Genomic DNA, 57,671 nt, shown 5'->3' with positions numbered 1-57,671 from the left:
CTGGTGATTCACTCCGTCGAGGACGACATCACCAGTCCGTGGAACGCCGACTACGTCGAGCGTCACCTGGGCGGCCCGGTGACCAAGGTCATGCTCGACAACTGCTACCACATGATCACCGTCGACCTGCAATACAAGGAAGTCATCGAGCTGAGCGCCGACTACATCGAACGCCTGAGCGGCGTATCGAGCGAGCCTGAAGCGCAGCGTCGACTAGCCTAAGGAAAGACCCGTGATCAGCGCCCAAGCCTTCTCAAGCATCGAGGCTATCGACCGCAACGCCTGGAACGATTGCTTCACCGGCGTACTGGAGAATTGGGAGTACTACCTGGCGGTGGAGAAAGCCGGCATCGAAGACTTCGAATGGCGCTACCTGGCGCTGTTCGAAGACGGTCGCTTGCTGGCGGTCGCCCCCGCCTTCATTACCTCCTACAAGCTCGACACCACGGTGCAGGGCTTGGTCAAACGCTTCACCGGCTGGATCAATCGATTCCTGCCCGGTGTGCTCGAATTTCCGCTCTACGCCATCGGTTCGCCCGTGGCGGAGCGCTGCACGGCCGGCACGGCCAGCCACGTACCGGCAGAACGGCGCCAGGCCTTGCTGGAACAGTTGCTGGCACTGGCCCACGATGATGCCCGGCACCTGGGTATCCGCCTGATCGCCGTCAAGGACGCGCCCAGCGACGACAACGACTGGAGCCGCAGCTGCAAGGCGGCCGGCTACCAGACCATGCCCAGCCTGCCCAGCGCCCTGTTGCCCATACCGTTCGGCTCCGTCGACGCCTACCTGGGTACCCTGGGCAAGTCCACCCGCAAGGACCTGCGCCGCAAACTGCGGGCGCCGGGGCCGCGGATCGAATGGCGACGCAACATCGACGATGTGCTGCCACGGATCATGGAGCTGTACGAAGCGACACTGGCGCGCAGCGAACTGCAATTCGAACGGCTGCCGGCGGGTTACTTCACCAACGTGCTCGAACACATGGACGAACGCGCGGCCTGTGTCCTGTACTGGGTGGACGACCAGCTCGTGGCATTCAACCTGGTGCTGTTCGACGGTGATCGACTGATCGACAAGTTTTTCGGTCATGAGGTGAACCAGAGCCGCGAACACAATCTCTATTTCCGCAGCTGGCTGGCCAATGTCGAATACTGCATCAGCCACGGGATCCCCCTCTACGAATGCGGACAGGCCGGCTACGCCAGCAAGATCCGCCTGGGGTGCAGCTTCGAAGGCAACAACATGTTTTTCCACCATCGCAACTGGCTGATCAACAATATCCTCAGAGGGGTTAAATTGTTGGTTCGCCCGGATCGATTCGACCCTGCCATGTCTGCTGCGATAAGCGAAACCTGATGACCAATACGCCAGAACGCCGTCGTAAACGACGCCCCTTCTCGATCTCGCGCTGGAGCGTACAACGCAAATTGTTGCTGGCGTTCTGGCTGGTCAGCGTGGTGCCGACCATGATCGCCGCGGAACTGGCGGCCACCACCCTGTCACAGATCTTCGACAGCAACGTGCGCATCTGGTTGCAGGAGTCGACCAAGGTCGTCAAGGATGAAATCAGCGAGATCAAGCGCTCGAATGCCCGTGTCGCGCAGTTGTTCCTGCTCTACACCCGTCCGCCCAGCTCACGTCGGGCCGCCAAGCATGACAAGTTGACGGCCGACATCGCCGACGCCATGGGCATCGACTTGGTGGCGCTGGTACGCAGCCAGGATCACAAGGTGGTGTTCACCACCCAGCCCGATGACATCGTCTCGCAGATCAGCACCGCGCCCAATGCCGTGCTGCAGACCATCCAGGTCGCGGGCGTGACCACCGGCGTGGTGGTCTCGACCTTCGACACCACCCAGGACGGCGTCGACTACCAGATGGTGATCGCGACCTACCTGGACAGCAGCTTCCTGAACAGCGTCGCCGACGTGCATTCCCTGGACCTGCGCCTCTACTTGGCCAACCCCCAGGGCTTTGCCGAAATTTTCTCCACCCAGCGCTTCGAAGATCGCCCCAGCAACATGCCGGACAGCATCGCCGAAACCCTGCGCGAAACCCGCCAGCCCAGCGAGCTGTTCACCAACCGCTACAGCGGCTTGTACTGGCCGATCTTCAACGACACCGGCGACCTGCAAGGCGTGATTTTCAGTGGTTTGCTGCGCCATAGCAGCCTGGTGGGCCTGGTCAACCAGAGCAACCTGTTCATCCTGATTTTCCTGCTGGGTTCGGCCCTGTCGCTGAGTGTCGGCTGGCTGGTCTCACGGCGCCTGACCCTGCCTTTGCGCGGCCTGGCCGAAGGCGTTGGCGCGGTGATCTCCGGCGACTACAGCAAGCGCATCCCGGTCATCGGCAGCGACGAGCTGGCGGAACTGAGCCATACCTTCAACCACATGACCGAACGCCTGAGCGAGCTGCATCACCTCGAAGCCCAACTGCGCCGCCGCGACCGCCTGCACGCCCTGGGCGAAGTCGCCATGGGCCTGGCCCACGAAATACGCAACCCGCTGGGCATCATCAAGACCGCCACCCAGTTGCTGCACCGTCGGGCCAACCTGCCGGAAACCGACAAGCGGCACCTGGAATACGTGATCAGCGAGGTCTCGCGGATCAACGACCTGATCACCGAATTCCTCGATTTCGCCAAGCCCAGCGCACCGATTCGCGCCCTCTACCCGGCGCGCGAGCTGGCCGAGGAGATCCTCGGTTTCTGCGCCCCGGAACTGGCGACCCACAACATCGACGCGCAGATCGACGACCAGGCGCCCGGCGCCACCCTGTATGCCGACTCCCGGCAGTTGAAACAGGCCTGCCTGAACCTGATCCTCAATGCCATCGACGCCATGCCCAAGGGCGGACGCCTGACCCTCGGCATTGCCAAGGATGCGCAATACACCATCATCAGCGTTTCCGACACGGGCCAAGGCATCGAGGCGGACATGATCGAACGCATTTTCACACCGTTCGTCACCACCAAGGCCTCCGGCACCGGCCTGGGCCTGGCCAAGGTCTACTCGATCATGGAAAACCATGACGGGCGTATCGAGTGCATCAGCGAAAAGGATGCCGGCGCGACCTTCAACCTGTACATTCCGGCCCATGACGGCGACCTGGACCAAGAGGATGAGGAAGAAGAAGATGACGCATAACGTCCTGGTGGTCGATGACGAGCCCAAGCTCTGCGACCTGCTGAGCTCTGCGCTGAGCCAGAACGATATTCGGGTCTTCACCGCCGGCAATGGCCTGGAGGCCCTGGCGGTGCTGGAACAGGAAGACATCGACCTGGTCATCAGCGACTGGCGCATGCCCGGCATGGACGGGCCGCAGTTGCTGGCGGAGGTCAAGCTGCGTTTCCCGCAGCTGCCGGTCATCGTGATGACTGCCTACAGCACCGTGAAGAATGCCGTGCAATCGATGCGTAATGGCGCTTTCGACTACATCGCCAAGCCATTCGACATCGACGAGCTGGACATCACCGTCAACAAGGCCCTGCAATTTCGCGACATCCTGCGGGACAACGCGCGCATGCGTGCCGAACTCGACGAGCACCAGCAGATCGACAGCCTGGTGGGCGACAGCCCGACCTTCCGGCGGGTCCTGCAAGCCGTGGACTCGGTGCGCGAGAGCAACGCCACCATCCTGCTGACCGGCGAAAGCGGCACCGGCAAGGAAATGGTCGCCCGGGCCATCCACAAGCACGGCAACCGCGCCGACATGCCCTTTGTCGCGGTCAACTGCGCGGCGATTCCCGAAGGCTTGCTGGAAAGCGAGATGTTCGGCCATCGCAAGGGGGCCTTTACCGGCGCCGTATCGGACCGTGTCGGGCGCTTCATGCAAGCCGACAAGGGCACGCTGTTCCTCGATGAAATCGGTGACATGCCGCTGGCGCTGCAGGCCAAGATCCTCCGTGCGCTGCAGGAGCGGATCATCGAGCCGGTGGGCGACCCGCGCGAGCGCAAGGTCGACGTGCGGGTGATTGCCGCGACCAACAAGAACCTGCTGCAAGCCGTGGCCGACAAGGAATTTCGCGAAGACCTGTATTACCGCCTGAATGTCTTCCCGATTCCCCTGCCCGCCCTGCGTGAACGGGTCGAGGACATCGCGCCGCTGGCCCGGCATTTCGCCCATACCCTGGGCGCCACCGCCGGCAAGCGCATCGACGGCTTCAGCCCGGCGGCCTTGCAGGCGATGCTCAACTACCCGTGGCCGGGCAATATCCGCGAACTGCAGAACTGTGTGGAACGGGCGGCCATCGTCGCGACCGGCAACGAGATCGAAGAGACGGACTTGCCGGCCTATCTGTTCGAATCGGCAGCGCCGCGCGACAACGCCGGCGCGCTGCCCGGCATCGCCCCCGGCCTGCCGAAGGACCTCGATGCGGCCCTGGCAGAGGTGGAGAAAGCCTATATCCTCGCCGCCCTGCAGGAAAGCAATGGCGTGCAGGCGGCTGCGGCACAGTTGATCGGGATTTCCGAACGCAGCTTCTGGTACCGCCTCAAGAAGCTGGCGATCCACGTCGACAAGATCATCCGCTAAACCCCTGTAGGAGCCGGCTTGCTGGCTCCTACATGAGTGCCGCCATCCCTCAGAGCTGCGCCCAGCGACTGACATCCCCCTGATGCAAACGCAGGTACGGCAGCACCGCCGCCAGCAACGGCGCCTTGAACGCCTCCTGGAACCGATGGGCCAGCCCCGGGATCAACACCAGTTGACTGCCCTGGATATGCGCCGCCAGGTGCACGCCGTGCATCACCGGCAATAACGGATCGGCCGTGCCATGGACCACCAGGGTCGGCACCCGCAGTTGATTGAGCATCGGCACACGGCTCGGCTCGGCGAGAATCGCCATGATCTGGCGCTTGACCCCCTCCGGGTTGAAGGCGCGGTCATAGGCCACCGCCGCCTGGTGCAACAACTTGCTACGGTCGTCGCGCACCTCGGGGCTGCCCAGGGCGGCCAGCAGGTCCGCCTGCTGCTCGATCGCCACCTCGCGGTTCGGCGCACTGCGCCGGGACAGCAACTGCACCAGCGCCGCATTCGGCGCCGGCAACCCCTCGGCACCGGAACTGGTCATCACCAGGGTCAGGCTCTCGACCCGCTGCGGCGCCATCGCCGCCAGGTGCTGGGCGATCATCCCGCCCATGCTGGCGCCGAGCACATGGAACTGCTGGATCTGCAACGCATCCATCAGGCCCAGGGCATCGCCGGCCATATCGGTCAGGGTATAAGGCGCCGCCACCGGCAGGCCGAGCTTGTAGCGCAGCACTTCGAAGGTCAGGTTGGCGCTGGCCGGCGCCTGGCGCCAGGTGGACAGGCCGACATCGCGGTTGTCATAGCGGATCACCCGGAAACCCTGCTGGCAGAGCGCAACCACCACCTCGTCCGGCCAGTGGATCAACTGCCCGCCCAGGCCCATCACCAGCAACAGGGCCGGATCCGAGGCACGCCCGATGCTCTGGTAAGCCAGGCTGACGTTTTCCAGGTCGACCCGTTCGGTCGGAACATTGACATCACATCTCGAAGCCGCAAAAGACGGCAGGCCGAACAACAGTGCGACCAGGAAAATAACTACACGCATGAAAACACCGAAACGCAGAACCCCATTGAGGCGCGAGTTTGATGTTATTTGTTCGTTGGCGCTGCCACAGTTCCGTGACAGTTTGATGAAGAATGCCCAGTGGTGCCGACGCAGCATCGGACAGCGGACCGATGGCAATCCTGTCGACAGCCAGGGCAACATGAGACAAACTCATGCCCTGCTCGCCAATCACAAAGTTCACTCATGGAGCCCCCGGTGCTGGAAATCCGTCACTTGAAAACCCTGCACGCCTTGCGTGAGGCCGACAGCCTGGTGGAAGCCGCCGAGCGCCTGCACCTGACCCAGTCGGCCCTGTCCCACCAGTTCAAGGAACTGGAAGAGCGCATGGGCATGCCGTTGTTCGTGCGTAAGACCAAGCCGGTACGCTTCACCAGCGCCGGGCTGCGCCTGCTGCAACTGGCGGACGCCACCCTGCCGCTGCTACGTGCGGCGGAGCGGGATATCGCGCGCCTGGCCGGCGGCACCGCGGGCCGCCTGCACATGGCGATCGAATGCCACAGTTGCTTCCAGTGGCTGATGCCGACCATCGACCAATTCCGCGATGCCTGGCCGGAAGTCGAGCTGGACCTGGCCTCGGGGTTTTCTTTCGCCCCGCTGCCGGCCCTGGCCCGTGGCGACCTGGACCTGGTGGTCACCTCCGACCCGGTGGAGCTGGTGGGCATCACCTACGTGCCACTGTTCACCTACGAGGCCATGCTGGCGGTGGCGAACCAGCATGTGCTGGCCAACAAGCCTTACATCGTGCCCGAGGACCTGCTCAAGGAGACCCTGATCACCTATCCGGTGGAACGGGACCGGCTGGACATCTTCACCCGCTTCCTGGAGCCGGCGGACATCGAGCCGGCGCAAGTGCGCACGTCCGAGCTGACGGTGATGATGATGCAACTGGTGGCCAGCGGTCGCGGCGTGTGCGGCATGCCGCACTGGGCACTGCACGAATACAGCTCGCGGGGTTACGTCAAGGCCAAGCGGCTGGGGGAGAAAGGCCTGTTCGCCACCCTGTATGCGGCGATCCGCGCCGACATGCTGGATGCGCCGTACATGCGCGACTTCCTGCTGACGGCCAAGGACACCTCGTTCTCGACGCTCGACGGGGTCAGCGCGGTGCGCTGAAGCCCTTGATGTGGGAGCGGAGCTCTGTTCCCACGCAAGCTCCGCTCCCAGGCTCTACAGGAATCGGGAAGGTGCTATTGCGCCTGCTCCAGCAACGCCACATCCTCCGGCATCTTGACGAACACACTGTACTTGCCGCCTTCCATGGCCTCGAAGGCAATCAGCTTCTCCACCAGTGGCGCACTGAGCAACTTGCCGGCGTTGAGCAGCAGCATGCCGTTGTCGGCGTTGAGGTTGCGTGCCAGGATCATGCCCGCCGCCAGTTCGCGGGTGCCCAGGACCTGGACCGTCGGGTCGCCCAGGGTCACGTCGCTCAGGTATTCGGAGCAGACCTTGATGAAGTCCTCCACCAGGTCCGGGTCATAGAGCTTGCCGGAATACTTGCGAATGAAGACCAGGGCCTCGTCGCTGTTCATCTGCCGCTCGAGAATCAGGCCGTGTTGCAACTCGATGAAGTCCACCGCCAGTTTCAACACCCGCGATCCCAGGGGAATCGCCTCGCCCCTGAGATGATCGGGAAACCCCGTGCCATCCCAGCGCTCCTGATGATGCAGGATCAGGCGGGCCGCATCCTGCATCGGCTCCAGCGTCATCAACAGCGACTCGCTCTGCTTCGGATACCCTCGGTAACGCTCGCGATCGGTGTGGTGCAGCAGGTCGGCCGGCGCCCCCATCATGCTGTCGGTCCAGCTCATCTTGCCGATGTTGTGCAGGGCCGCGGCCATGGCCAGGTCGCGACTGGCCGCTTCATCCATGACATGGGTCTTGCAGTAGACCTTGACCAGATCGATGATCGCCCGGTTGGTCTGCTTGTCCTTGGGCAGGCGCCACTCGACCATCCGCGAAAACACCTCGGCGGTGACGGCATAGCTGCGCTTGAGTTCCTCGTAGGCCAGGTCGAGCATGTCGGCGGTCTGCTGGACTTCGCTGGTGCGCGAGATCACGCGCTTTTCCAAGGTGGCGTTGAGTGCCTGCAACTGCCGGTTCTGCTCCCTGACCAGCACCTGCAGGCGCTGGCGTTCACGTTCCGAGTGCTGGAAGGCCAGGCCCTGGGTGATGGTCAGCAGCAGCTCTTCATCGTTCCAGGGCTTGCTGATGTAACGGTAGATCCGCCCTTGGTTGATTGCCTTGACGATCATGTCCATGTCGGCGTAACCGGTCAGCAGGATCCGCAGGCAGTTCGGATACAGCTCATGAATCCGCGCCAGCAGGGTGGCACCGTCCATGTTCGGCATTCGCGCATCGCTGATCACCAGGTCGATGGACTGGCTGGCCATGATCTCCAGGGCCCGGGCGCCGCTGTCGGCCAGGAACAGTTCGTAACCCTGGCTACGCAGCAAACGACGCAGGCTGTTGAGAATCGATTCTTCATCGTCGACTAGCAAGACACGGGGTTTGATCACGACATCAACTGTGGATTCATCCATGGAGCACCTCATGTCTGCGTGGGGCTTCAATCCAGGGACCTTTGGCTGGCCCGACGGTCCCTGTCATTTTTGCTAAGGGTAGATGTTCAACCATCAATTGGCATCATCTTTATCAGCAAATCCGTGTCAGTCGATCTATGCTGCAAGCAATCTAGTGCGCAACGGCAGCGTGGTTATCAGGAAGGGATGTCCGCATGAGCTCAGTACATTTCGCCGTCAGCCTGATCGGAGTCCTGCCATGAGCAGCCCGGTCGCCCGCATCAACCGCCGCATCCTGATCATCGACGACACCCCGTCGATCCACGAAGACTTCCGCAAGATTCTCTGCCCCGCCGGCGTCGAAGACGACTTGCAGTCGGCCGAGCAGGCCTTGTTCGGCGACACCCTCACGCGCCAGGCAGAACGTTTCGACCTCGACTCGGCGTTCCAGGGCCAGGAAGGCCTGGCCAAGGTCGAACAGGCCCTGTTGCAAGGGCAGCCCTACGCCATGGCCTTTATCGACATGCGCATGCCGCCGGGCTGGGACGGCCTGCAAACCCTCGAACGACTCTGGCAGGCCGACCCCAAGCTGCAAGTCGCCCTGTGCACCGCCTATTCCGACTACTCCCTGGATGAGATGAACGATCGGATCGAGATGGGCGACCGCCTGCTGATCCTGAAGAAACCCTTCGACGCCATCGAGATCCGCCAACTGGCCAGCGCCCTGACCGTCAAATGGCAGATGACCGAAGACGCCGCGCTGAAAATGGAGCAACTAGAACAGGCCGTCGAGGAGCGCACCCGCGAGTTGTCCGACGCCAACATCATCGTGCAGAACAGCCCGACCCTGCTCTATCGCCTGCGCGGCGAGCCGTCGTTCCCGCTGATGTACATCTCCCACAACATCACCAAGTTCGGGCATGTGGCCAAGGACCTGCTGGCCTCCCCCGACTGGGCCGCGGAACTGATTCACCCCGACGACCAGGACAAGGTCGACCAGGCCATGGCCAAGGTCCTGGACAAGGATGCCGAAGGCGCCTCGATCGAATTCCGCCTGCGCACCGGCGACGGCCACTGGCGCTGGGTGGAAAACCGCTACGTACCGGTGCGCGACCCGGAAGGACGCCTGCTGGAAGTCGAAGGCATCATCATCGACGTCACCGAACACAAGCTGGCCGAAGAGAAAATCGCCCTGCTCGCCCGTACCGACGGGCTTACCGGGCTGGCCAACCGCTCGACCATGATCGAGCGCCTGCACCAGAGCTTCGCCGCCGCCCGGCGCGGGGCCTCACCGTTCGCGGTGTTCTACCTGGACCTGGATCACTTCAAGCACATCAACGACACCCTCGGACACCCGGTGGGCGACCTGCTGCTCCAGGAAGTCTCCCGGCGCATCAAGGGCTGCACCCGGGAGCACGATGTGGTGGCGCGCCTGGGCGGCGACGAGTTCGCCGTGCTGCAGGCGGAAATGGTCGACCCGACGTACTCCAGCACCCTGGCGAGCAGGATCCGCGATGCGCTGGTGGAGCCTTACAGCCTGGGCGGCAACGAGGTACGGATTTCCGTCAGCATCGGCATCAGCACCTATGCCCCGGACAGCGAAAGCGCCGACACCATGCTGGTCCAGGCCGACATGGCGCTCTATCGCTCCAAGGAAAACGGCCGCAACCAGTACCACTTCCACTCCGACGAGATCAACCAGGAAGTCATCGACCGGATCGCCCTGACCCAGGACCTGAGAAAGGCCATCGAACAGGACGAACTGGAGCTTCACTACCTGCCGGAAGTCGACCTGGGCACCGGCAGGATCCTGGGGATGGAGGCCCTGCTACGCTGGAACCACCCCGAGCGCGGCACACTCGACGCCGACCTGTTCATTCCCGCCGCGGAAAAGACCGGGACCATCGTCGCCCTGGGGCACTGGGTGCTGGACCACGCCTGCCGGCAGATGCGCCAATGGCGTAACGAAGGCATGGCCCCGCCGGTGATCGCGATCAACCTGTCGCTGGCCCAGCTCAAAAGTGGCAACGAGCTGGTTCGCGACGTGGTCGAGACCATGGCCAAATGGGAGCTTTCGCCCTCGGACCTGCAGTTCGACGTCACCGAAGCGACCCTGGCCCAGACCAAATGGACCCAGAACGACGTACTGCCCAGGCTGCGCGAACTCGGCGTGAAGATCGCCATCGACGATTTCGGCACCGACTACTCCTCCTTCGACTACCTCAAGACCTACCGCGTCAACCACCTGAAGCTGGCCCAATCGTTCATCAGCGACGCCACCCAGGATCGGGAAAGCGCCACCACCCTGCGGGCGATCATCAACTTTGCCCGGGAGGTGGGCATCGGCATCATCGCCGAAGGCGTGGAAACCCATGAGCAACGCCATTCGTTGATGGCCACCGGCTCACCGATGACCGCCCAGGGCTATTACTTCAGCGAGGCCGTCGACAGCCATCGCGCCGCCGAACTGCTGCACGCCGGGCATATCGCCCCTCTCCCATTGCCAACGCCAGGGAGTCACCCATGAACAGCGCAGCCGGCGCCGCCAACCGGCGCATCCTGATCATCGACGATACCGCCTCGATTCATCAGGACTTTCGCAAGATCCTCGGGCCCGAGCAGGAGGATGAACTGAGCCTGGACACCACCGAACAGCTGTTGTTCGGTACCACCCGCCCCGAACGTCTGAGCTTCGAGATCGACTCGGCCTACCAGGGGCAAGAGGCACTGGAGCTGGTCAAGCTGGCCCTGGCCGCCGAGCGCCCCTACGCCATGGCCTTCCTCGACATGCGCATGCCGCCAGGCTGGGACGGCCTGGAAACCATCGAACAACTGTGGGCCGTCGACCCGGAACTGCAGATCGCCCTGTGCACCGCCTACTCGGACTATTCCTGGGAGTCCATGGACGAGCGCATCGCCTTCGGCGACCAGATGCTGATCCTGAAAAAGCCCTTCGACGCGCTGGAGATCCGCCAGATGGCCAGTGCCCTGACCTGGAAGTGGCAACTGGCGCGGGACATCGCCTCGAGGATGGCCAGCCTGGAGCGAACCATCGAGGAGCGCGTCCAGGAACTGCTGCAGGTCTCCCGGCTGCTGCAGTTCGATGTGCTCACCGAACTGCCCAACAGCACCCTGCTCGGCGACCGCCTGAGCCAGGCTATCGCCCTGGCCAAACGTCACGACGAACAGGTGGCCGTGATGTTCATCGGGCTGGATCGTTTCAAGCGCATCAACAATGCCCTGGGGCATCCGGCGGGCGATGAAATGCTCAAGCACGTGGCCGCCTGCCTGGTCGGTGCATTGCGCCAATCGGACTCGGTGTTTCGTTACCGCTCCGACGAATTCGTCCTGGTGCTGCCCGAACTCAACAACCCGCAACAAAGCCGTGGTACCGCCGAAAAAATCCTCTCGGCCATCAATGCCCCGCATGAAATCGCCGGGCATACTCTGCGGATCACCGCGAGCCTGGGCATCAGTCTCTACCCCGACGATGGCGAAGACGCACTGACCCTGGTCAAGAAAGCCGAAACGGCCATGCGCAACGTCAAGGAACAGGGGGCCAACGACTTCGGCTTTTTCGTCGAAGAGCTGAATCTGCGGGCGCGCGAACAGCAATCCATCGAATCCGGCATTCGCCTGGCCCTGGAGCGTGACGAGTTCGTGCTGCACTACCAACCCAAGCTGGACCTCAAGAGCGACAAGGTGGTCGGCGCGGAGGCGCTGATCCGCTGGAGACATCCCGAACGCGGCCTGCTCCAGCCGGCGGACTTCATCCCGGTGGCCGAAGACAGTGGCCTGATCGTCCCGCTGAGCCGTTGGGTGTTGCGCCAGGTGTGCCGGCAAGGTCGGGCCTGGCAGGATCAGGCCGTCGCACCGCTGGTCCTGTCGGTCAATGTCTCGGCCACGGACTTCCGCCAGCGCGGCTTTCTCGACGGCATACGCCAGGTGCTGGAGGAAACCGGCATGGAACCGACCCGGCTGGAGCTGGAAATCACCGAAAACGTATTGATGCAAAACATCGACCACACCATTAAAACCCTGAAAGCCATCAAGGCCCTGGGCATCCGCCTGGCCATCGACGATTTCGGCACCGGTTATTCGAGCCTCAGCTACCTGCAACGTTTTCCCATCGACGTGCTGAAGATCGACCAGTCGTTCGTACGCGACCTCAATGGCAACAGCAACGATGCCGCGCTGGTGAACGCGATCATCAGCCTGGGCCGGAGCCTGCACCTGAACATCATCGCCGAAGGCGTGGAAACCCTGGACCAGTTGACCTTCCTCAAGGCCCATGACTGCGAGGAAGGCCAGGGCTTCTACTTCAGCAAGGCGGTCGAAGCCGAGACCTTCCTGCGCTTGCTGCAGGACCGACGATTCGAACGACCGGCACAGGCCTGATCCCTGAACCCGCCTCTTTATGCCAAGGACTTGCCCATGATGCCTCGCGCACTGCCGTCGTTGCTGGCGATATCGCTCGCCTGCTGCGGGATGTTCCTCAGCACATCCCCCGTCGCCGCGCCTCTGGATGAACCGCTCAAGCCGCTGCCGGATATCCCGGTGCAGGACCCACGGAAAATCGAACTGGGTCGCCAACTGTTCAACGAAAAGCAACTGTCGATCAATAACACCACGTCCTGTGCCAGTTGCCATCACCTGGATCATGGCGGGGTGGACGACAAACCGTTCTCCATCGGCTTCCAGGGGGACACCCTGGGGATCAACACCCCCTCCGTGCTCAACGCGGCGCTGAACTTCAAGCAGTTCTGGAACGGTCGCGCCGAGACCCTGGAAGCGCAGATCGAGGGCGTGGTGAAAAGCCCGACGGAAATGGGCAACAACTGGCCCCACGTCGTCGACACCCTCAACCAGGCACCGGCTTACCAGGCGGCCTTCCGCGAGGCCTATACCGACGGCGTCACCATTGCCAACGTGCAGAATGCCCTGGCCACCTACGAGCGCACCCTGCTGACCCCCAACTCGCGCTTCGACCAGTACCTCAAGGGCAACACCGACATCCTCAGCCTCGATGAAAAATACGGCTACCAGCGCTTCAAGGACTACGGCTGCATCGCCTGCCACCAAGGGACCAATATCGGCGGCAACATGTTCCAGAAGTTCGGCGTGATGGGTGACTATTTCAAGGCCCGGGGCAATCCCACCGAGGCCGACCTGGGCCGCTTCCTGGCCACCGGGGACGAAGAGGACCGCAACGTGTTCAAGGTCCCGAGCCTGCGTAACGTTGCGCTCACCGCCCCGTATTTCCACGATGCCTCGGCCAAGACCCTGGAAGACGCCGTCCATGTCATGTTCACCTACCAACTGGGACGCGTCCCTTCCGACGAAGACGTACGCCTGATCGTGCTGTTTCTCAAGACGCTGACCGGCGAGTTGGGAGGCAAACCGCTATGAATGGGACCAGCAGCTTCCTGAACCGGATCCTCCTGCCGCGCCTGGCCGTCCTCCTCGCCGGGGTGCTGGGGGTTCTTTACCTCATGACCAACTCTGACGCGACCCTGGACTATGCCCAGTCACGCGACCTGATCGGCCGGGTCAAACAACTGGATGCCCAATGGGACACCGAAATCCTCAAGGCCAGGATTGCGGTAGCGCGCAATTACGACCCGTTGATCAAGCCTCCACAGGAAATGCACGAGCTCTTGCAAACGTTCGCGCCCATTGCACCTGGCCACACACATCCAACCACTGACGCCTGGAAGGACCGCCAGTCAACCCTGGCCCAGGCGCTCGCTGAAAAAGAGCGACTGGTCGAACGATTCAAATCCCGCAACGCGATACTGCGCAACTCCCTGGCCTTCCTGCCGACGGCTGAAGACGATATCCAGCACCAGCTCAACACGCTCTCCGATCAGGACAAGCTGATGCTCCAGGACACGTCCAATGACATCTACGACTTGCTGCTCAGCGCCCTGGAGTTCGCCCAGACCACCACCGACGAACGTACCCACAGCATCGAGCTGGGGCTCAATCAGGTGGCGATAGACGCCGAACGCCTGCCCCCCGCGCTCCAGGAGCCGATCGAGATCCTGCTCAACCACGTCAAGCTGATCCTGCGCGAACAACCCAAGGTCAATGCACTGGTCGAAGAGATCGACGCCGTACCCGTCTCCGAAAGCCTGGACGCCATCACCGACCAATTGAACCAGGACCAGCAACAAGCCGAACGCCTCAATCAGCGCCACCATTTGTACCTGCTGGTTTTCTCGGCCCTGCTGCTCGTCCTGCTGCTGTACCTGGCCAGCCGCCTGATCCGCAGTTATGCCGAAATCAACCGGGTCAACGACGCCCTGCAAGCGGCCAACACACACCTGGAACAACGGGTGGAAAAGCGCACCCACGAGCTGCGCGAGGCCCAGAGCGCGCTGATGGCCAATGCCCGCCAGGCCGGCATGGCGGAGATCGCCACCAACGTGCTGCACAACGTCGGCAATGTGCTCAACAGCGTGAACATCTCCGCCGAGCTGGTGGCGCGCAAGCTGCGCACCAGCAAGACCCAGGGGTTGGCCAGGGCGGTGGCGATGATCAACGACCACAGTCACGATCTCGGCGAGTTCATTACCGTCGACGAACGTGGCAAGCTGTTGCCCGGCTACCTCAATCAACTGGTCGAGGCCATTGCGGCGGAACAACAGAGCATGAGCGATGAACTGATCCAGTTGAGCAAAAGTGTCGACCATATCAAGGACATCGTCTCGACCCAGCAATCCTACGCCGGCGTCGCGACCATGGAGGAACCGCTGCACATCCACGAATTGCTCGAAGACGCCCTGCGCATGAACGCCGGCGCCCTGACCCGACACAATGTCACCGTGGTCCGTCAATACGACGAGGTGCCCCGGGTGATGGCCGACAAACACCGCTTGCTGCTGATCCTGATCAACCTGATCAGCAACGCCAAGCAGGCCATGGCCAACCTCTCCGACCGGCCGCGCGAGATCATCCTGCAAGTCCGGGCGGTCGAGGAGGACGCCACCTTGCACATCAGCGTCAAGGACGACGGCGAAGGGATCCTGCCGGAAAACATGACGCGGATCTTTGCCCATGGCTTCACCACCCGCAAGGACGGCCATGGCTTCGGCCTGCACAGCTGCGCCCTGGCCGCGGTCGAAATGCAAGGACGCCTGACCGCCCACAGCGACGGCCCCGGGAAAGGGGCCGTCTTTACCCTCGAACTGCCCTTGAAAACCGCCGTGGGGGTTTCATGAACACACTCCGCAACCGCCGTATCCTGCTGGTGGACGACACCCCGTCGATCCACGAGGACTTTCGCAAGATTCTCACCCCTGTGGTCGACGAGTCGCCGGACCTGGACCTGATGGAAGCCGCGCTCTTCGGCAATGAAGTCAAGACCAGCAGCGTCTTGCCCTTCGAACTCGACTCCGCCTATCAGGGCCAGGAAGGCCTGCAAAAGGTCGAACAGGCCGTGGCCCGCGGACAACCCTACGCCCTGGCCTTCGTCGACATGCGCATGCCCCAGGGCTGGGACGGTGCCGAAACCATCGAACACCTGTGGCAAGTCGACCCCAACCTGCAAGTGGTGGTCTGCACCGCCTACACCGACTATTCCTGGGACGAGCTGTTGGAGCGCCTGCACGGTCACGACCGGCTGCTGATCCTGAAAAAGCCCTTCGACAATATCGAAGTCCAGCAATTGGCCAACACCCTCACCAACAAATGGGAAATGACCGAGCGCGCCAACCTGCAGATGCACCGGCTTGAAGAGTTGGTGGAACAGCGGACCCAGGCACTCAGGCAGACCAGCCTGGCCCTGCAGCATGAGATCGACGAACGCAAGCTGCTGGAAGGCCAGCTCGTTCAATCGGAAAAACTCGCCTCCCTTGGCCAACTGGCCGCCGGCGTCGCCCATGAGATCAACAACCCCATCGGTTTCATTTCCTCGAACCTGGGAACCCTGGAGGGCTATTTCGACAAGCTGCTGGAAATGCTCCAGGCCTATCAGGACGCCGAGGAAGGTATCGCCGCGCCCGAGTTGCTGGCGCGCTTGAAGGCCCTGCGCGAACGGGTCGAGCTGGACTTCCTCGAGGAGGATATTCCGCTGCTGATCAAGGAATCCAAGGAAGGCATCGGCCGGGTCGGGCAGATCGTCAAGGACCTGAAGAACTTCTCCCGGGTCGACTCGAACCTGGAGTGGCAATGGAGCAACCTGCAACAGGGTATCGAGTCGACCCTGAACATTGTCGCCAACGAACTCAAGTACAAGGCCGATGTGGTCAAGGAGTACGCCGAACTGCCGGAGATCGAGTGCCTGCCGTCGCAGATCAACCAGGTCATCATGAACCTTGTGGTCAACGCGGCCCAGGCCATGGGGCCGGAGCGCGGCACCATCACCCTGCGTGGCGGCGCCCAGGGCGAGCGGATCTGGCTGGAAGTGGCCGACACCGGTTCGGGCATGGCGCCCGAGACCGTGCAGAAGATCTTCGACCCGTTCTTTACCACCAAACCCATCGGCCAGGGCACGGGTCTGGGGTTGTCGCTGTCCTATGGCATCGTGCAGAAACATGCCGGGCAGATTTCGGTGCGCAGCGAGTTGGGGGTCGGCACCACGTTCAGGATCGAGTTGCCGATCCACCAGAGCAAGGCGGCTTGACCTGCAAAGGAGCCGGCTTGCCGGCTCCTGCATCACCTCAGGCCGCTTCCTGGAAATCCATCTCCGGCGGCTGCTTGCGGAAACCGCCCGTCAGGAACCCCAGGTACACCAGACCGACCGCCAGCCAGCTCAAGCCCAGGTAGATCGCCAGGTGATCGAGGCTGATCATCAGCCACAGATCCGCCACCAGGCCGATCAGCGGGCACACCAGGAACAGCAGCAACTCACGCGGCCCACGCTTCTCGCCGGCGATCCAGTAATGGAAGATCACCGACAGGTTCACCAGGCTGAACGCCAGGAACGCACCGAAGTTGATGAACGAGGTGGAAGTGGTCACGTCCAGCTTCAATGCCAGCAAGGCCACCACCGCACAGAGCAGGATGCTGTTGATCGGCGTGCCGAAACGCTCGTGCAGGGTGCCGAAGAACGACTTGGGCAGCACCCCGTCGCGGCCCATGGCATAGAGCAGGCGCGAACCACTGGCCTGGGCCGACAGGCCCGAGGCGAACTGACCGACGATCAGGCCGATCAGGAAGATCGTCACAAACAGGTCGCCGCCAATATTGCGGGCGATTTCATAAGCGGCCGAATCGACGTTATCGAACACGAACGCCGGATGGGCCAGCTGCACGAAATACGACACCGCGACGAAGATCAGACCGCCGATCAGGGTGATCAGCATGATCGCCCGCGGAATGGTCCGGCGCGGATCGCGGGTTTCCTCGGTCAGGGTGCTCACCGCGTCGAAGCCCAGGAACGAATAGCAGGCAATGGCCGCGCCGCTCATGATCATGGGCATCTGCATGTCGCCGCTGACAAAGGGCGCCAAGGTCCACAACGGCTTGCTGGCATCACCGCCGATGTAATGGATCGCCAGGGCGACGAAGGCCACCAGCACCAGGAACTGCACCAGCATCAACAAGGCGTTGATGCCATTGGCCAGGCGCAGGCCGACGATATTGATCACACTGGTAATACCGATAAAGGCCAGTACCCAGACCGATTGCGGCACCGCGGGGAACGCCGAGTTGAGGTACGCCGCGCCGATCAGCCAGATCGCCATGGGCAGGAACAGGTAATCGAGCAAGACCGCCCAGCCGGCGATAAAGCCCAGCTTGGGGCTGATGGCCTTGCGCACATAACTGTAGGCCGAGCCGGCCACCGGAAAGGCGGCGGCCATGCGCCCGTAGCTCATGGCGGTGAAGAACATCGCCACCAGGGCGGCGAGATAGGCGGCCGGGACCATGCCGGCCGTGGATTGGGCCAGAATGCCGAACGTACCGAGGACAATGATCGGCGTCATGTAGGCGATGCCGAACAGCACCACCGACCCCAGCGAAAGGGTGCGTTGCAAATGAGCCATGAGGCGACTACTCCGAATGTTATTGGATTTATGGCAGAGCCGAGTTCGGCAAGGTTGGAGCGGTACTACGAAATTCTTGTTTTGAAAAAACATGCCCCCCAGAAACCCATGGGGGTGAGCAACATTGTGGGAGCGGTGCTTGCCCGCGAAGCTTCTAGCGCCCTTGAGGGCCCTTTCGCGGGCAAGCTCCGCTCCTACGGAATCAGCAATTCCCGCACCCCGTTGGCGTGCCGAATCACCTCGCCCGGCAAGCGCAGGCGCTGGTCGTCCAGATAGCGGTAGTCGCGTCGCGCCGCCGCCAGTTGGCCCAGGTCCAGTTGCACAGCGAACTGCCCTTCCTCACGCCCGGCCTCGAACAGCAAGGTGCCGAACGGATCCACCAGCGCACTGCCACCGGCGAACAGCAAGCCGCCATCGCCCTCCCCCACCCGGTTGACCATCAGCGCGAACGCCTGGTTTTCCTGGGCACGGGCCATGATCGCGGTGCGGTGGGTCGGCCCGTAGGGGTCCATGTTGCCGTTGGTGACGATCAACAACTCGGCGCCCAACTGCGCCAGGGCCCGGGCGGTTTCCGGAAACTCGATGTCGTAGCAGATCAGCAGGCCGACCCGGATACCGTTCCACTCGGCAGTGACGTAACGGTCACCGGCGCTGAACACGCCGCGATCCGAAGCCCACAGGTGGGTCTTGCGATAGCGCAGGGCGATGCCTTCGGGGGTGATCAGCAGCGTGGTGTTGTAGAACTGCCCGTCATCGTTCTCGGCGACGCCGATGACGACGGCCAGGTTGCGCTCCCGAGCCGCCCGCTGCACGGCCTGGACGGTCGGACCGTCCAGCGGCTCGGCCACCGCGGCCACGGTCTCGGCGGACGGAAAGCCCATCAGGTGGGTTTCCGGGAACACGATCAATTGCGTATCGGCCGCGCAGGCAGCGATCGCCGCCAGCGCCCGCCCGAGGTTGTAGGCAGTATCGTTATCCCGGCCTGCAAGCTGGGCAAATTCGACCTTCATGGGTTTTTCCTTGTTTTCGATAGCCGGCCAGGCTCAATGACGGCGCCGAGCTGGCAGAATGAGCGCCCGGCCATTGTGTGTGGGCTCAGTATGCGCACCGGGGGAGGGCCGTGGGAATTACGCGGCCGGGGTAACCTGATAGGGGTAGACCAATGACACTCATCCTGAACGACATCGCCTGGCACCGTGCGGTGGGGCAAATGATCGAGGCCCTCGACCGGCCGAATTTCTGGACGCAGCTGGTGCGCCTGCTCAACCAGTACGTGACCTTCGACAGCTGGGTGGTGCTGCTGTTCAGCAACGGCCAGCACCCCGAAGTGTTCGCCGAATGCCCGGGCGAGGACGGCGGCCCCGACCCGTTGTTCCAGGATTACCTGCGCGGCCTGTACCTGCTCGACCCCTTCTACATCGCCAGCCGCGAACAGCAGCGCACCGGCCTGTACCGCCTGACGGAAGTCGCGCCGGAGCATTTCGAACTGACCGAGTACTACCAGCGCTACTTTCGCCTGAACGTGGTGGCCGATGAAATCCAGTTCAACTGCCAGCTCGACGGCGACCGCACCCTGTGCCTGTCGCTGGGTTCCACCATTCCCTTCAGCGGCGAACAAATCGCCCTGCTCTCGTTGATCCAGCCCTGGGTGCTGGCGCTGCTGCGCCAACGCCTGCCCCATGAGGCGCAAGAAAGCGTGACCCAACCTGCCACGGCGGGACAAGGCGACTGGCGCACGCAGCTGGAAGCCTCGGTGCAACAGCTCAAGGGCGCGCAGTTGACCGCCCGCGAACTGGATGTCGGACGCCTGATGCTCAGCGGTTGTTCGAGCAAGGAAATCGCCCGCAAGCTGGAGATTTCCATCGAGACCGTGAAGGTCCACAAGAAGCACATGTACAGCAAGTTGGGGATCAAATCCCAATCCGAGCTGTTCTCGATTTTCCTCCAGGCGCAGAAGGCCTGAGCCATCCTGCGCTGGCTTGATAACCGTTTGTCAGAAATGACCACGACCTGTCATTTCTGACAGTAGACGCCCGCCTTCCCCTGATCGAACAATCCCGTCACGAGCTGATGGAGTTGCCGTACGCCGACTGCCCGCCTGTACGCAAGGAAAACACGCCAGGACCGATCCGCACGGGAACGGTCCCCGCCAGGGACAGGTAGCCAGTGAATTCGAGCGTTAACGCTTGCGTTTTCACTGACTGCTTGTGGCGGGTCACCATGTTTACACCTCGCACACTTCCCAGATCTGCAACGCCCGAGAGCATGGCAAGGCTTGTACCCATGGGCGTCTTACGTCGCATCCTGGCCGCGCACTTTATAATCATCTTGCTCGCGACTGTCGCCATGGAGCCCTGTGTGAACGTGCATGCCGACTCACTCACCGACAAAGAACAACAGATTGAGCAATTGCTTGCCCGGATGACCCTCGAAGAAAAGGCCGGGCAACTTACACAACTGGTTGTGCAAAAGTCCCCCACCGGAACGGTGGTGGCAAACGGTGGAGAGGACGTCATACGCCATTCGGGGGTTGGCTCCCTTCTCGGAGCCTCTGGCGTGCAGGACACGCGCCGCTTGCAAAAAATCGCCGTGGAAGAATCTCGCCTGCATATCCCCCTGTTGTTCACAGAGGATGTCCTCCACGGTTTTCGTACGATTTTTCCCGTGCCGCTGGCCGAAGCGGCGGCCTGGGACCCGGACCTGACACAACGCACCACCCGAGCCGCCGCCGTCGAAGCCTGCGCCAGCGGCATACACTTGACCTATGCGCCGATGATCGATATTGCCCGCGATCCACGCTGGGGACGCGTGGTGGAGGGGTCCGGCGAAGACCCCTTCCTGGGTTCCGCGCTCGCCGTGGCACGCGTACGCGGCTTTCATGGCAAGGGCGCACCTGAGGTTTCCACACTGCTGAGCACCGCCAAGCACTTCGTCGGCTACGGTGCCCCTGAAGGGGGGCGAGACTACAACACCAGCGATCTCTCGGAACGTACACTGCTCGAAACCTACCTCCCGCCGTTTCGTGCCGCCGTGCAAGCCGGAGTGGATGCCGTCATGCCCGCCTACAACGAGCTGGACGGTATCCCCATGCACGCCAATGGCCCATTGCTCAGGGAGAAGTTGCGGGAACAATGGGGCTTTCGCGGCCTCATCGTCAGCGACTTCAACAGCGTGCGGGAACTGATGCTGCACGGTGTCGCCGCCACGCCGACGGAAGCGGTCAAAGTTGCCTTTGGCGCCACGGTGGATATTGATATGGTCAGTGGTCTCTACGCGCAAGAGTTGCCGGCGCTGGTACGCAATGGCCAACTTGCACAGAGTACGCTGGACTCCGCCGTACGCCGCGTACTGGAGGCCAAGCAACGACTTGGGCTATTCGACGACCCCTATCGCTACAGCGATGCGGCCCGTGAAAAGGCCAATCTACTGACCCCACAGTCACGCGCCCTGGCCAGGGAGGCGGCGCAGAAATCCATGGTGCTGTTGAAGAACGAGAAGGCCTTGCTGCCCTTGCACAAGGACCTGCCAAAACTCCTGGTGGTGGGCGCACTCGCCGACGACCAACGCTCGACCTTGGGCTCCTGGCCTGGCGACGGGCGCGCCAAGGAATCGATCAGCGTTCTGCAGGGCATCAAAGGCGCGGTTTCGTCCGCCACGCAGGTGGTCTACATCCCGGGAGCCTCACCCGATGACCTCGACCTCTCGGAAATCGACAAGGCACACCAGGCGGCCCTTGATGCCGATGTGGTCATTGCCGTGCTCGGCGAGCGCGCGAACATGAGCGGAGAAGCGCGCAGTCGCTCCTCCCTGGGTTTGCCCGGGGCTCAGGATGCCCTGCTGAGCCGACTGCTCGAAACCGGCAAGCCCCTGGTGGTCATTCTCATGAACGGACGCCCGCTGGCCATTCCGCAGCTGGCCGAACAGGTCCCGGCGATTCTCGAATCCTGGTTCCTCGGCTCCGAAATGGGCAATGCCGTGGCCGATATCCTGTTCGGGGACGTCAACCCCAGCGGCAAGCTGCCTGTTACCTTTCCACGTGCGGTAGGACAGGTTCCCATCTACTACAGCCAGAAGCATACCGGACGACAATCGAACAAAGACGCAGCCTATATCGACCAGTCCGTGACACCGCTTTATCCGTTCGGCCATGGGCTGAGCTACACCACGTTCACCTATGACCCGCCCACACTCAGTACCACGCAAATCACCGCCACCGAGACGCTGACGGTGCAAGTCACGGTTCACAACAGCGGTCAGCGAGAGGGCGAGGAGATCGTGCAATTGTATTTACACGACAATGTCGCCAGCGTGACACGCCCGGTGCGAGCGCTGCGTGGCTTTAGCCGCGTCAGGTTGAAGCCCGGAGAGGCCCGCACGCTGAGCTTTGTGCTTGACCAGGATGACTTCGCTCTCCTCGACCGTTACTTTTTGCGGCGGGTGGAACCCGGCACCTTCACCGTTTTTGTCGGGGGCAGTTCGGCCACCGACAATCAGGCAAGTTTCGAGATCACCAACACCGCGCGGGTCAAAGGGCTCGGCTCGGCCATCCCGCGCATGCTGCGCGCCCTCGCGAACAAAACCGACGAGTGACACGGATTTGGATGACAGACTTTGTGTCACCTTCCTGACAAGCGCAGAATGCCTGACCGACCTGATGAGTCCGAACCAAAGGAAACCGTATGAGCCTGTCCCTTCTCAGCCGCTACGCCTTCTTTGCCGGTTGTGTGATCTTCACCCTCGCCAGCCTGCCGTTCCTGGCGCATGACTGGCTCTGGCCGTTCACCCTGCTGACTGGCCTGCTAAGCCTGCTGGGCGTGTTCGACCTGCTGCAAAATCGCCACGCGGTGCGCCGCAACTACCCGATCCTGGGCAATATCCGCTACCTGGTGGAAGGCATTCGCCCGGAGATCCGCCAGTACCTGCTGGAATCCGACAGCGATGCCCTGCCCTTTTCCCGTGCCCAACGCTCGCTGGTGTATTCCAGGGCCAAGAACGAAAGCGCCGACAAGCCCTTCGGCACCTTGATCGATGTGTACCAGGGCGGTTTCGAGTTCATCGGCCACTCCATGCGCCCGGCACCGTTGAGCGACCCGAGCAGTTTTCGCGTCACCGTCGGCGGCCCGCAGTGCAAGCAGCCGTACTCGGCCTCGGTGTTCAATATTTCGGCGATGAGCTTCGGCTCCCTGAGCGCCAATGCCATCCGCGCCCTGAATCAGGGGGCCAAGCTGGGCAACTTCGCCCACGACACCGGCGAAGGCAGCATCAGCCCCTACCACCGCGAGAACGGCGGCGACCTGACCTGGGAACTGGGCAGCGGCTATTTCGGCTGCCGCACCGCGGACGGCCGCTTCGACCCGGAACGCTTCGCCGCCCAGGCGCAGAGTCCGCAGGTGCGGATGATCGAAATCAAGATGAGCCAGGGCGCCAAGCCCGGCCATGGTGGCATCCTGCCCAAGCACAAGGTGACCCGCGAGATCGCCGAGACCCGCGGCATCCAGATGGGCGAGGACTGCGTATCGCCGTCGCGGCACACCGCGTTTTCCACCCCGGTTGAAATGATGCACTTCATCGCCCTACTGCGTGAGCTGTCCGGCGGCAAGCCGGTGGGCTTCAAGTTCTGCCTGGGCCACCCCTGGGAGTTCATGGGCATTGCCAAGGCCATGCTGGAAACCGGCATCCTCCCGGACTTCATCGTGGTCGACGGCAAGGAAGGCGGCACCGGCGCGGCGCCGGTGGAGTTCACCGACCATATCGGCGTGCCGATGCGCGACGGCCTGCTGTTCGTGCACAACACCCTGGTGGGCTTGAACCTGCGGGACAAGATCAAGCTCGGTGCCAGCGGCAAGATCGTCAGCGCCTTCGACATCGCCAGCGTGCTGGCCATCGGCGCCGACTGGGCCAACTCGGCACGGGGCTTCATGTTCGCCATCGGCTGCATCCAGTCGCAGAGCTGCCACACCAACAAGTGCCCGACCGGCGTCGCCACCCAGGATACCTTGCGCCAACGCGCCCTGGTGGTGCCGGACAAGGCCGAGCGGGTGTTCAACTTCCATCGCAATACCCTGAAGGCATTGGCCGAAATGCTCGCGGCGGCGGGGCTCGATCATCCGTCGCAACTGGAGGCCAAGCACCTGGTACGTCGGATGTCGGCGACCGAGATCAAGTTGTTCTCGCAGTTGCATGTATTCCTGAAACCGGGTGAGTTGCTGACCGGCGAGGTCAATGGCGAGTTCTATTCGCGCATGTGGCAGATGGCGCGGGCGGATAGTTTCGAGGCGAATGCGGCGTGAATCAGCAGGGCTTTGCAGGCCAGCCCCGCAAAGCCTAAAGACCAGGTGTCCCGATTTTCACCTGAAAATACCCATCCCCATCACACTGACTCTCTCTGTGCTGACGGCACAGAGAGATACTTATTGTATGCCGGCTCTTTCACCCGGCTGATTAAGCTGTTTCATCCTGATAAAACCTTCTTCCCCCATCAAATAGATATCATAATATTTATTATTAACCAGCGGCACGCCGAGCTTATCAACTTTATCCTGGGTAAAGTACGAATCATCGGCCCACTGGACATTATCTATACCCACACTTACAAGCGCATCCGGATAGACGACAAACCCCAGCGACATGATGTCATGAACACCCGGCATGACCGTCCGGGTGCCTTGATTGGCCGGCACCCAATCATAAACACGATCCCCCTGCAGATAAAATCTCTTGACCTGCCTCAACTCCACACGACTGGAAATATCGTAACTCAAGTTAAAGGAAACCGTCTTTTCCATCTCCTGTTTCACGATCAGCGCCCGCCCATACGCATAGGAAAAGGACAACATGTACAGCAGCGGCACAGCCAGTAAAATTCCAGCTTGCGGATGACATTTCGTCAACGCAGAAAAGCTTAGATAAAACAAAAAAACCAGGAGCACCGAAGCCCCGACCAAGGTGCGCGCTCCAAGATTGAAGTAGGCGAACAAGAGCATGATCCCGTGAACTGACAAACACAGCACACCCAATAACATGCCATACAACAAAAATCTTATCAGTTTCTCCAACACTCGAATATTGGATCTGAGCATTTTAACAATGACATAGCCATACCCTGCCACTGCCAGCCCTAATAGACACAGAAGCAGCCAGTCACCTCCACCACTGAAGATTCGGGGGACCGCCTTGAAAAACAACATGACTCTTGAAGCGATTTCAGAGACTGTGGACGCATCAAACCTGATCAGCTGATTACGGTTATCACCCGTCAATTGGTAGGCAGTAACATAATAAATACCGACCCCCACCCCTAACTGAAGCAACTTATTACTTGCTCTCATGAAGATGCTCTCAAGCGGCTCTCCCCTCTCCAGCAACCTGAACACCTCGATACAACACAAGCCCACAAAGACATTGATCGCAGGCTGATAAAAAGCCAGGAGCACAGCGACCCATAAGGCCGGCACCAGCCAGCTTTTCCAGCCCCTGGGTCCTTGGTAGGTAACAGCAAGGATGCTCGCAACGATACTGAATATCATCGCCGGCCCATCATACTGATAGGATAAATTTTGCAGAAAAAATGGACAATACAACAAAGGCAAAACAATCAGGCAATGGCTATACGTCAAGTCAGGGAAATAATATCTGGCCAGACGAGCCAAGGCCAATGCCATTCCGGTGATCGCCAACAGCAGCGCCAATGGAAACATATTAGGGGCGGCATGACTGAACGATAACACGTTGTAAAGAACATCCGCCAGGACTCGCCCCTCAGCAGCCAGACTCGCCCTGGCAAAGGTAGCCCGCAAACTGTCATCAATATAGGGATAGTCTGAGAGCATAAAGGGCAGCACATATAAAAAACTGGCTACAAGGTAAAAAACCGTCACCTCACCCTGCGACAGGTGCCTCTTCATAAAATCAACTTTCATGATAGGCCACTCACCCCTTACTCCACTTTTGACTGCCGAGAACCCCAAGCACTCCGTTTCCCCGAGACCACTTCTTTGACGATATACCTGGGCCGATGTTTAGCCTCCATGTAAATTCGCCCAATATACTCACCCAGGACACCGATACCAATGAGCTGCACACCGCCCAGGAACAAAATAGCAACCATCAATGACGGATATCCGGGCACGGCGTTTCCAAACAGGACCTTATCCACTGCCATATACGCCGCATACAACAGCGCAAACAATGAAACCCCACTTCCAACATAGCTCCACAGACGCAACGGAATCGTACTGAAAGACGTCACACCGTCCAATGCCAGATTCCACAACTTCCATCCATTGAACTTACTGCTTCCGGCCGAACGAACGGCACGATCATACTCAATGATTCGCGTATTGAATCCGGCCCACGACAGCACGCCCTTCATGAACAGCTGATACTCGGGCAACATTTTCACAACATCGACCACTTTTCTATCCATCAAGCGAAAGTCACCGACATTCTCTTCTATATGAGGGTAGGCGATGCTATTCAGTACGTGATAGAAAATGGCGGCAAAGTGTCGCTTCAGATAACTGTCCGTTGAACGATTTCGGCGCTTGGCCAGGACCACATCCGCGCCATTCTCCCATTCGGCAATCAGCCTTGGAATGACCTCGATCGGGTCCTGCAAATCAACATCAATGGGGATGACAGCATCGCCACTGGCAAACTCAAGACCCGCAAACAAAGCAGGCTCTTTGCCAAAATTTCGCGAAAAGCTGACCAATACGACATCGTCGTCGATCAGCGCCAACGCACGAGCGACCCCTTCCGTGCCATCGGAACTACCATCATTGATAAAAACAATCTCGACCTGATAATGGCAGAGTCCAGGTTCCTGCCTGACCGACTGGTAAAAAATTTCAATGGTCTGTTCTTCATTGAATACGGGAACAATCAAGGAAATCTTCAAGGCCGGCGCTCCCGAAAGACCACCTGCTTCGAATAGAAAAAGCCTGCGACCAGGCTGATCGTCGAAAAGACCAGCAGCGTGATCAGCCCCGGCAGCATCAGGCTGTCCGCACTCCAACCGATCAGCAGGCTCAAGAATCCCATGAAGAGGATGAACAGCAGGTAACGTCGGAGCGAAGCTTGTGCCCGAAAGGTATAACGGGCATTGGCATAGAACGAAAAGGTAGCAGCCAGGGCAAACGCGCCCAGGTTGCTGAGCGCTTGGCTGATACTCAGCAGACTGTGAAAGATCAGAAAGGCTGTCCAATGAATCAGGGTATTGAGCACCCCGATCGAAAGATAATTGGAGAACCCTTTGAACGACAGATCCCAGCGCATGAAAGTGGATTCCCGATTTCCATCACGCTCATCCGATCCTGGACGAGCGGGCATCGCCATACGCCACTGACTTCGAGCGTCACTCAACGATTACGTTAGAACCTGCCTGTGGGCCTGTCTACTGTCGGAAATCACAGGTACAGACTAGTTCCCACTCAAGGCTATCGCTCCGCCCCAGACACCCTGCCGGCTCCCAGGCACGCCATGCCTGTCACTTCTCACAGTAGACAGACCTGTCCAAGCACCCTAGTGTCAGACTCATGCACCCCAGGTATTGACTCGCCCTCAGATCACCGCCAGGAAAGCATGGACACCAGAAAACTTTATGACGGGGCACTTTCCCCCCTGCGCGACCTACCTGAAAGATCACTCTGGGTGCTGGTCTTGTCGCTGGCCGTTTATGTTCGGTTTTATGCCATTCAAAGCCCCTATTTCTGGACCGATGAAGCTTTTTCGGCCCTGATGAGCCTCCAATCCCCTGAACGGATATGGTTTCACGCAGGACACGACGTCCATCCACCGCTCTATTTCCTGCTGCTGCATGCCTGGATCGCCGTTTGTGGGGATGGGGTATTTTCGCTGAGGGCAATGAGTGCCCTGGCCGGGGTGCTGACCACGCTGCTGGGCATGTGGTTGATGCGTTTGCTTGATACACCGCGAACGGCCGTATTGACCGGGCTGCTGCTCGCCTTGTTTCCGATCGCTGTGCGTTACAGCCAGGAAGCCCGGATGTATACGCTGGAAAGCGTCTGGCTGCTGGGAGCGACCATCGCCCTGGTCTACTGGGTGAAAAGTGCCCGTGATCGCTACCTGGTGGCCTACGTGCTGCTCATGACGGCAGCGCTCTATACCCATTACTTCGCGATCTTCTGCGCGCTCTCTCACTGGGCATACCTGTCCATTCTGGCCTGCCAACGCGACCATTCAGCGCGTCATTTTTTCCGTTGGCCCTGGTGGCTGGCCAATATCAGTATTGCTCTCTTGTATCTGCCATGGCTGATCAGCCTGATTGACGAACTGTTTTTCAATTTTGCCGCGTTCAAAAGCGGCGGCGATATCTTGTGGGTGCCGGAACCGACGGTTTATACATTGCCCTCTTCCATTTGGCGGTTTTTCTCAATCAGGGACCGGCGTGATTTCTTCACCCTGGGTTATCTGCTTTTCCCCCTGTTCATCACTGCCCTGGCAATAGCGGGAGCCTTCCAGCTGAGGCATCGTTTCAAATTCGGTGTTTTGCTTTTACTCCACACATTCCTGCCGATACTGGTTGTTTTTCTGATCTCATTTTTGTTTCCGGTCTTCATCGAGCGTTACGTGGCTTTTGCGGCCCTGGGCTTGCCGATGTTACTGGCGGTGGTCATCAGCAGACTGATGGGACGGACTCCCCTTCTTGCCTTGAGCGCAATCCTGCTGATCGTCAGTGTTCAACTGATGGGGCTGCATACCCTTTATGCTCAACAGGACGACCTGGATGACCCACGCAACGAGCAGGCCAACCCCATTAACGACATCGTCGCCTATATAGACGAGCGCTTTCTTGATGGCGACAGCATCATCGTTCACGGCGGATACCCCTACTTGAGCGTTGTCTATTACAACCACGCGGGCACGACGCCTTTGCTTTATGACCCACCCTGGAACGGGAGTGACAACCGACCTAATGGCTACGGGGCTTCCACACTCATTTACGCGGACCGGGAGAAGTTGTTTTTCGAGGACTTAAAGCATTTGCCTCCGGGTATAAAAAAGCGCGTGTGGTGGGTGACATCGATTCACTGGAAGGATGATCGGCACCTGTTCCCCCCTACCTGGCAGTGCCAGTTTGCACAGCGCGCAGGCAGTATGGAACTCAGGCTCTATGTCATCCGCGCCCCGGAAAACGGTTATCGGAGGATCCGCGCAGAAAATTGTGACATTCAGTAATACCCCAATTTTGCAATTCCCCCCGATTCCCGCCAACCTGCACGCCGCCGCTGTGCGTCGTGCAATTTCTTACAGACACAACACGCCTATTCAACATTCGCTCAAGAGTTTTTCCGTGATATCCAACGGCCGCGACCCTCGCATCGACTTTTTCCGCGGGTTGGCGCTGATCTTCATTTTCTGGGATCACGTGCCGCAGAACCCTCTCGCCCATCTCACCGTACGTAATGTCGGCTTCAGCGACGCGGCGGAGATCTTCGTCTTTCTCGCCGGCTTCGCCGCGCTACTGGCCTACGGCAAGATCGCCCTCCGCGACGGCTATCTGGTGGCCTGCGTGCGTATCCTGCGCCGGGCCTGGGTGCTCTATGTGGTGCATATCTTCCTGCTCGCACTGCTGATGGGCATCGTGTTCTTCGCCAACAGCCAGGTGGAAACCCGTGACCTGGTGCAGGAAATGGGCTTGCAGTATTTCCTCACCCATCCGCAGCAGGCGCTGGTGGATGAACTGCTGCTGCGCTTCAAGCCCAACCTGATGGATCCGCTGCCACTGTATATCCTGCTACTGCTCGGCTTGCCGCTGATACTGCCGATGCTGCTGCACAAGGCCGAATACGTCGTGGGGCTGTCGGTGCTGCTGTACCTGCTGGCGCCCTGGTTCCAGTGGAACCTGGCCGCCCAGGAGGGCGGCGTGTGGTTCTTCAACCCCATGGCCTGGCAATTGCTGTTCGTGCTCGGCGGCGCGGCAGCTATCCATGGACAGCGGGAAAGCCGCCCGGAAACCCGGGCACTGTCGCGACAGCCGCTGTTCGTGACCTGCGTGGTCTACCTGTTGCTCTGCGCCGGGATCGCCCTGTCATGGAAATGGCCCGAGTTGCATGACGCCTTCATGCCCAAACTGCTGGGCGAATGGCTCTACCCGATCAGCAAGACCAACCTGTCGCCGGCGCGCCTGCTGCATTTCCTGGCCATGGCCTATGTGGTGGCGAAGCTGTTGCCCAACGGTGTCTGGCTGGATCACTGGCTGGCCCGACAGAGTCGCCGGATGGGCCGCTACTCGCTGGAAGTGTTCTGCTTCGGCGTGCTGCTGGCGCCGTTGGCGGACATGCTCAATGCCCAGGCCGGGGACACTTGGCCGGTGCAGGTATTCAGTGCACTGCTGGGAGTGGCGTTGATGACCGCGCTGGCGGGCTGGCTGGACCTCAACAAACGGCTGGGCCGGCCCGCGCAGGTGGTCTCCGCCTGAACCTGGACGAACATACCGGCCCCGATGACCGTCTGACTCACTTCACATATTTTTCACCGCCCTCAAGCAGCGTCTAAGCTTCAGGCAAGTGCGATCAATCTGCGTGAATGGATGAATCGACTATGGGCGCTTTGTGGCAATCCGATTCGAGCAACACTGTGGCGCCAGCCAACAGGGAGGATGAAGCGCCTTTACCGAAAAAACCCCGTAAACGCAGGCTGTGGTGGCGACTGTTTTGCCTGGTGCTGCTGATTGCCCTGGTTTTGCTGGGGGTTGCCGCTTCGCGGGAAATGCGCAGTTCGAAAATCCAGGCTCGCGAATTCAGCCGTATCGCCGCGGACCTCGGTTATTCACTGGAGTCCGGCCCCAGCGACTCGATGTTCTATCCCGGTGCCGGGCCTTTCGACAAGCGCCTGGGCTACAGCTCACTCGGCGAATTCCAACAGCGCCTGCTGAAACGCCATTACCTGATCGAAGCCCAGGCCCGCTTTTCCCCGGCCCTTCTGGACTACAGCCAGGCAGGCTTCTTCGTGCCGTACAAGGAGAAAATCCAGGCAGGGCTGTCGATCACCGATTGCCGAGGCGGCGATGTCTACCACTACGACTACCCGCAACAACTCTATGCCAGCTTCGACGCCATTCCCCCCTTGGTGGTCAACAGCCTGCTGTTCATCGAAAACCGTGACCTGCTCGACCCGAAACAACCCGAGGCCAACCCCGCCGTGGACTGGCCACGCTTCGGCAAGGCGGTGGTGTCGCAGATTACCAAGGTGCTGCACATGGGCGGCCAGACCGCCGGCGGCAGTACCCTGGCGACCCAGTTGGAGAAATACCGGCACTCGCCGGACGGCCTGACCCTTTCCGGCGGCGAAAAGATCCGGCAGATGATCTCCGCCAGCGTGCGCGCCTATCAGGGCGGCCCGCAAACCCTGGAAGCGCGCAAGGATGTGGTGCGCGACTACCTCAACAGCGTGCCATTGTCCGCCGTGCCCGGCCATGGCGAGGTCCATGGCATGGCCGAAGGCTTGCGGGTCTGGTACGGCGCGGACTTCGCCAAGGTCAACGCCCGCTTGAACAGCACCGCCAGCGACGCCCGGAGCGTTGCCGAACGGGGCCTGGCCCTGCGTGAAGTGCTGTCGCTGATGATTGCCCAGCGCCGGCCCTCCCACTACCTGGCCCGGGGCCGCGACGAACTGGCCGAACTGACCGACAGCCATATCCGCCTGCTGGCCCAGAACGGCGTGATCGACGCCCCGCTGGCCGCCGCCGCCCTGGCCAGCAAGGTGAGCTACCGCGACTGGCAGCAGGAGCCGACCATCCAGCCGGTGGAGTCGAACAAGGGCATCAGCGTGGCCCGCAGCCGCCTGTCGGCCATGCTCGACCGCCCGCTCTACGACCTCGACCGCCTCGACCTCTCGGCCACCAGCACCTTGCAGTCGGCGTTGCAAAGCGAGGCCAGCGACTACCTCAAGCGCCTGGCCGACCCCGAGGTCGCCAAGTCCCTGGGCCTGTTCGGCGAACACCTGCTGACCCCCACCAGCACGCAACAGGTGCGCTACAGCTTCACCCTCTTCGAACTCACCCCCGACAGCGCGCGGGTGCGGGTGCAGACCGACAGCACCGACCAACCCTTCGACATCAACGAAGGCAGCAAGCTCGAACTGGGCTCCACCGCCAAACTGCGGGTGCTGACCAGCTACCTGCAGATCATCGCCGAACTGCACGACCGTTATGGCAACCAGCCATCCGCCGAACTGAAGAAAGTGGCCAATGACGCCCAGGACCCGATCACCCGCTGGGCGCTGGAATACCTGGCGCAGAACAACGACCGCTCCTTGCCGAAAATGCTCGATGAGGCCCTCAGCCGGAAATACTCGGCCAACCCCGGCGAAAGCTTCTTCACCGGCGGCGGCCTGCACCACTTCCACAACTTCCGCAAGGAAGACAACGGCCGCAGCCCGACCTTGCGCGAGGCCCTGCGCGAGTCGATCAACCTGCCGTTTATCCGCCTGCTGCGCGACCTGGTGCGCTACAGCACCTACCACGGGCCGAACAACAGTGCCGAATTGCTCAAGGACGATAGCGAACCCCGCCGCCAGGAATACCTGGCCCGCTTCGCCGACCGCGAGGGCACGGCCTTCATGCTGCGCTTCTGGAAGAAGTACCAGAACAAGACTTCCCAGGAACGCCTGGACACCTTCCTCGACGGCATGCACCCGACGCCGATTCGCCTGGCCGCCGTGCATCGCTACCTGCTGCCGAATGCCCCGCAGGCGGCCTTCAACACCTTCGTGCGGGCCCACCTGAAAACCGAGAAAGTCACTGACGAACGCCTGGCCAAGCTGTACAAGACCTATGGACCGGGCGCTTTCGACCTGCCGGACCAGGGTTTTATCGCCAAGGTCCACCCGCTGGATCTGTGGCTGCTGGGCTACCTGCTGGACAACCCCCAGGCGCACTTCAGCCAAGTGGTGGCCGCCAGCCAGTTCGAGCGCCAGGAAGTCTACGGCTGGCTGTTCAAGAGCAAGCACAAGGGCGCTCGCGACAGCCGGATCCGGGTGATGATGGAGATCGAAGCCTTCCTCGATATCCATCAGCGCTGGCAACAGGTCGGCTACCCCTTCGATCACCTGGTGCCGTCGCTGGCGACCGCCATCGGCAGCTCCGGCGACCGGCCGGCCGCGCTGGCCGAACTGGTGGGGATCATCCTCAACGACGGCGTGCGCCTGCCGACACTGCGCATCGACAGCCTGCACTTCGCCGCCGATACGCCTTATGAAATCCGCCTGGTCAACGACCCGGACAAAGGCAAGCGGGTGATGCCGTCGGAAGTCGCCACGGCCTTGCGCGACGCCCTGTCACAAGTGGTGGATGCGGGCACCGCGCGGCGGGTCTCCGGCAGTTTCAAACAGCCGGACGGCACACCGCTGGCCATGGGCGGGAAAACCGGCACCGGCGACAACCGTATCGAAGCCATCGGCTCCGGTGGGCGGGTGTTGAGTTCGAAGTCGATCAACCGTACGGCGACCTTCGTGTTCTACATCGGCACCCATCACTTCGGCACCCTGACCGCGTTCGTGCCGGGCCGCTCGGCCGAGTCATTCAAATTCACCTCGGCCCTGCCGGTCCAGGTGCTCAAGGGCATGGCGCCGATCCTGACGCCCTACCTGCAACCGGGCAGCAGCACCTTGTGCAACGCGCAGAAGGTCGCGCAAACACACTGACGGCGCGAGCAACGCCTCAGTGTGTGCTGTGAAAGCGCTTGGCGAGGGTGTAGCTCTTTTTCCAGTAGCTGTTGCTGAGGGAATCGATGCGCACCGTCTTGCCGCTACGGGGCGAGTGAATGAATTTGCCCCCGCCGATATAGAGCCCGACATGGTTGACGGTGCTCTGGCCATTGCGCCGGAAGAACACCGCATCGCCCGGCTTGAGGTTGTTCCGCTCGATGGTCCTGGCGTTGGAGCGACGCATGGCGACGGTGGTACGCGGCAACTTGATATTGGCCTCCTGCTGAAACAGGTAGACCAGCAAGCCGCTGCAATCGAAGCCGCTGACCGACATCCCGCCCCAGCGGTAGGGCGTACCGATCAACTCATGGGCACGGCCCACGACATTGTCGATGCGGGCCGGCGCTGCCTTGGGCTTGGGCCGCATCCTCTGGATCACCTTGGCGGGTGAACCGGGTTTTGCCACATCGAGGGCGGCGTGGGCCGACAGGAACAGGCCCGGAGACACCCAAAGCAGCGCCCCCAACAAGAAACTGGACATGATAAGTCCCGCCTTTTTGACACAAGGCGGCATGGTAAAGAGCAGTCCCGGCGCTTGATTAGAGTGCTTTTCTTCAATTCACGTAGGGAAAATCTTCAGAAATAAACAGAAAGCACACCACAGGGCCGGCAGGTGCATGAGCCATTTGACTGGGCACCCGTTCGTCATTTTTTCTTGTCACGCACTTAAGATATATCTTAAGTTATATCTTAACTAGACAGGAGAAAGAGAAATGAGAGAGCAACATCCCCATCTTCGTCACCACCCCCGCGAATTCGGCGATGGCCATGACGGTTTCGAACACCGCCCCGGTCGCGAACGCGGTGGACGCGGGCCACGGGTCTTCGCCCCCGGCGACTTGAAACTGTTGCTGCTGGCGCTGATTGCCGAACAGCCCTGCCACGGCTACGACCTGATCCGCCAGATCGAAGGCATGTTCGACGGCGCCTACAGCCCGAGCCCTGGCGTGATCTACCCGACACTGACCTTCCTGGAAGAAAGCGAATTGATCCTCGGCGACGCCGCCGCCGGGAAAAAGCGCTACAGCGTGACCGACGTCGGCCGCCAGTCCCTGGTCGAGCAGGCCGTGGCCCTCGATGGCGTACGCATGCGCATCGATGTCAGCAAGCGCTCACTGCGCGGTCATGAGCGACCGCAGGAAATCCACGAGGCGGTGCACAACCTGCGCCACGCCCTGCAACTGCACCACGGCCGCTGGAGCCCGGAAGAAATCCTTCGGGTTCGCGACCTGCTGAACAACACTGCCAAGGCCATCGTCGATGGGCCGGGCGCCACCCCGTCTGCTCAGGAGACAGCGCGATGAATGTAGTCAACCCGGGGATTCATCGCGTCCTGCACGAAATCAAGCGGCGCCGCCTGGAGGTGTTGCGGGTCGTCGACCTCACCCCGCGCATGCGCCGCGTCACCGTGGGTGGGCCGGAACTGGCGGGCTTTATCAGCCTGGGCACGGACGACCATGTGAAAGTGTTTTTCCCGCAGAACGCCACCGAACAGGCCGCGCTGGAAACCTGGGTGCCGGGCGCCAAGGACAATGGCCCGCTACCCGCCATGCGTGACTACACCCCACGGCGTTATGACCTGGTAACCGGCGAACTGGACCTCGACTTCGTCCTGCACGGCGACGGCCCCGCCTCGACTTGGGCAGCCCAGGCCGCGCCCGGTCGGTTCCTCACCATCGCCGGCCCGCGGGGCTCGATGGTGGTGCCGGATATCTTCGACAGCTACCTGCTGATCGGCGACGAAACCGCGCTGCCGGCCATTGCCCGGCGCCTGGAGGGCCTGGCGGCCAATCGGCGGGCGCGGGTGGTGATCGAGGTGGAGAACGCCGGGGAGCAGCAGGTGCTGCAGAGTCCGGCACAGATCGAGGTGACCTGGGTACGGCGCGATGCGCCGGAGCAGGACCTGCTGCGCACCGTCGAACAACTGCGCCTCCCCGAAGGCAACCTGTATGCCTGGGTGGCGACCGAAGCGGCCCTGTCGCGCAGGATCCGTAAAGTCTTGCTCGGCCAGCATGGCTTGAACGACGAATTCGTCAAGACGGTTGGCTACTGGAAACAGGACGACAGCGCCGAGGATTGATTCCTCAACAGGATCTCAGCGCGATGCAAGCCTCAAGGGCCTCTTCGCGAGCAAGCTCTGCTCCTACAGTGTTGCATCGCATGCAGAGTCGGCGAACGACAAAAACCTGTAGGAGCAGAGCTTGGTCCGGGCGGCGTTCCGACGAAAGCGTCAGCCCAGACACAACCGCTCTATCTGCTTGCCAAACGTCCCCTGCCCCACCATCGATCCACCGCAATCAACACCCCTGACACCAGAAAAAACCCCAGCAGAATCTGCCCGGCATTGATAAACACCTGTGGATAACCCAACTTATCCACATCGACGAAGGGATACGGATAGACCCCGATCAGATGCCCGCGCAACAGCACATGGCCGAAATAGACCACGGGGTAGATCGCCCATGGCAACCCGTCCCACAGCCGCAAGGTGCCCTTCTTCACACAGCAGCACCAATAGACCACGAACAGCACCGGCATCACGTCATGCAGCAACTCATCGGCCAGCCACTGAAATCCCTGGGGATGCCACAGGTGGCGCAACAACAGGTTGTAGGCCAGCCCGACCACCACGATGCTCGCCGTTACCCCCGTTTGCACCGACGGCCTGAGAAACCAGCGTCGGCCCGCTGAGTCCCGCAAAGTCACCGCGCAGGTCAACACCGTCGCCGCCAGGGTATTGGTCAGCACCGTGAAGAAACTGAAGTAGGTCACCAGCCCGCCGATCAGGCTGGCTTCCACCTGCCAGCGGAAAATCAGCACCAGGTACATCTGGATCGCCAGCCCGCCCCAGCCCAGCAGCGCCGTCCCCATCAACAGGATCCGCCGCCAGCCGCCCAAGGCCTGCACAGCGCTGTGCATCGCGCCGGTATCCGCACTCACAGCTCGCGCTTGGTCCGCGCCAGCTTGATATAGAGGGCCTCGACCCTCTCCCGCGCCCAGGGGGTCTTGCGCAGGAAGGTCAGGCTCGACTTGATGCTCGGGTCACTCTTGAAGCAACGGATATCGATGCGTTGCGCCAACCCTTCCCATTCGTAATGGGCCACCAGGGCATTGAGGATCTGCTCCAGGGTCACGCCGTGCAAAGGGTTGTTGTTCGATGCCGTCATGCCAAGCCTTCAGGTCAGGAAATGGAAGAAGCCGCGCACCTTAGCCGAGCCTTGGGGCGGGGGAAGAGCCACGGGCGAAGACAAGGCGTCCCATATCTGAAACGACTGTAAGACCCATCCTGCACAGCGCGCGACTTACGGTCGAGCATGGCCCCTAGGAGCCAGCTTGCTGGCGATCAGCCACGCCAACGGCCTCCTGCTTCAAGTCTAGCGCCGCCACTGAAAACCTGGCTTTTTGTTTTCCTGACAAAAAACGTAGCCTCGGCGTGTTCTACAGCCGCTTCTCCAACTACACCGGCCTGCTGGGTAGCGGACGTACCCTCAACGGCGAAGGCCAGGAGGATCCCGCCTTTTCAGTTTTTCAAACAACGAAATAACTGCCATTACCAATCATCATAAAAAACTGTCAGAACTGACAGTATACACACCCACCCCGAAATTTTAGCCTGTGTAAGCGTCGAGACTCGATTGAAGAGCCCTGTGTACTTCTCTATTTCCAGATCATTCTTGCAGGTTTTCAAACTCCCTAAGGAGAAAAAAAACGACCACATTAATCAACAACATCGTGGCTAATAATCCGCTTTTTGGTTATTGCCTTGGCAAAATAGAAAACGAACCTCTGCCACCCAAACGGCAGACCAACCCAACGCATTAAAATATTCCATCGCCTCCCGGATAGTGCGATGAGCCCTGTATTTTCGGCAGTCCCTTTATCTTTATAAATGCTTATTACTGAGACGTGACCAATCCCTCCCATTTCAGTAAACGCTACAGGAGAAAATAGAATGAATGCCTCAGACGTTCCTCGTATTCAGAGACCCTCACAAAAATCTGACCTGCCCAGTCACGACGCTGTACTATTCGGGAGCGGTTTCCCCGGTGCAACCGTTGAGATCTGGCAACAGAACGGCAGTCTCCTCGGCCAGGTATTGGTTAAAAATTATTCCTGGGCTATTAAACTGACCACCGATCTACCCGTTGGCCCCTTCACCTTCTCTATACGTCAGACTCTTGACGGTGTGATATCCAACTGGCTGAATTTTTCGTATAACGTTGTCGAAAACGCCACGATGAGTACCTCCGACATCCCGAACATCGACTACCCAGTTTCAGGCTCCCACCTGCCCTCACATAACACCAGTCTCTCGGGGAGCGGCTTCTCTGGCGCAACCGTTGAGATCTGGCAACAGAATGGCAGTAAACTTGGCGAGGGATCGGTCGACCACTTTGGCAAGTGGAGCACTGAACTCGCGGCTGATCTGCCACTCGGTCCATTTACTTTTTCCATACGCCAGACCTTCGGCGAAATCATCTCTGACTGGAAGAACTTTTCATACGATGTCTACGATACCGGCGTTGTCAGGGCCCCCATCATCATGACCCCCGGCAAGAACGCGCAAGTATCGACCCAATCGCTGCTCATCTCCGGATACAGCACCCCGGGGGCTACCATTAGCATCTATCCCAGTGGCGCCGCCTACTGCTTTGGGACGACGTTAACCAACGTTGACAGTGAATGGACACTCCTCTACGACCCCGAGCTTTCAGCCGGCCACTATGAAATTACTGCCATGGCCACTGGCGCCGACGGTACCCAATCCGGCTGGGCGGATCCAGTCCCCTTTGATGCGGTGGTACTCCATAATTATGCCTGGGCGGTCTACCAAGACGGCTACAATGAATTAGGAAGCATTGTCAAACTTGCCTATAAACCGAACGATAATGATCGCGGAAAAGATGCCCAAGGTAGAGACGGCAGACCGGGTGACCGTTGGATAGAAGTTCCTGAATACGCAAAGACCGGTTGGGTGGGGCCCGAGAATGGCCCTTGGTGCAGCCCGTCAGCGTTTAAAACGGGGGCGGAGGTACGGCTGCCCTCCATGAAAAAGATCGCACTCGCCCTGGCTATGGATGCTGACAACTACAAGGTCGAAATAGTCGAAATAGATGAAAACAATGTCACCATCGGAGATATCAGAGAGTTTTTATTATGGCGAATTGAGAAATACGGTGACAATACCCTGGTGGGCGAACTAGTCAGCACTTCGGCGATGACCTATGATGAACTCAAGGCCGACCAGTCTTATAATTCGACACGCATTCCACAACATCAGAGACTGGCACGCCTGCTTCTGAGTGCGGTCAGTGGGGATGCATCGTTCGGTTATTCCGTACCGGCTTCACAACGGCAAGTCCTGACAGACAATCTACTGATCAGGGATCTGATAGCCCCCATGATTGTCTACCATCGAGATCTTAGAAGTAAGTATCCCGGCGGGCGTACATCACGCAGTGATATCGAATCCGTTTTATACTTTACGGGTCTGAAGGACTTTGCCTATAAAAACTTTGGCATCTGAAGTAAAGACACCCACCGGGCCAGGAGAGTTGTCATGCGAGTTTAATCGATGACTCTTGGTCGGTGGGTGCAGGTGACCTGATCAGCGCTGGCCTTTCCACCGATCCACGGCAATCAGCACCAGTGATATCACCACAAACGCCACCAGTACCATCAGCGCATTGATAAACACCTGTGGATAACCCAGCTTGTCCACTTCGATAAAGGGATAAGGGTAGGAGCCGACAAAGTAGCCACGCACCAGGGCGTAAATGAAATAGACCAGCGGATAGAGCAGCCACGGCCAGAGATCCCGCCATTGCAAGGTGCCCTTGGGCACGCAGGACCACCAATAGATCACAAACAGCACCGGCATCACGTCATGCAGCAACTCATCGGCCACCCACTGCAGGCCCTGGGGGTTCCACGTATTGCGCAGCAGCAGGTTGTACGCCAGCCCGACCAGCACAATGGCGGCGGCCACACCGCCCTGGACCGTGGGTTTGAGAAAGAACCGGCGCACCGCCGAATCCCCTGACGTTGCCGCGCAGGTCAGCACCACCGCCACCAGGATATTGGTCAGCACCGTGAAATAGCTGAAAAAGATGTCCACCCCGCCCAACAGGCTCTTGTCGCCCTGCCAGCGCGAAGCCAGGATCAGGTAGAGTTGGAGAGCTAATGCAAACCATCCCAGCAATGCCGCGATCTTCACGGCGATACCGCCCGTGCTTTGCGTTAACACCATTTCGTTGCTCATGAGCAGGCTCCTTGCTACGTGGCACCTGCAACGGCAAAGCCCCCATCGATTGGGCGCTTATAAACAGGCTGTCTGTTGAGCAAGACCCTAGAAGAAAGCCGGACAAGCCTCTACTGTCAGAAATGACAGTCCTGACCAACGGCAACCGATCAGCGCTGGCCTTGCCAGCGGTCCACGGCAATCACCAGCAGTGACACCAGCATGAACCCCAACACCACCATCCCGGCATTGATCAACACCTGGGGATAACCCAGCTCGCCCACATCGGCGAAATCATAAGGGTAGTTGCCGACCAGGTATCCGCGCAACAGGAGGTAAACGCAGTAGGCCAGCAGATAGATCAACCACGGCACCATATCCCGCCATTGCAAGCGCCCCTTGGTCACATAGAACCACCAATAGAGCAAAAACAGCACCGGCATCACGTCGTGCATCAACTCATCGGGTACCCACTGGAATTCCCGGACGTTCCACGGAACGCGCAACAACAGGTTGTACACAAACGAGACCAGCACAACGCTGACCACCGCGCCGCCCTGAACCGAGGGACTGAGCAAGAAACGACGCGCGGTCGACTCCCCCGAGGTCGCCGCGCTGGTCAGCACCAACGCCACCAGGACATTGCTCAGCACCGTAAAGTAACTGAGGAAGACGTCCAGTCCGCCCAACAGACTCCCCGCGGCCTGACAGTTCTGGTAGAGCTGGGAGCCCAATGTCACCCACCCCAGAAGTGCCGCCGCCTTCAAGGAGATTCCACGCCATCCTTGCCTCAAAGCCCTGTCATCACTCATGACCTTGGTTCCTGGCGATCGCAACTTCTACGATCTCAAAGCCGCCAAACAGATTGGACACGCAATACCACACAGTGCCTTGAACATGAGCCTAGAAGAACCTCACCCCTGGTGACAGGTCTGATGAAGACGCTTCATGGGTCCTGCTTCAGCACCATCAGGGAGAAACTGGAGGTATCAACCTCCAGGACACCGCTGAGCGCTTGGGGAGGGACAGGCTTGGTCTCGGTCTCGCCGAAGGTCCAGTCGAGTACCCCGCCGTTTTTCAGCGCCACCACCCGCTCCAGGCGAATGGCGACGGCGCTCACGTCGGACTTCGCCTCATCCGGCACCGGCACCACGGTCAACCCGCCTCGGTGGTGCCAGGCCAAGACCCCACCGCCTCTGATCGCCACCCAGTGGGCATCGTCATTGGCGATGGCGCTGACTCGAGATTGCGCCTGATCCGGCACGTCCAGCAGGCGGAGGGTACCGGGGGACCAGCAGAGCACCCGGCCCTGCTCGGTGAGGGCCATCGCCTGACCTCCGGTGTGTGGCTCAATAGAGATGGCCCTGATTCCTGACCGGGCTTCCTCCGGGATATGCAAGAGCTCCGCCGTATCGATCTCCCAGAGCAGCACCTCGCCCTGTTTGATCGCCATGCCCCAACGGCCGCTGGTGGCGATGGCCGTCACCCCCGACTGCGCGGCCTGCGGTACGGTCAATTCGGAGAACACCGGATAGTCCTGCCAGGAGAGGACTTTTCCCGCCTTCAGCGCCAACGAGCGTACCCGGGTGGGACGTTCGATATAGCCACTGGCAATGGCGCTGACACCGGACTTCGCCTCCTGCGGAACCGGAGTCGTCACGGTGCTGCCGTTACCATCCCAGGACAGCACTTCCCCCCCTTTGATTGCCAACATCATGCCGTACGCATTCGTGGCCATTGTCGAGACGCCGGCGCTCACTTTCTCCAACATCCGCATCTCGTCACCGTTTCCCCACCAGGCCAGAATCCCGCCCGTGGGCTGCTCCTTTATCGCTGTGCCACGTGTTGAAACCTTGTCGTCGCTCATGACAGTTCCTCATCGCCACCATGACACCCGCGACTGCAAAGTCCCAAACGATTGAGTACTTGAAACAGGATGTCTGTTGAGCAATACCGTAGAAGGGCGCGAGACAAGACTCTACTGTCAGAAATAACAGTCCTGACCAACGGCAACGCTGGTCACCCGTGCCTCGAAAGAAGTGACAGGCCAGTAAAAATCAAGCCGCGCCTCAATGTTCCTGAATAAGGTTAGGCTGAGCCCCACCGAATGCGACTGAGACTTTGCTTCTTCATTCGTATGAAGTTTCCTAGAAAATCCTGACCGCTTGCACCTGCCAAAACACGTGACTAGTCTTCGTTCGTCACTGCCAATTCAGTGATCGGGTTTAGTAGCCCGTGTGAGCTTTAGGCGCATGGTGCCATCGTGCTGTCAGGCCTCTTATTGCCTGAACATTATGGTGGCTGTGCGCAGGGCGCCCTCGGGTGCACCGGTTCCTTAGCTCGCCGGCCTACTAACCTGCGTACAGCTGCCACCCCCATCGTTTAGTCGCGACTCGGTAGCAGCTCAAGCGAGGGATAGAACACCTGCAAGATTCGTAGCCTTTGCACCGGCACCGCCCATCAATGAGCCACAACGGACGGTGCCCCCAAGGGCAAGGCCACCCAGGCCTCGAACGCCGCAGCGGTCAAGGGCCGGCTGATCAGGTAGCCTTGGGCAGTGTCGCAGTGCCAGCGCTCCAGCAAGCGCAGGCTGTGGGCGTATTCGACGCCCTCGGCAACCACCTTCAGCCCCAGGTTGTGGCTCATTTCGATGGTCGAGCGGACGATCACCGCGTCCTCGCTGGTTTCATCCAGGTCGCGAACGAAGGACTGGTCGATCTTCAGTTCCTGCACCGGCAGCCGCTTGAGATGCGCCAGCGACGAGTAACCGGTCCCGAAGTCATCCACCGACAGGCTGATGCCGCACTCGCGCAGCCGCTGCAGGACCTTCAAGGCCTGCTCGGGCTCGCGCATCACGGCGCTTTCGGTGATCTCGAAGATCAATTGTTCGGCCGGCAACCGGTACTGCTTGAGCAGAGTCGAGACACGGTCGGCCAGGTCGGGGCCGAGCAGGTCGTCCGCCGAAATATTCAGCGACACTTGCAGGTGCAAGCCACGCTGGTTCCACTCCGACAGCTGGCGCATACCCTCCTCGATCACCCAATGGGTCAGGGTCTGGATGCTGCCGGTCCGTTCGGCCAGGACGATGAACTCCGCCGGCGACACCATGCCGAACTGCGGGTGCTGCCAGCGCAGCAGGGCTTCGGCCTGGCGCACCCGGCCCTCGCGGATATCCAGCTTGGGTTGGTAATGCAGCAGCAACTCGCCGTTGGCCGCGGCATGGCGCAGGTCACGGATCAGGGTGACCTGGCGCCGGTGCGCCAGGTCGCGTCCCTGTTCGTAGATCTGGATGTGTCCCGGGATCTGTCCGGCGTCTTTCATGGCGATGGCGGCGCGGCTGAGCAGTTCCTCCGCGGCCAGGCCATCCCCCGGAAAGGCGGCTATCCCCATCCGGCAATCCAGGGTCACGTCATGCCCGGCAACCCGCTGCGACTTGAGCAACAGTTGCTGGAGCTTGTCCGCCGTGGCGACCGCGCCGTCACTGGTGGCGTTCTGCAGCAACAGCAGGAACTCGCCGCCGATCAGGTGCGCCACGGTGTCCCCGGCACGCAGGGCCCCCAGCAGGCGCAGGCCGACCTGTTGCAGCACCAGGTCCACCGCGTCGGGACCGCCGGCTTCGCTGATCGCCCGCAGGTTATCGATCTCCAGGTACACCAGGGCCACCGGGCGCCCGGCGCTGATCGCACTGCCCAGGCGCTCCATCGCCAGCGCGCGGTTGGGCAGGCCGGTGAGCCCGTCGTGCAAGGCATTGTGCGCCAGCTGCTGCTCGCGCTCGGCGATGCCGCTTTGCATGGAATTGAAGGCGCTGGCCAGCAGCCCCAGTTCGTCGCTGCGCTTGAGCGATACGGGTGTCTGGTAATCGCCCTGGCCGATACGCTCCGCCGCCTGGGCCAGCGCCCGCACCGGCTGCGAGACACTGCGCGCCAGCAGCAAGGCACCGGCCAGGGACGCCAGGAGCGAGACCAGGGCGATCAGCAGGATATTCTGGTCGAGCGGCTCGAACGCCTGCATCGCCGCGTCCAGCGGACTTTGCAGCAAGGCGATGACCTGGTTGTCATTTTCCCCGCCGCCGCCGGCCAGCATCAGCGTCTTGCTCAGGAAGCTGTGCTGCTCGTATTCAGTCAGTTCCTGCGTGTGTTTGCCGTTGGCGAGCATCAGGTGCTCGATGTTCTGCGCCATGCTCGGCGGCTGGGTGCTCACCAGTTCCCCGGGCTGCTGCCGGTCCACGCTCAGGAACGACACTTCCAGATTACTCAACGAACGCAGCTCGCGGGCGAACGCCGTGTCCATGGAAAAGCCCATCACCACCCGGGCGATCGGCAAGGGCGCCAGCACCGGTGCTTCCACCAGCAGATGCGGCTTGCCCTGCAAGGGCACGATCAGGGTCGACTGCTTGAGCCGCCGCGCCTCGCGCAGGGCCTGGTCATAACGGAACGGCGAACCGTCGGGCAGGTCGCTCAGGCTGCTGGCCAGGACCTTGCCGTCCATGCTCAGGAGGATCATGTCATTGGCATTGATGCGCTTGCCGTGGTTGAGCAGCACCGAACGGATGGTCGCCGAATCGCCGCTGGACACCGCATCGCGAAAGCCGAAATCCGCCGCCAGCAGTTGCACGCCATCGCTCAGGCGCCGGCCCTGGACGTCCAGCAAGCGCTCGAACACCCGGGTACCGAGCTGCAATTGCTCGCTGGCCTGGCCACGGACCGCACTGTTGGTCGCCGCCTTGACGCTGAAATACAGCGCGCCGATCACCACCAGCAACAGCAGGATCAGGACGCGGGCGACCCGCGCCTGGAAGCTACTTCGCAGTTTCACTGACAGTTTTATCGAAGGCATCGCCCGAAGCACTCGCAGCCGGCGCCGTGGGTTCGTCCGGCGACAGGGGTTGGATCGACAGGCTGAAGCGTTGCTTCAGCCCTGTGGCGGCCACAACGATTTCGCCCCCCGCCCGCGGCTGCCCATCGGCGACCTGGGGATGCCAGAGTGTCACGCGGTAGTGGCCGGCAGGCAGTTGGTCGAAACGGATCAGGCCCTTTTCGTCACTGACCGCGAACCAGGGGGCGTCGGTCACATAGACATAGCCAAGCATCCAGTCATGGATGTTGCAACCCAGCACCACGATCCCCGGCTTGTCGAACAGCACCGGGTCCGCTGGCGTGCCTTGGTACAGGCGCAGCTCGAAGCGCTTGGCCGGCGAAAAGGAATAGACCTGATGGCGGATATTGTCGCTGTTGGGGAAGCGGATCCGGGTCCCGGTATGCACCGCCAGCACGTGGGGGGCGAACTCGGTGTCGCGCTGGTCCATGTCCGCCTGCAGGCTGTAGGCCGGCTGCGCCGCAGCGCCTTGCAAGGTCACCACCGCGTTCGACAAGGGCTTGCCCTGTTGATCGACCATCTCGGCCTGAAAACCGGCGGCGGCACTCAGGCCGCTGGACAACAGACACGAAATAAGCAGAAACAATCCAGTCAATGAGGTCGGACGGGCCATTGAGCAACTACTCTCAGGTTCGTGAAGGAGGGGTTTACCTTGGCACAAAAGGATTGCACAGGTGCAGAGTAGCCGGGGGCGCAGAGAAGATCACGCGACAAATAGGGCCATTAGCCACTATTACGGCAAAGCCGACGGACGACCGCCCGGCCGGCAAAACCTCTACCTGAAAAATGCTTTGTACACTCATTCATTCAGGGGCTATCGACCGCCTTTGGCAAAGCGGTATCCCTTGACCATTGAAACCACGGGCGGCTCGCCCCATTTAATTGGCATATATCACTGTGCAGGTGCCCCATGAGCGAGCAGCAGGAATTCCCTGAACGTCCGACCTTAAAGGCCGACGCCGAACACACCGCCGACGATGCCCACGCCGCGAGCGCCTCGGGCACCGGCCTGGCGCTGCCCGGGCAGAACCTGCCGGACAAGGTCTATATCATCCCGATCCACAATCGCCCGTTCTTCCCGGCCCAGGTGCTGCCGGTGATCGTCAATGAAGAACCCTGGGCCGAAACCCTGGAGCTGGTGAGCAAATCCGATCACCACTCCCTGGCGCTGTTCTTCATGGACACGCCCACCGAAGACCCCCGCCATTTCGACACCAAGGCCCTGCCCGAGTACGGCACCCTGGTGAAGGTGCACCATGCCAGTCGCGAGGGAGGCAAATTGCAGTTTGTCGCCCAGGGCCTGACCCGGGTGCGCGTTCGGACCTGGCTCAAGCACCATCGCCCACCGTACCTGGTGGAAGTCGAATACCCGCACCAACCGAGCGAGCCGACCGACGAGGTCAAGGCCTACGGCATGGCCCTGATCAATGCGATCAAGGAGCTGTTGCCGCTCAACCCGCTGTACAGCGAAGAGCTGAAGAATTATCTCAACCGCTTCAGCCCCAACGACCCGTCGCCACTGACCGACTTCGCCGCCGCCCTCACCTCCGCGACCGGCAACGAGCTGCAGGAAGTGCTCGACTGCGTGCCGATGCTCAAGCGCATGGAAAAAGTCCTGCCGATGCTGCGCAAGGAAGTCGAAGTCGCGCGGCTGCAGAAGGAAATCTCCGCCGAGGTGAACCGCAAGATCGGCGAGCACCAGCGCGAGTTCTTCCTCAAGGAGCAGCTCAAGGTCATCCAGCAGGAGCTGGGGCTTACCAAGGACGACCGCAGCGCCGACGTCGACCAGTTCGAGCAGCGCTTGCAGGGCAAGGTCCTGCCGGCCCAGGCGCAAAAGCGCATCAGCGAGGAAATGGGCAAGCTGGCGATCCTCGAGACCGGCTCGCCGGAGTACGCCGTCACCCGCAACTACCTGGAGTGGGCCACGGCCCTGCCCTGGGGCGTGTATGGCGAGGACAAGCTCGACCTCAAGCATGCGCGCAAGGTGCTGGACCAGCATCATGCCGGCCTGGATGACATCAAGGCGCGGATCCTCGAGTTCCTCGCGGTCGGCGCCTACAAGGGCGAGATCAGCGGTTCCATCGTGCTGCTGGTGGGACCGCCGGGGGTGGGCAAGACCAGCGTCGGCAAATCCATCGCCGAATCCCTCGGGCGGCCGTTCTATCGCTTCAGCGTCGGCGGCATGCGCGACGAGGCGGAGATCAAGGGCCATCGCCGCACCTACATCGGTGCCCAGCCGGGCAAGCTGGTGCAGGCCTTGAAAGAGGTCGAGGTGATGAACCCGGTGATCATGCTCGACGAGATCGACAAGATGGGCCAGAGCTTCCAGGGCGACCCGGCTTCGGCGCTGCTGGAAACCCTCGACCCGGAACAGAACGTGGATTTCCTCGACCACTACCTGGACCTGCGCCTGGACCTGTCGAAAGTGCTCTTCGTCTGCACCGCCAACACCCTGGACTCGATCCCCGGCCCCTTGCTGGACCGGATGGAAGTGATTCGCCTGTCGGGCTACATCACCGAGGAAAAACTCGCCATCGCCAAGCGCCACCTGTGGCCCAAGCAGCTGGAGAAGGCCGGCGTCAGCAAAAGCAGCCTGAGCATCAGCGACAGTGCCCTGCGCGCGGTGATCGACGGCTACGCCCGGGAAGCCGGGGTGCGCCAGCTGGAGAAGCAACTGGGCAAACTGGTGCGCAAGGCCGTGGTCAGGTTGCTGGAAGAGCCGAACACGGCGATCAAGCTCGGCAACAAGGATCTCGAAGCCTCGCTGGGCATGCCGGTGTTTCGCAACGAGCAGGTGCTCTCCGGTGTCGGCGTGATCACGGGCCTGGCCTGGACCAGCCTGGGCGGTGCCACCTTGCCGATCGAAGCGACCCGCATCCATACGCTCAACCGTGGCTTCAAGCTCACCGGGCAGCTGGGTGAGGTGATGAAGGAGTCGGCGGAGATCGCCTACAGCTACGTCAGCTCGCACCTCAAGCAGTTTGGCGGCGATCCGGAGTTCTTCGACAAGGCCTTCGTGCACCTGCATGTACCGGAAGGCGCTACCCCGAAAGACGGTCCCAGCGCCGGGGTGACCATGGCCAGTGCGCTACTGTCGCTGGCGCGCAACCAGCCACCGAAAAAGGGCGTGGCCATGACCGGCGAACTGACCCTGACCGGGCATGTACTGCCGATTGGCGGGGTGCGGGAAAAGGTGATTGCGGCGCGGCGGCAGAAGCTTTTCGAGCTGATCCTGCCGGAAGCCAACCGTGGGCATTTCGAGGAACTGCCGGATTACCTGAAGGAGGGCATCACGGCGCACTTCGCCAAGCGTTTCGCGGATGTGGCGAAGATTCTGTTCTAAACAAGGTAGTTTGCGGTCGGGCCCCGACCTGTAGGAGCCGGCTTGCTGGCGATTGCGATCTGACCGTCGACATCTTTGTCGCCTGATAAACCGCGATCGCCAGCAAGCCGGTTCCTACAAGGACCGCGTTGATCGTGATGGCGGGTCAAGACGCTATCGACGCCCTCGAATCCCAGGCATTAGTGCAAGTCCGGCTCCACAGGTTATGCTCGGTCATCGCTGTAATAACTGGAGACACTATGACCCGGACTCGCCTGCTGCTGCCGTTAAGCCTCGCCTTGCTCACCGCCTGTGCCCAGCAACCGCGCCAGAACGTGACGCTGGAGAAACAGAGTGACTGCCCGATGCAACTCAAGAACGGGCAGAACATGATCCTCAGCCTGCCCAGCAACCCCACCACCGGCTATCGCTGGTCCATCCAGGACTCGGCGGGCGGTGTGCTGAAAAGCCTGGGGCCGGAGGTCTACCACAATCCGGACGACAACGGCCTGGTGGGCAGCGGTGGCCAATCGACCTGGCGCTTCCAGGCCTTCGCCACCGGTACCGGGCGCTTGCGGCTGACCTACCAGCAACCCTGGGACCCGGAAGCGGCGCCGGCACAAAGTTTCGACTGCCCGATCACGGTGAACTGACATGCCCTGGCTGATCCTTGCCCTGATGGGGGCCGTGGCGTTCCTTTATGGCGTGAGCATCGAGTCAACGCTGCTGTGCCTGCTGACCAAGCCGGTGCCGGTGTTGGCCCTGCTCGGCTGGTTGCACGATGCGCCAGTGGGCGGGTATCGCCGCTGGATCGGCCTGGGCCTGATCTTTTCCCTGCTGGGGGATGTGCTGCTGGCCTGGCCAGGCGATCTGTTCGTATTCGGCCTGGGGGCGTTCCTGGTCGCGCACCTGGCTTACCTCAAGGCGTACCTGAGCGACTGCCGGCGGCTGGCGGCCCTGCCCTTGCTGCTGGCCCTGCTGATCGGTGCGGTGTTGCTGGGCATCCTGATGTCCAAGGGCCTGGGCGATCTGCTAATCCCCGTCAGTGTTTATGCACTGGCCATCAGCGCCATGCTCTGGCGAGCGCTGGCCCGTCTGGGCAGCGCCGTGCCCAAGCGTTCCGCCCTGCTGGCGGCCGCGGGTGCACTGACCTTCGCCTTCTCCGACAGCTTGATCGGGATCGATCGCTTCGTGGTCAAGTTCGCCGCGGCGCCCTACCTGATCATCCTTGCCTACTGGCTGGGGCAGTGGGGGATCGCGGCCTCGGCTTTCAGCCAAAAGCCGCGCTGAACGCCGGCCGCCCTTCTGTAGGAGCGAGCTTGCTCGCGATGGTGGTCCAGACACCGCGGGGTATCAGATACCCCGCGTTATCGTTGACGTCCATCGCGAGCAAGCTCGCTCCTACAAGTTTCCAGCGCTCTCGGGCTCGGTGTTTTATCCGACAAAGCGCGCATCGCGGCGCCAACTTGGCTAAAATGCCCGCCTTTTCAGCATCCGCCGGAACCGTCGTGAGCAAAGAATCCGATCGCCTTTTCGCCCAGCCCCTGGCCCAAGTGCCGGACTTCGCCTTCAACGAAGACGTGGTGCGGGTCTTTCCGGACATGATCAAGCGCTCGGTGCCCGGCTACCCGACCATTGTCGAGAACCTCGGCGTGCTGGCCGCACAGTTCGCCCAGCCGCACAGCGTGCTCTACGACCTCGGCTGCTCCCTCGGCGCGGTGACCCAGGCCCTGCGCCGCCATGTGCGCAGCGACGGTTGCCGGGTCATCGCGGTGGATAACTCCGCGGCCATGGTCGAACGCTGCCGCGAATACCTCAACGGCCAGGACTCGATGTTCCAGGAGCTGCTGCCCGTCGAGGTGATCGAGGGCGATATCCTCGCCCTGGAATTCCAGCCAACCTCGGTGGTGGCGCTGAACTTCACCCTGCAATTCATCGCTCCGGAACAGCGCCTGGCCCTGCTCGGACGCATCCGCCAGGCGTTGCTGCCCGGCGGCGCGCTGATCCTCTCGGAGAAGCTGCGGTTCAACGACAGCGAAGAGCATGCGCTGCTCACCGAGCTGCACGTTGCCTTCAAGCGCGCCAATGGCTACAGCGAACTGGAAATCGCCCAGAAACGCAGCGCCATCGAAAACGTCATGAAGCCCGACAGCCTCGAAGAACACCGCGAACGCTTGCTGGCGGCGGGTTTCTCGAAAGTCGTGCCCTGGTTCCAATGCCTTAACTTTGCCTCGTTGATTGCCCTGCCATGATTGATCTGTTCCCTCTCGCCCGCCGTCTGGCGCATACCCCGCTGGCCAAATGGGCCGGCAGCCTGCAAGCGCAACTCGATGCCAGGATGGAAAAAGGTCATGGCGACCTGGAGCGCTGGCAGAGCGCGCTCGATGCACTGCCGAAGATCATGCCGACCCAGGTCGATCTGCTGAACGGCCTGACCCTCGACAGCGACTGCGACGACGCTACCCGCGCCCAGATGCGCACGGCACTGATGGGTTTGTCGCCCTGGCGCAAAGGTCCGTTCGATCTGTTCGGCGTGCACGTCGACACCGAATGGCGCTCGGACTGGAAATGGTCGCGGGTCGCCCCGCACCTGGACCTCAAGGGCAAGCGCATTCTCGATGTCGGCTGCGGCAACGGCTACTACATGTGGCGCATGCTCGGGGCCGGCGCGGACACGGTGATCGGCGTCGATCCGAACTGGCTGTTCTTCTGTCAGTTCCAGGCGGTGCAGCGCTACCTGGCGCAGTCTTCGGCCTGGCACCTGCCGTTCCCCTTCGAGGACCTGCCGGCCAATCTGGAAGGCTTCGACACGGTGTTTTCCATGGGGGTGTTCTACCATCGGCGCTCACCCATCGAACATTTGCTGGCGCTCAAGGATTGCCTGGTGAAGGGTGGCGAGTTGGTGCTGGAAACCCTGGTGGTGGAAGGTGACGCGAATCAGGTGCTGGTGCCGGAGGACCGTTATGCGCAGATGCGCAATGTCTGGTTCCTGCCGTCGGTACCAGCCCTGGAGCGCTGGTTGCGGCGCGCCGGGTTCAGCGATGTGCGCTGTGTCGATGTGAGCGTGACCACGGTGCAGGAACAGCGCGGGACCGAGTGGATGAAGTACCAGTCGTTGAGCGACTTCCTCGATCCGGAGGATCACAGCAAGACCATCGAAGGGCTGCCGGCGCCGATGCGGGCGGTGATTGTCGCCCGCAAGTAAGGCAGGGCGGAGTCAGGACTTGCTTCTGCGGGTCTTGAAAAACTCGCTGAGGATCGCCCCGCACTCCTCGGCCAGCACCCCGCCTTCGCACAACACCCGGTGATTCAGGAAGCCCTGGGTGAAGAACTGCCCCTGGCTCTGCACGATCCCGGCCTTGGGCTCCAATGCGCCATAGACCACCCGCGCGATCCGCGAATGCACGATCAACCCGGCGCACATGCTGCACGGCTCCAGGGTGACGTACAGTGTGCTGCCCGGCAGCCGGTAGTTGTCGAGCGCCTGGGCGGCGGCGCGGATGGCGACCATCTCGGCATGGGCACTCGGATCGCTGCCACTGATCGGGCAATTGAAGCCACGCCCGATGATCTCACCATCCTGCACCAGCACCGCCCCCACCGGCACCTCGCCCAACCGCGCACCCTGGGCGGCCAGCGCCAGGGCCTCGCGCATGAAGTCCTGGTCGCGACTGCGGTCGATGATCGCCGCGGGTCGTATCTGACGCATCAGGCCACCTCGATGGCGGCCATCAGGCCGGTTTCCATATGGTCGACCACATGGCAATGAAACATCCACACCCCCGGGTTGTCGGCAACCAACGCCACCCGCGCCCGCTCGTTCTTGCCCAGCAGGTAGGTGTCGGTGAAGTACGGTGTGATCGACTTGCGGTTCGAGGCGATCACCTTGAAGCTCATGCCGTGCAAGTGGATCGGGTGCTGGTACTGGGTCATGTTCTTGAATTCGAAAATATAGCTCTTGCCCTTCACCAGTTTGGCGATGGGCCGGTCGGCGCAGGTCTTGTCGGTGATGTCCCAGGCCTTGCCGTTGATCTGCCAGAGGCTGGGGGGGCGGCCATTATCGACGTTCACCGAAACGGAGCCAACCCATTCGAAATTGAAGTTGAGCTTTTCGGCGTTCGCCAGGTCCGGTTCGGCCACCGGATTGGCCGGCAGGGCCTTCGGCCAGTCGCCCGGCGTGCCGCTGCCGGCCACTGAACGAAAGGTCGCCAGGCGCACCGGACCGTTGCGCAGGGACAGCTCTTCACCGGCCGGCGGGGCCTTGATCGCCAGGCAGATCCGCATGCCCGGCCCCAGCCAGTACTCCTTGCCCAGCGGACGCGGCTCGACCGGGTTGCCATCCAGCGCGTAGATCCGCGCCTCGGCACCGGGGATGTTGAGACGATAGGTCAGGGTGTTGTCGAGGTTGAGCAGGCGGACCCGGGTGATCTGCCCCGCCGGCAAGTCGACCACGGCCTGCGACACCCCGTTGACGGTCGACAGCCCCCCCGCCGTCCCGCCGCGAGCGGCTTCGCGGGGAATGCTGAAAGGCACGAAGGCGCCGGCTTCATCCACGTGCCAGCTTTTCAGGCTCAAGGTGCGCTCGTGCTGGAAACCGCTGGGTTCGCGCTCTTCGACGATCAGCGGCCCGACCAGGCCGCGCCCCAGTTCTTCACTGCTGTTGACGTGGGGGTGATACCAGAAGCTGCCGGCATCCGGGACACGGAACTTGTAGTCGAAATACTCGCCGGGCAGCACCGGCAGTTGCGACACGTAGGGCACGCCGTCCATTTCCAGCGGCAGGCGGATACCGTGCCAGTGAATGGTGGTGGCGACCGGCAGGTGGTTGATGAAACGCACCCGCAGCCACTCGCCCTGGCGCACCCGCAATTCGGTGCCCGGCGCCGACGAGCCGAAGGCCCAGGCCGGCGTCTTGTGCCCGGGCACCAGCTCGACGTCCAGCGGGGCGGCGATCAGTTCATAGTCATGGCCGGCGTCGGCATCGGCCATTTTCCCCAGCCAGTAACGCGCTGCACCGCCGGCACCGACGCCCACCACTGCAAGACCGGCCAGTCCACCGAGTATCTGTCGACGGGTAAAGGACATGAACGCAACCACCTCACCGAGTAAACCGCACGCCAGGGCGCGCAAAAGGCGAATACGATACACCCGCAATTGCGAAACGGTAAGGGAATCAGTCCAGTCCCAGCAACAAATGGAGCACGCCACCGGCCAATATCATCACCCCGGCGACACCCGCCGCCCGCAACGCCGGCTGATCGACCCGGGCGCTGTCATTCAACGCCACGCGCAGGCGCGTCAATGCCACGCGCTGGTGGGACTTGAGATTGCCCTCGCCCCCCAGGGCCGCGACGATCTCCGGCCGTAGCGCCGTTTGCGCCTCGGAAACCGGCGTAGGCGGTTGATCCGCTACCAGGTCCGGCGTCAGTGCTTTCCAGAACGCCTGCTGAAATTTCTCGAACATGTTCAGTTCTCCAGGACCCGCGGCTCGACTGCCGTGGCTTGTTGATGATCGAGCAGGGCTTCACGCACCTGCCCGGCGTTTTCCAGGCCGAGAATCTGCTGGGCCAGCACCTGGCACTCCGGCAACCCGACCTCGCGGACCGCCGCCTTGATCGCCGGAATCAGCGGCACGCTGACCGACAGTTCATCCACCCCCAGGCCCAGCAGCACCGGCACCGCCAACGCCTCGGAAGCCAGCGCACCGCACACGCTGACCGGCTTGCCATGGGCATGGGCGGCTTTCACCGTAGTGGCGATCAAGCGCAACACCGCCGGGTGCAGGCTGTCGGCCTGACTCGCCAGTTGCGGATGATCGCGGTCCATGGCCAGGGTGTACTGGGTCAGGTCATTGGTGCCGATGGAAAAGAAGTCCACCTCGGGGGCGAACAGATCGGCCATCAAGGCCGCCGCCGGCACTTCGATCATGATCCCCAGTTTCGGCAATGCCTTGAGGCCCAGCGCCAGGACTTCATCCTCTAGGAACTGCCGCGCCTGCCGCAGCTCGGACAGCTGGGTGATCATCGGCAGCATGATGTGCAGTTGCGTCAGTCCGGCACAGGCGAGAATCGCCCGTAGTTGCTGACGCAACAGTTCCGGGCGTTGCAAGCACAGGCGAATGCCACGCATGCCGAGAAAGGGGTTGGCTTCGCTGTCCATCGGCACATAGGCCAGGGGCTTGTCGCCGCCGACGTCGAGGGTGCGCACCACCAGATTGCGCGCAGGTCCCAGGGCCCGGGCAATGGCCGAATACGTCGCGCCCTGCTCCTCGACACTCGGTGCGCTCTGGCGTTCCAGATAGAGGAACTCGGAACGCAGCAAGCCGACGCCTTCGCCGCCCAGGGTCAACGACTGCTCCACCTCTTGCAGCGAGGCGACGTTGGCGGTGACCTCGACACGATGACCGTCACGGGTCAGGGCCGCCTCGGCCGCCTGTTCCGTCTCGCGCTGACGGCGCTGGCGTTGTTCCTGGCGCTTGAGCAGCAGGCGCTGGACATCGGCCTCTTCCGGCATCAGGTGCAAGCGCCCGAGGTCGGCATCGAGCAGCACCTGGGTACCGGCGGGCACCTTCAGGACTTCGGCGGACAAGCCGCAGAGGGCCGGCAGACCGAACGCCCGGGCCAGAATCGCCACATGGCTGGTCGCCCCGCCACCGACGGTGGCGAACCCGAGAACCCTGCGGGTATCGAGCCCCGCCGTTTGCGACGGGGTCAGTTGATCGGCAATCAGGATCGCATCGTCCGGCAGTTCGGCAACCCGCTCCTGGACACCGAGAATCAGCCGCAGCACGCGCTGGCCGACGTCCTTCAAGTCCAGCGCGCGCTCTGCCAGCAAGTGGCTGCCCAAGCGCTCGAACAACGCGCAGGTGTCCTCGGTGGCCTGGCGCCAGGCGAACGCCGCGCTTTTTCCCTGGGTGAGCAACACCTGGGCCTGCTCCAACAGGCTCGGGTCCTCCAGCAACTCCTGGTGCGCGTGGAAAATCTGCGCCTGGGCGCTGCCCTCGGCGTTATCCCGCAGGGTCTGCAAAGCCCGGGTCGCCTCATCCAGGGCCCGCTCGAGCGACGCGCGCTCATGGGCTTCGTCGCCACCGAACTCCACCACGTCCAGTTGCTGCTCGGCGACCTGTACCACCCGACCGAACGCCGATCCCGGCGAGGCGCACACGCCACGCAACAAGGTCGGCGAAGAGGCCTCGACCACCACCGGGACCACCACCGGGACCACCACCGCCGCCGCAGGTTCGACCGCTTCGCCACAACCGTCGGCCAGCAGTGCCGCCAGCGCGTCGACCGCGGCCTGGGCATCCTCGCCCACCGCGCTGACCTGCAACACGTCGCCACGCACCGTCTGCAGGGCCATGATCGCCACCAGGGACTTGGCATTCGCGCTGTCCTGGCGCCGGTGCACGCAGATGCTCGCGGCAAACCCCTTGGCCGCCTGGGCCAGCACCGCCGCCGGACGCGCGTGCAGGCCATTGGCATTGGGCAAGGTCACGGGACTGGAGAACAACGCCTCGCCCTCCTCTTCCACCACGGCGCCCGCGGGTGAGGCGTGACGCTCGATCCGCATCAGCGGCTCGCCGCTTGCAATCAGGCCACTGGCCGCCGCCGGCCGCGTGAAGGTCTCGCCACTGACCACCAGCACCAGGGTCAGCAGGCTGCGGGCGTGCAAGGCGATGTAGTCGGCATCGAACTCGATCAACGCCTGCCCGGCCACGACCCGCTCGCCCTCGCGGACCCGGGCCGTGAAGCCCTTGCCTGCCAGTTGCACGGTGTCCAGGCCGATATGCATCAGCACCTGCACCCCTTGATCGTCGGTAATGCTGATGGCGTGGCCGCTGGCCTGGACATTGCTCACCACCCCGGCCAACGGCGCGCAGAGCACCCCGGACGTCGGGTCGATGCACAGGCCATCGCCGATCATGCGACTGGAGAACACCGGGTCAGGTACCTGATCCAGCTCGATCAGCACCCCGGACAGGGGCGCGAGCAATTCCAGGGAAGAGGTTGCGCTCATGACATCACCTTTATCATTGTTCTTTGACGCGCCGGCGCTGCGAAGGCCCCGCCAGCATAAGACTTATTTCCACCAATACTCGACCTGCACACCAAAATTGGAGCCGTGCAGATCGCTGCCGAACGCACCGGTATCGGACAGTGCCGAACCGGCCGCCAGCTCATTGGCCGCACGCTGGGCTGCCGCGTTCCAACTGGCATAGGTGTAGTAGACACGGACCTCGGGGCGCGCCCAGAAATCCGGGCCCTTGGGCGACCAGGTGGGGGCGAAGGTAAACTTGCTGAGCTTGCGGGTGCCGCCCGGGGCCTCGATCTGGTCGTGGCCCAGTTCGGTCACCAGCTTGAACTGCTCGGTAATGGCATAGGACGGGCGCACACCGAGGGACATCCAGGTCTGGCCCTGGCCGTCAGGGCGGATATCCTTCTGGTACACCGCCTCGATCTGCCCGCCAAAGCGCGGCGTCACCTGCCAGTCGAAAAACTCCACAGCGCGGTAGCTCTTGTTGCTGGTATCCAGGCTCGTGTCACCGGTATAGCCCAGCCCGGTGCCCGGCCCTTCGCCGTATTGCAAGGCGAACTTGTTCTTGCCGCCGAGGAAGTTCTTCTGCACATGCTGCGCGGTGATTGCCCACCCCTGATGGGTATCGCGGCGATTCGGCGCGTCGATGTAACTGGCACCGAACTCCAGTTCGCCGTCGGGATTGACCTTGAAGCCGGCGACGTTGAAGTCGTGACGGTTTATATAATCCTTCTGGTACAGGTTGTCCTTGCGCGAGAAGGCGTAGCTGTATTTCAGGTCGCCGATCTTCACGTCCTCGATACCGCCACCGGTCGCGCTCTGGTTCCAGTAGTAGAAGTCGGAGATATGGATGTCGTTACGCTTGTAGTAACGACGTCCGGCCCACAGCGAACCCCCGTTGAGCGAGGGCAGGTTCGACCACTGGGCGTACATCTGCGGCATGCGGACCGTGCCGTTGTCACCGTCGAAACTGGGGTTGTGATCGTACTTGTTGTAGAGCGACGCCATCCCGTCGACGCTGAACACCGAACCGTCGTCGAGGGTCAGCAGGTCCTGGCGCAATTCAAGTTCGGCGTACTGTTCGCACTCGTTGCCCAGTCGATATTTGGACGGTGCGCCGGGCAACTGGAAACAGCTTTGCGAACTGCTGTTGACCGAACTGCCCATGCCGCTGCGCAAGTAACCGGCGAACTCCAGGGCCTGGGCCGAGAACGGCAATCCCAGGCACAGGCAAGACACCGCAAGACGACGATTTATTGTTGTTTTCATTGGCTTCCCCATTATTTTTATTGTGTCTTGGCACCTGATTATCGGGCGCAGCCTCCCCGCGCACGATGGGGTGCGAACAGCATTGAATGAATGAAA

At 61.5% G+C, this 57,671-nt stretch carries 44 protein-coding genes (1 of these 44 cut by a window edge); 24 read left to right on the top strand and 20 right to left on the bottom strand.

Annotated elements, in window-relative coordinates; genetic code table 11:
- The 4 genes in view from NUH87_RS23055 to NUH87_RS23040 are tightly spaced (at most 10 nt apart) and all read left to right on the top strand, a layout consistent with a single transcriptional unit that may run on beyond the window.
- Nucleotides 1-222: the end of an alpha/beta hydrolase gene (locus NUH87_RS23055; protein ID WP_338522821.1), read on the top strand. The gene continues 645 nt to the left of window position 1, outside the view; the window shows 222 of its 867 coding nt (coding positions 646-867); its start codon lies beyond the left edge, outside the window; it ends in the stop codon at nt 220-222.
- Between the two features lie 10 nt (nt 223-232).
- Nucleotides 233-1,357, top strand: a complete 1,125-nt coding sequence (locus tag NUH87_RS23050; protein WP_338522820.1) for a GNAT family N-acetyltransferase — start codon at nt 233-235, stop codon at nt 1,355-1,357.
- Complete coding sequence (locus NUH87_RS23045) at nt 1,357-3,147, top strand: sensor histidine kinase (RefSeq protein WP_338522819.1); 1,791 nt, start codon at nt 1,357-1,359, stop codon at nt 3,145-3,147. The genes NUH87_RS23050 and NUH87_RS23045 overlap by 1 nt, the downstream gene beginning before the upstream one ends.
- Complete coding sequence (locus NUH87_RS23040; RefSeq protein WP_338522818.1) at nt 3,137-4,534, top strand: sigma-54 dependent transcriptional regulator; 1,398 nt, start codon at nt 3,137-3,139, stop codon at nt 4,532-4,534. The genes NUH87_RS23045 and NUH87_RS23040 overlap by 11 nt, the downstream gene beginning before the upstream one ends.
- A gap of 49 nt (nt 4,535-4,583) precedes the next feature.
- On the opposite strand, the gene NUH87_RS23035 is transcribed toward NUH87_RS23040, so the two are convergent.
- Nucleotides 4,584-5,576 (bottom strand): alpha/beta hydrolase, encoded by a 993-nt coding sequence (locus NUH87_RS23035; protein WP_338522817.1) that lies wholly within the window; start codon nt 5,574-5,576, stop codon nt 4,584-4,586.
- A gap of 216 nt (nt 5,577-5,792) precedes the next feature.
- Between NUH87_RS23035 and metR the strand changes: the two genes are divergently transcribed.
- Nucleotides 5,793-6,710: a transcriptional regulator MetR gene (gene metR, locus NUH87_RS23030; protein WP_040070821.1), complete on the top strand. Its 918-nt coding sequence runs from the start codon at nt 5,793-5,795 to the stop codon at nt 6,708-6,710.
- 74 nt (nt 6,711-6,784) lie between these two features.
- On the opposite strand, the gene NUH87_RS23025 is transcribed toward metR, so the two are convergent.
- Entirely contained in the window at nt 6,785-8,137 is a 1,353-nt protein-coding gene (locus NUH87_RS23025; RefSeq protein WP_338522816.1) for an HD domain-containing phosphohydrolase, read from the bottom strand.
- A 238-nt stretch (nt 8,138-8,375) separates the two neighbouring features.
- On the opposite strand from NUH87_RS23025, the gene NUH87_RS23020 reads away from it, so the two are divergent.
- From NUH87_RS23020 to NUH87_RS23000, 5 genes are read left to right on the top strand one after another with little or no spacing between them, the layout of a single operon-like run.
- Complete coding sequence (locus NUH87_RS23020) at nt 8,376-10,643, top strand: putative bifunctional diguanylate cyclase/phosphodiesterase (protein WP_338522815.1); 2,268 nt, start codon at nt 8,376-8,378, stop codon at nt 10,641-10,643.
- Nucleotides 10,640-12,514, top strand: coding sequence for a putative bifunctional diguanylate cyclase/phosphodiesterase (locus NUH87_RS23015; protein WP_338522814.1), 1,875 nt, complete (start codon nt 10,640-10,642; stop codon nt 12,512-12,514). Before NUH87_RS23020 ends, NUH87_RS23015 begins: the two co-directional genes overlap by 4 nt.
- 39 nt (nt 12,515-12,553) lie before the next feature.
- Nucleotides 12,554-13,525: a cytochrome-c peroxidase gene (locus NUH87_RS23010; RefSeq protein WP_422393955.1), complete on the top strand. Its 972-nt coding sequence runs from the start codon at nt 12,554-12,556 to the stop codon at nt 13,523-13,525.
- Nucleotides 13,522-15,339: a DAHL domain-containing protein gene (locus NUH87_RS23005; protein WP_338522813.1), complete on the top strand. Its 1,818-nt coding sequence runs from the start codon at nt 13,522-13,524 to the stop codon at nt 15,337-15,339. The genes NUH87_RS23010 and NUH87_RS23005 overlap by 4 nt, the downstream gene beginning before the upstream one ends.
- Complete coding sequence (locus NUH87_RS23000; protein ID WP_338522812.1) at nt 15,336-16,742, top strand: ATP-binding protein; 1,407 nt, start codon at nt 15,336-15,338, stop codon at nt 16,740-16,742. The genes NUH87_RS23005 and NUH87_RS23000 overlap by 4 nt, the downstream gene beginning before the upstream one ends.
- 37 nt (nt 16,743-16,779) lie before the next feature.
- On the opposite strand, the gene NUH87_RS22995 is transcribed toward NUH87_RS23000, so the two are convergent.
- Nucleotides 16,780-18,105 carry an APC family permease gene (locus NUH87_RS22995; protein WP_040070560.1) on the bottom strand — a complete coding sequence of 442 codons (1,326 nt, stop codon included), beginning with the start codon at nt 18,103-18,105 and terminating at the stop codon, nt 16,780-16,782.
- A 194-nt stretch (nt 18,106-18,299) separates the two neighbouring features.
- Nucleotides 18,300-19,115, bottom strand: coding sequence for a carbon-nitrogen hydrolase family protein (locus NUH87_RS22990; protein ID WP_338522811.1), 816 nt, complete (start codon nt 19,113-19,115; stop codon nt 18,300-18,302).
- A gap of 152 nt (nt 19,116-19,267) precedes the next feature.
- On the opposite strand from NUH87_RS22990, the gene NUH87_RS22985 reads away from it, so the two are divergent.
- The 3 genes from NUH87_RS22985 (at nt 19,268) to NUH87_RS22975 (ending at nt 24,395) form a co-directional block, all read left to right on the top strand.
- Nucleotides 19,268-20,068, top strand: a complete 801-nt coding sequence (locus NUH87_RS22985) for a helix-turn-helix transcriptional regulator (protein ID WP_338522810.1) — start codon at nt 19,268-19,270, stop codon at nt 20,066-20,068.
- A gap of 320 nt (nt 20,069-20,388) precedes the next feature.
- The gene (locus tag NUH87_RS22980; RefSeq protein ID WP_338522809.1) at nt 20,389-22,695 is read left to right on the top strand and encodes a glycoside hydrolase family 3 N-terminal domain-containing protein; all 2,307 of its coding nucleotides are present in this window, start codon (nt 20,389-20,391) and stop codon (nt 22,693-22,695) included.
- Between the two features lie 89 nt (nt 22,696-22,784).
- The gene (locus NUH87_RS22975) at nt 22,785-24,395 is read left to right on the top strand and encodes an FMN-binding glutamate synthase family protein (RefSeq protein WP_338522808.1); all 1,611 of its coding nucleotides are present in this window, start codon (nt 22,785-22,787) and stop codon (nt 24,393-24,395) included.
- A gap of 120 nt (nt 24,396-24,515) precedes the next feature.
- On the opposite strand, the gene NUH87_RS22970 is transcribed toward NUH87_RS22975, so the two are convergent.
- From NUH87_RS22970 to NUH87_RS22960, 3 genes are read right to left on the bottom strand one after another with little or no spacing between them, the layout of a single operon-like run.
- On the bottom strand, nt 24,516-26,024 hold the full coding sequence (locus tag NUH87_RS22970) for a glucosyltransferase domain-containing protein (protein ID WP_338522807.1): 1,509 nt from the start codon (nt 26,022-26,024) through the stop codon (nt 24,516-24,518).
- A gap of 17 nt (nt 26,025-26,041) precedes the next feature.
- On the bottom strand, nt 26,042-27,004 hold the full coding sequence (locus NUH87_RS22965; protein WP_338522806.1) for a glycosyltransferase family 2 protein: 963 nt from the start codon (nt 27,002-27,004) through the stop codon (nt 26,042-26,044).
- The gene (locus tag NUH87_RS22960; RefSeq protein WP_338522805.1) at nt 27,001-27,381 is read right to left on the bottom strand and encodes a GtrA family protein; all 381 of its coding nucleotides are present in this window, start codon (nt 27,379-27,381) and stop codon (nt 27,001-27,003) included. The genes NUH87_RS22965 and NUH87_RS22960 overlap by 4 nt, the downstream gene beginning before the upstream one ends.
- A 306-nt stretch (nt 27,382-27,687) precedes the next feature.
- Between NUH87_RS22960 and NUH87_RS22955 the strand changes: the two genes are divergently transcribed.
- From NUH87_RS22955 to NUH87_RS22945, 3 genes are all read left to right on the top strand, one after another.
- Nucleotides 27,688-29,304, top strand: a complete 1,617-nt coding sequence (locus tag NUH87_RS22955; protein WP_338522804.1) for a glycosyltransferase family 39 protein — start codon at nt 27,688-27,690, stop codon at nt 29,302-29,304.
- Between the two features lie 118 nt (nt 29,305-29,422).
- Nucleotides 29,423-30,547: an OpgC domain-containing protein gene (locus tag NUH87_RS22950; protein WP_338526909.1), complete on the top strand. Its 1,125-nt coding sequence runs from the start codon at nt 29,423-29,425 to the stop codon at nt 30,545-30,547.
- A gap of 122 nt (nt 30,548-30,669) precedes the next feature.
- Nucleotides 30,670-33,771: a transglycosylase domain-containing protein gene (locus NUH87_RS22945; RefSeq protein ID WP_338522803.1), complete on the top strand. Its 3,102-nt coding sequence runs from the start codon at nt 30,670-30,672 to the stop codon at nt 33,769-33,771.
- Between the two features lie 16 nt (nt 33,772-33,787).
- On the opposite strand, the gene NUH87_RS22940 is transcribed toward NUH87_RS22945, so the two are convergent.
- On the bottom strand, nt 33,788-34,201 hold the full coding sequence (locus NUH87_RS22940; RefSeq protein ID WP_338526907.1) for a C40 family peptidase: 414 nt from the start codon (nt 34,199-34,201) through the stop codon (nt 33,788-33,790).
- Between the two features lie 346 nt (nt 34,202-34,547).
- Between NUH87_RS22940 and NUH87_RS22935 the strand changes: the two genes are divergently transcribed.
- Nucleotides 34,548-35,138 (top strand): PadR family transcriptional regulator, encoded by a 591-nt coding sequence (locus tag NUH87_RS22935; protein ID WP_338522802.1) that lies wholly within the window; start codon nt 34,548-34,550, stop codon nt 35,136-35,138.
- Nucleotides 35,135-35,914, top strand: a complete 780-nt coding sequence (locus tag NUH87_RS22930; protein WP_338522801.1) for a siderophore-interacting protein — start codon at nt 35,135-35,137, stop codon at nt 35,912-35,914. The genes NUH87_RS22935 and NUH87_RS22930 overlap by 4 nt, the downstream gene beginning before the upstream one ends.
- A 170-nt stretch (nt 35,915-36,084) precedes the next feature.
- Here the strand turns inward: NUH87_RS22930 and NUH87_RS22925 are convergent, their stop codons facing one another.
- On the bottom strand, nt 36,085-36,753 hold the full coding sequence (locus tag NUH87_RS22925) for a Pr6Pr family membrane protein (RefSeq protein ID WP_338522800.1): 669 nt from the start codon (nt 36,751-36,753) through the stop codon (nt 36,085-36,087).
- A 17-nt stretch (nt 36,754-36,770) separates the two neighbouring features.
- Nucleotides 36,771-37,001 (bottom strand): VF530 family protein, encoded by a 231-nt coding sequence (locus tag NUH87_RS22920; protein ID WP_338522799.1) that lies wholly within the window; start codon nt 36,999-37,001, stop codon nt 36,771-36,773.
- Between the two features lie 785 nt (nt 37,002-37,786).
- On the opposite strand from NUH87_RS22920, the gene NUH87_RS22915 reads away from it, so the two are divergent.
- Nucleotides 37,787-39,361, top strand: coding sequence for a hypothetical protein (locus NUH87_RS22915; protein ID WP_338522798.1), 1,575 nt, complete (start codon nt 37,787-37,789; stop codon nt 39,359-39,361).
- A gap of 81 nt (nt 39,362-39,442) precedes the next feature.
- On the opposite strand, the gene NUH87_RS22910 is transcribed toward NUH87_RS22915, so the two are convergent.
- The 5 genes from NUH87_RS22910 to NUH87_RS22890 all read right to left on the bottom strand — a co-directional run bounded on the left by NUH87_RS22910 (nt 39,443) and on the right by NUH87_RS22890 (nt 45,563).
- Nucleotides 39,443-40,096 carry a Pr6Pr family membrane protein gene (locus NUH87_RS22910; protein WP_338522797.1) on the bottom strand — a complete coding sequence of 218 codons (654 nt, stop codon included), beginning with the start codon at nt 40,094-40,096 and terminating at the stop codon, nt 39,443-39,445.
- 149 nt (nt 40,097-40,245) lie between these two features.
- Nucleotides 40,246-40,815 (bottom strand): Pr6Pr family membrane protein, encoded by a 570-nt coding sequence (locus NUH87_RS22905; RefSeq protein ID WP_338526905.1) that lies wholly within the window; start codon nt 40,813-40,815, stop codon nt 40,246-40,248.
- Between the two features lie 206 nt (nt 40,816-41,021).
- Nucleotides 41,022-41,942, bottom strand: coding sequence for a hypothetical protein (locus NUH87_RS22900; protein WP_338522796.1), 921 nt, complete (start codon nt 41,940-41,942; stop codon nt 41,022-41,024).
- A 593-nt stretch (nt 41,943-42,535) separates the two neighbouring features.
- Nucleotides 42,536-44,890: a putative bifunctional diguanylate cyclase/phosphodiesterase gene (locus tag NUH87_RS22895; RefSeq protein WP_338522795.1), complete on the bottom strand. Its 2,355-nt coding sequence runs from the start codon at nt 44,888-44,890 to the stop codon at nt 42,536-42,538.
- Complete coding sequence (locus NUH87_RS22890) at nt 44,874-45,563, bottom strand: methylamine utilization protein (RefSeq protein WP_338522794.1); 690 nt, start codon at nt 45,561-45,563, stop codon at nt 44,874-44,876. The genes NUH87_RS22895 and NUH87_RS22890 overlap by 17 nt, the downstream gene beginning before the upstream one ends.
- Before the next feature lie 297 nt (nt 45,564-45,860).
- Here NUH87_RS22890 and lon point away from each other — a divergent pair, with 297 nt between their 5' ends.
- The 5 genes from lon to cmoB all read left to right on the top strand — a co-directional run bounded on the left by lon (nt 45,861) and on the right by cmoB (nt 51,477).
- A complete protein-coding gene (gene lon, locus NUH87_RS22885) occupies nt 45,861-48,293 on the top strand; it encodes an endopeptidase La (RefSeq protein WP_338522793.1) in 2,433 nt (810 codons plus the stop codon).
- 239 nt (nt 48,294-48,532) lie between these two features.
- Entirely contained in the window at nt 48,533-48,925 is a 393-nt protein-coding gene (locus NUH87_RS22880; protein ID WP_338522792.1) for a protease inhibitor I42 family protein, read from the top strand.
- A gap of 1 nt (nt 48,926) precedes the next feature.
- Nucleotides 48,927-49,562: a lysoplasmalogenase gene (locus NUH87_RS22875; RefSeq protein WP_338522791.1), complete on the top strand. Its 636-nt coding sequence runs from the start codon at nt 48,927-48,929 to the stop codon at nt 49,560-49,562.
- A 185-nt stretch (nt 49,563-49,747) separates the two neighbouring features.
- Entirely contained in the window at nt 49,748-50,524 is a 777-nt protein-coding gene (gene cmoA / locus NUH87_RS22870; protein WP_338522790.1) for a carboxy-S-adenosyl-L-methionine synthase CmoA, read from the top strand.
- On the top strand, nt 50,521-51,477 hold the full coding sequence (cmoB, locus tag NUH87_RS22865) for a tRNA 5-methoxyuridine(34)/uridine 5-oxyacetic acid(34) synthase CmoB (protein WP_338522789.1): 957 nt from the start codon (nt 50,521-50,523) through the stop codon (nt 51,475-51,477). The genes cmoA and cmoB overlap by 4 nt, the downstream gene beginning before the upstream one ends.
- A gap of 12 nt (nt 51,478-51,489) precedes the next feature.
- Here the strand turns inward: cmoB and tadA are convergent, their stop codons facing one another.
- From tadA to NUH87_RS22840, 5 genes are all read right to left on the bottom strand, one after another.
- Nucleotides 51,490-51,981: a tRNA adenosine(34) deaminase TadA gene (gene tadA, locus NUH87_RS22860; RefSeq protein WP_338522788.1), complete on the bottom strand. Its 492-nt coding sequence runs from the start codon at nt 51,979-51,981 to the stop codon at nt 51,490-51,492.
- Nucleotides 51,981-53,357 carry a multicopper oxidase family protein gene (locus NUH87_RS22855; RefSeq protein WP_338522787.1) on the bottom strand — a complete coding sequence of 459 codons (1,377 nt, stop codon included), beginning with the start codon at nt 53,355-53,357 and terminating at the stop codon, nt 51,981-51,983. The genes tadA and NUH87_RS22855 overlap by 1 nt, the downstream gene beginning before the upstream one ends.
- A gap of 88 nt (nt 53,358-53,445) precedes the next feature.
- Nucleotides 53,446-53,736: a PTS transporter subunit EIIB gene (locus NUH87_RS22850; protein WP_338522786.1), complete on the bottom strand. Its 291-nt coding sequence runs from the start codon at nt 53,734-53,736 to the stop codon at nt 53,446-53,448.
- A gap of 2 nt (nt 53,737-53,738) precedes the next feature.
- The gene (gene ptsP, locus NUH87_RS22845; protein ID WP_338522785.1) at nt 53,739-56,288 is read right to left on the bottom strand and encodes a phosphoenolpyruvate--protein phosphotransferase; all 2,550 of its coding nucleotides are present in this window, start codon (nt 56,286-56,288) and stop codon (nt 53,739-53,741) included.
- 63 nt (nt 56,289-56,351) lie between these two features.
- On the bottom strand, nt 56,352-57,575 hold the full coding sequence (locus NUH87_RS22840) for a carbohydrate porin (RefSeq protein WP_338522784.1): 1,224 nt from the start codon (nt 57,573-57,575) through the stop codon (nt 56,352-56,354).
- Nucleotides 57,576-57,671 lie beyond the last annotated feature (96 nt).

Origin of the sequence: Pseudomonas batumici (assembly GCF_036585405.1) — a bacterium.
GTDB lineage: Bacteria > Pseudomonadota > Gammaproteobacteria > Pseudomonadales > Pseudomonadaceae > Aquipseudomonas > Aquipseudomonas batumici.
This window is presented reverse-complemented; position numbering and strand designations above follow the sequence as displayed.

Bases quoted from the DNA above. Each gene is read 5' to 3' on its own strand.
- NUH87_RS23045 (WP_338522819.1), top strand. From the start codon at position 1,357: ATGACCAATACGCCAGAACGCCGTCGTAAACGACGCCCCTTCTCGATC.
- NUH87_RS23040 (WP_338522818.1), top strand. From the start codon at position 3,137: ATGACGCATAACGTCCTGGTGGTCGATGACGAGCCCAAGCTCTGCGAC.
- NUH87_RS23035 (WP_338522817.1), bottom strand. From the start codon at position 5,576: ATGCGTGTAGTTATTTTCCTGGTCGCACTGTTGTTCGGCCTGCCGTCT.
- NUH87_RS23025 (WP_338522816.1), bottom strand. From the start codon at position 8,137: ATGGATGAATCCACAGTTGATGTCGTGATCAAACCCCGTGTCTTGCTA.
- NUH87_RS23020 (WP_338522815.1), top strand. From the start codon at position 8,376: ATGAGCAGCCCGGTCGCCCGCATCAACCGCCGCATCCTGATCATCGAC.
- NUH87_RS23015 (WP_338522814.1), top strand. From the start codon at position 10,640: ATGAACAGCGCAGCCGGCGCCGCCAACCGGCGCATCCTGATCATCGAC.
- NUH87_RS23010 (WP_422393955.1), top strand. From the start codon at position 12,554: ATGCCTCGCGCACTGCCGTCGTTGCTGGCGATATCGCTCGCCTGCTGC.
- NUH87_RS23005 (WP_338522813.1), top strand. From the start codon at position 13,522: ATGAATGGGACCAGCAGCTTCCTGAACCGGATCCTCCTGCCGCGCCTG.
- NUH87_RS23000 (WP_338522812.1), top strand. From the start codon at position 15,336: ATGAACACACTCCGCAACCGCCGTATCCTGCTGGTGGACGACACCCCG.
- NUH87_RS22995 (WP_040070560.1), bottom strand. From the start codon at position 18,105: ATGGCTCATTTGCAACGCACCCTTTCGCTGGGGTCGGTGGTGCTGTTC.
- NUH87_RS22990 (WP_338522811.1), bottom strand. From the start codon at position 19,115: ATGAAGGTCGAATTTGCCCAGCTTGCAGGCCGGGATAACGATACTGCC.
- NUH87_RS22985 (WP_338522810.1), top strand. From the start codon at position 19,268: ATGACACTCATCCTGAACGACATCGCCTGGCACCGTGCGGTGGGGCAA.
- NUH87_RS22980 (WP_338522809.1), top strand. From the start codon at position 20,389: ATGGGCGTCTTACGTCGCATCCTGGCCGCGCACTTTATAATCATCTTG.
- NUH87_RS22975 (WP_338522808.1), top strand. From the start codon at position 22,785: ATGAGCCTGTCCCTTCTCAGCCGCTACGCCTTCTTTGCCGGTTGTGTG.
- NUH87_RS22970 (WP_338522807.1), bottom strand. From the start codon at position 26,024: ATGAAAGTTGATTTTATGAAGAGGCACCTGTCGCAGGGTGAGGTGACG.
- NUH87_RS22960 (WP_338522805.1), bottom strand. From the start codon at position 27,381: ATGCGCTGGGATCTGTCGTTCAAAGGGTTCTCCAATTATCTTTCGATC.
- NUH87_RS22955 (WP_338522804.1), top strand. From the start codon at position 27,688: ATGGACACCAGAAAACTTTATGACGGGGCACTTTCCCCCCTGCGCGAC.
- NUH87_RS22945 (WP_338522803.1), top strand. From the start codon at position 30,670: ATGGGCGCTTTGTGGCAATCCGATTCGAGCAACACTGTGGCGCCAGCC.
- NUH87_RS22940 (WP_338526907.1), bottom strand. From the start codon at position 34,201: ATGCGGCCCAAGCCCAAGGCAGCGCCGGCCCGCATCGACAATGTCGTG.
- NUH87_RS22935 (WP_338522802.1), top strand. From the start codon at position 34,548: ATGAGAGAGCAACATCCCCATCTTCGTCACCACCCCCGCGAATTCGGC.
- NUH87_RS22930 (WP_338522801.1), top strand. From the start codon at position 35,135: ATGAATGTAGTCAACCCGGGGATTCATCGCGTCCTGCACGAAATCAAG.
- NUH87_RS22925 (WP_338522800.1), bottom strand. From the start codon at position 36,753: ATGCACAGCGCTGTGCAGGCCTTGGGCGGCTGGCGGCGGATCCTGTTG.
- NUH87_RS22920 (WP_338522799.1), bottom strand. From the start codon at position 37,001: ATGACGGCATCGAACAACAACCCTTTGCACGGCGTGACCCTGGAGCAG.
- NUH87_RS22915 (WP_338522798.1), top strand. From the start codon at position 37,787: ATGAATGCCTCAGACGTTCCTCGTATTCAGAGACCCTCACAAAAATCT.
- NUH87_RS22910 (WP_338522797.1), bottom strand. From the start codon at position 40,096: ATGAGCAACGAAATGGTGTTAACGCAAAGCACGGGCGGTATCGCCGTG.
- NUH87_RS22900 (WP_338522796.1), bottom strand. From the start codon at position 41,942: ATGAGCGACGACAAGGTTTCAACACGTGGCACAGCGATAAAGGAGCAG.
- NUH87_RS22890 (WP_338522794.1), bottom strand. From the start codon at position 45,563: ATGGCCCGTCCGACCTCATTGACTGGATTGTTTCTGCTTATTTCGTGT.
- lon (WP_338522793.1), top strand. From the start codon at position 45,861: ATGAGCGAGCAGCAGGAATTCCCTGAACGTCCGACCTTAAAGGCCGAC.
- NUH87_RS22880 (WP_338522792.1), top strand. From the start codon at position 48,533: ATGACCCGGACTCGCCTGCTGCTGCCGTTAAGCCTCGCCTTGCTCACC.
- NUH87_RS22875 (WP_338522791.1), top strand. From the start codon at position 48,927: ATGCCCTGGCTGATCCTTGCCCTGATGGGGGCCGTGGCGTTCCTTTAT.
- cmoA (WP_338522790.1), top strand. From the start codon at position 49,748: ATGCCCGCCTTTTCAGCATCCGCCGGAACCGTCGTGAGCAAAGAATCC.
- cmoB (WP_338522789.1), top strand. From the start codon at position 50,521: ATGATTGATCTGTTCCCTCTCGCCCGCCGTCTGGCGCATACCCCGCTG.
- tadA (WP_338522788.1), bottom strand. From the start codon at position 51,981: ATGCGTCAGATACGACCCGCGGCGATCATCGACCGCAGTCGCGACCAG.
- NUH87_RS22855 (WP_338522787.1), bottom strand. From the start codon at position 53,357: ATGTCCTTTACCCGTCGACAGATACTCGGTGGACTGGCCGGTCTTGCA.
- NUH87_RS22850 (WP_338522786.1), bottom strand. From the start codon at position 53,736: ATGTTCGAGAAATTTCAGCAGGCGTTCTGGAAAGCACTGACGCCGGAC.
- ptsP (WP_338522785.1), bottom strand. From the start codon at position 56,288: ATGAGCGCAACCTCTTCCCTGGAATTGCTCGCGCCCCTGTCCGGGGTG.
- NUH87_RS22840 (WP_338522784.1), bottom strand. From the start codon at position 57,575: ATGAAAACAACAATAAATCGTCGTCTTGCGGTGTCTTGCCTGTGCCTG.